The 55,477-nt window shown below is 72.4% G+C and carries 57 protein-coding genes, 1 tRNA gene and 1 riboswitch (1 of these 59 cut by a window edge); of the genes, 22 read left to right on the top strand and 36 right to left on the bottom strand.

Annotated elements, in window-relative coordinates; all coding sequences use genetic code 11:
- The 3 genes from VGN18_RS11505 to VGN18_RS11495 form a co-directional block, all read right to left on the bottom strand.
- Positions 1–187, bottom strand: partial view of an NADH-quinone oxidoreductase subunit A gene (locus VGN18_RS11505; RefSeq protein ID WP_327539829.1) — the 5' portion only. 176 nt of this gene lie to the left of the window's left edge; 187 of the gene's 363 nt are visible here — the first part of the coding sequence; the start codon lies at positions 185–187; the stop codon falls past the left edge of the window.
- Positions 188–276: 89 nt separating this feature from the next.
- The gene (locus VGN18_RS11500; protein ID WP_327539828.1) at positions 277–1,617 is read right to left on the bottom strand and encodes a geranylgeranyl reductase family protein; all 1,341 of its coding nucleotides are present in this window, start codon (positions 1,615–1,617) and stop codon (positions 277–279) included.
- Positions 1,618–1,929: 312 nt separating this feature from the next.
- Entirely contained in the window at positions 1,930–2,298 is a 369-nt protein-coding gene (locus VGN18_RS11495) for an FKBP-type peptidyl-prolyl cis-trans isomerase (protein ID WP_327539827.1), read from the bottom strand.
- A gap of 74 nt (positions 2,299–2,372) precedes the next feature.
- Between VGN18_RS11495 and VGN18_RS11490 the strand changes: the two genes are divergently transcribed.
- The 5 genes from VGN18_RS11490 to VGN18_RS11470 all read left to right on the top strand — a co-directional run bounded on the left by VGN18_RS11490 (position 2,373) and on the right by VGN18_RS11470 (position 5,256).
- A complete protein-coding gene (locus VGN18_RS11490) occupies positions 2,373–2,855 on the top strand; it encodes a GNAT family N-acetyltransferase (RefSeq protein WP_327539826.1) in 483 nt (160 codons plus the stop codon).
- Positions 2,856–3,106: 251 nt separating this feature from the next.
- On the top strand, positions 3,107–3,487 hold the full coding sequence (locus VGN18_RS11485; RefSeq protein ID WP_349259890.1) for a cupin domain-containing protein: 381 nt from the start codon (positions 3,107–3,109) through the stop codon (positions 3,485–3,487).
- A gap of 11 nt (positions 3,488–3,498) precedes the next feature.
- Complete coding sequence (locus VGN18_RS11480; RefSeq protein WP_327539824.1) at positions 3,499–4,116, top strand: PaaI family thioesterase; 618 nt, start codon at positions 3,499–3,501, stop codon at positions 4,114–4,116.
- The gene (locus VGN18_RS11475; protein WP_327539823.1) at positions 4,113–4,928 is read left to right on the top strand and encodes a L,D-transpeptidase; all 816 of its coding nucleotides are present in this window, start codon (positions 4,113–4,115) and stop codon (positions 4,926–4,928) included. Before VGN18_RS11480 ends, VGN18_RS11475 begins: the two co-directional genes overlap by 4 nt.
- 43 nt (positions 4,929–4,971) lie before the next feature.
- Positions 4,972–5,256, top strand: coding sequence for a DUF427 domain-containing protein (locus VGN18_RS11470; RefSeq protein ID WP_327539822.1), 285 nt, complete (start codon positions 4,972–4,974; stop codon positions 5,254–5,256).
- A 66-nt stretch (positions 5,257–5,322) separates the two neighbouring features.
- Here the strand turns inward: VGN18_RS11470 and VGN18_RS11465 are convergent, their stop codons facing one another.
- The 3 genes from VGN18_RS11465 to VGN18_RS11455 all read right to left on the bottom strand — a co-directional run bounded on the left by VGN18_RS11465 (position 5,323) and on the right by VGN18_RS11455 (position 8,477).
- Positions 5,323–5,970 carry a sulfocyanin-like copper-binding protein gene (locus VGN18_RS11465; RefSeq protein ID WP_327539821.1) on the bottom strand — a complete coding sequence of 216 codons (648 nt, stop codon included), beginning with the start codon at positions 5,968–5,970 and terminating at the stop codon, positions 5,323–5,325.
- 111 nt (positions 5,971–6,081) lie between these two features.
- Positions 6,082–7,104, bottom strand: a complete 1,023-nt coding sequence (locus tag VGN18_RS11460) for a C40 family peptidase (protein ID WP_327539820.1) — start codon at positions 7,102–7,104, stop codon at positions 6,082–6,084.
- Between the two features lie 39 nt (positions 7,105–7,143).
- Positions 7,144–7,323: riboswitch (cyclic di-AMP (ydaO/yuaA leader) on the bottom strand.
- A gap of 161 nt (positions 7,324–7,484) precedes the next feature.
- The gene (locus tag VGN18_RS11455) at positions 7,485–8,477 is read right to left on the bottom strand and encodes an LLM class F420-dependent oxidoreductase (protein WP_327539819.1); all 993 of its coding nucleotides are present in this window, start codon (positions 8,475–8,477) and stop codon (positions 7,485–7,487) included.
- A 144-nt stretch (positions 8,478–8,621) separates the two neighbouring features.
- Between VGN18_RS11455 and VGN18_RS11450 the strand changes: the two genes are divergently transcribed.
- Positions 8,622–9,437 carry a DUF1295 domain-containing protein gene (locus VGN18_RS11450; protein ID WP_327539818.1) on the top strand — a complete coding sequence of 272 codons (816 nt, stop codon included), beginning with the start codon at positions 8,622–8,624 and terminating at the stop codon, positions 9,435–9,437.
- On the opposite strand, the gene VGN18_RS11445 is transcribed toward VGN18_RS11450, so the two are convergent.
- From VGN18_RS11445 to VGN18_RS11410, 8 genes are read right to left on the bottom strand one after another with little or no spacing between them, the layout of a single operon-like run.
- Positions 9,430–10,965 (bottom strand): class I adenylate-forming enzyme family protein, encoded by a 1,536-nt coding sequence (locus VGN18_RS11445; RefSeq protein ID WP_327539817.1) that lies wholly within the window; start codon positions 10,963–10,965, stop codon positions 9,430–9,432. The genes VGN18_RS11450 and VGN18_RS11445 overlap by 8 nt on opposite strands.
- Before the next feature lie 2 nt (positions 10,966–10,967).
- Positions 10,968–11,375: an SgcJ/EcaC family oxidoreductase gene (locus VGN18_RS11440; protein WP_327539816.1), complete on the bottom strand. Its 408-nt coding sequence runs from the start codon at positions 11,373–11,375 to the stop codon at positions 10,968–10,970.
- Complete coding sequence (locus tag VGN18_RS11435) at positions 11,372–13,072, bottom strand: class I adenylate-forming enzyme family protein (protein ID WP_327539815.1); 1,701 nt, start codon at positions 13,070–13,072, stop codon at positions 11,372–11,374. Before VGN18_RS11435 ends, VGN18_RS11440 begins: the two co-directional genes overlap by 4 nt.
- Positions 13,073–13,105: 33 nt before the next feature.
- Positions 13,106–14,443 (bottom strand): ABC transporter substrate-binding protein, encoded by a 1,338-nt coding sequence (locus tag VGN18_RS11430; protein ID WP_327539814.1) that lies wholly within the window; start codon positions 14,441–14,443, stop codon positions 13,106–13,108.
- A gap of 48 nt (positions 14,444–14,491) precedes the next feature.
- On the bottom strand, positions 14,492–15,598 hold the full coding sequence (locus tag VGN18_RS11425; RefSeq protein ID WP_327539813.1) for a branched-chain amino acid ABC transporter permease: 1,107 nt from the start codon (positions 15,596–15,598) through the stop codon (positions 14,492–14,494).
- Entirely contained in the window at positions 15,595–16,494 is a 900-nt protein-coding gene (locus VGN18_RS11420; protein ID WP_327539812.1) for a branched-chain amino acid ABC transporter permease, read from the bottom strand. The genes VGN18_RS11425 and VGN18_RS11420 overlap by 4 nt, the downstream gene beginning before the upstream one ends.
- A 7-nt stretch (positions 16,495–16,501) precedes the next feature.
- Positions 16,502–17,326 (bottom strand): ABC transporter ATP-binding protein, encoded by an 825-nt coding sequence (locus tag VGN18_RS11415; RefSeq protein ID WP_327539811.1) that lies wholly within the window; start codon positions 17,324–17,326, stop codon positions 16,502–16,504.
- Positions 17,323–18,093, bottom strand: a complete 771-nt coding sequence (locus tag VGN18_RS11410; RefSeq protein ID WP_327539810.1) for an ABC transporter ATP-binding protein — start codon at positions 18,091–18,093, stop codon at positions 17,323–17,325. Before VGN18_RS11410 ends, VGN18_RS11415 begins: the two co-directional genes overlap by 4 nt.
- A 175-nt stretch (positions 18,094–18,268) precedes the next feature.
- Here VGN18_RS11410 and VGN18_RS11405 point away from each other — a divergent pair, with 175 nt between their 5' ends.
- From VGN18_RS11405 to VGN18_RS11395, 3 genes are read left to right on the top strand one after another with little or no spacing between them, the layout of a single operon-like run.
- Positions 18,269–18,853 (top strand): nuclear transport factor 2 family protein, encoded by a 585-nt coding sequence (locus VGN18_RS11405; protein ID WP_327539809.1) that lies wholly within the window; start codon positions 18,269–18,271, stop codon positions 18,851–18,853.
- Entirely contained in the window at positions 18,843–19,622 is a 780-nt protein-coding gene (locus tag VGN18_RS11400; RefSeq protein ID WP_327539808.1) for an SDR family oxidoreductase, read from the top strand. Before VGN18_RS11405 ends, VGN18_RS11400 begins: the two co-directional genes overlap by 11 nt.
- Positions 19,619–20,659, top strand: a complete 1,041-nt coding sequence (locus tag VGN18_RS11395) for a hypothetical protein (protein WP_327539807.1) — start codon at positions 19,619–19,621, stop codon at positions 20,657–20,659. Before VGN18_RS11400 ends, VGN18_RS11395 begins: the two co-directional genes overlap by 4 nt.
- A gap of 116 nt (positions 20,660–20,775) precedes the next feature.
- On the opposite strand, the gene VGN18_RS11390 is transcribed toward VGN18_RS11395, so the two are convergent.
- The 8 genes from VGN18_RS11390 to VGN18_RS11355 all read right to left on the bottom strand — a co-directional run bounded on the left by VGN18_RS11390 (position 20,776) and on the right by VGN18_RS11355 (position 29,215).
- On the bottom strand, positions 20,776–21,846 hold the full coding sequence (locus VGN18_RS11390; RefSeq protein ID WP_327539806.1) for a DUF3068 domain-containing protein: 1,071 nt from the start codon (positions 21,844–21,846) through the stop codon (positions 20,776–20,778).
- Positions 21,847–21,993: 147 nt separating this feature from the next.
- Positions 21,994–22,971, bottom strand: a complete 978-nt coding sequence (locus tag VGN18_RS11385; RefSeq protein WP_327539805.1) for a helix-turn-helix domain-containing protein — start codon at positions 22,969–22,971, stop codon at positions 21,994–21,996.
- 41 nt (positions 22,972–23,012) lie between these two features.
- Complete coding sequence (locus tag VGN18_RS11380; RefSeq protein ID WP_327539804.1) at positions 23,013–23,798, bottom strand: enoyl-CoA hydratase/isomerase family protein; 786 nt, start codon at positions 23,796–23,798, stop codon at positions 23,013–23,015.
- Positions 23,798–24,490, bottom strand: a complete 693-nt coding sequence (locus tag VGN18_RS11375; protein ID WP_327539803.1) for a VOC family protein — start codon at positions 24,488–24,490, stop codon at positions 23,798–23,800. Before VGN18_RS11375 ends, VGN18_RS11380 begins: the two co-directional genes overlap by 1 nt.
- A gap of 76 nt (positions 24,491–24,566) precedes the next feature.
- Positions 24,567–26,252 (bottom strand): class I adenylate-forming enzyme family protein, encoded by a 1,686-nt coding sequence (locus VGN18_RS11370; protein ID WP_327539802.1) that lies wholly within the window; start codon positions 26,250–26,252, stop codon positions 24,567–24,569.
- Positions 26,253–26,254: 2 nt separating this feature from the next.
- Entirely contained in the window at positions 26,255–27,106 is an 852-nt protein-coding gene (locus VGN18_RS11365; RefSeq protein WP_327539801.1) for an acyl-CoA thioesterase, read from the bottom strand.
- Positions 27,103–28,008, bottom strand: a complete 906-nt coding sequence (locus tag VGN18_RS11360; RefSeq protein WP_327539800.1) for an SDR family NAD(P)-dependent oxidoreductase — start codon at positions 28,006–28,008, stop codon at positions 27,103–27,105. The genes VGN18_RS11365 and VGN18_RS11360 overlap by 4 nt, the downstream gene beginning before the upstream one ends.
- Before the next feature lies 1 nt (position 28,009).
- Positions 28,010–29,215 carry an acetyl-CoA C-acyltransferase gene (locus tag VGN18_RS11355; protein ID WP_327539799.1) on the bottom strand — a complete coding sequence of 402 codons (1,206 nt, stop codon included), beginning with the start codon at positions 29,213–29,215 and terminating at the stop codon, positions 28,010–28,012.
- A 100-nt stretch (positions 29,216–29,315) separates the two neighbouring features.
- On the opposite strand from VGN18_RS11355, the gene VGN18_RS11350 reads away from it, so the two are divergent.
- The 5 genes from VGN18_RS11350 to VGN18_RS11330 all read left to right on the top strand — a co-directional run bounded on the left by VGN18_RS11350 (position 29,316) and on the right by VGN18_RS11330 (position 36,198).
- Positions 29,316–30,545, top strand: coding sequence for an acetyl-CoA acetyltransferase (locus VGN18_RS11350; protein WP_327539798.1), 1,230 nt, complete (start codon positions 29,316–29,318; stop codon positions 30,543–30,545).
- Between the two features lie 24 nt (positions 30,546–30,569).
- Positions 30,570–32,081, top strand: coding sequence for a carotenoid oxygenase family protein (locus VGN18_RS11345; protein ID WP_349259889.1), 1,512 nt, complete (start codon positions 30,570–30,572; stop codon positions 32,079–32,081).
- A 93-nt stretch (positions 32,082–32,174) separates the two neighbouring features.
- On the top strand, positions 32,175–32,879 hold the full coding sequence (locus VGN18_RS11340; protein WP_327539796.1) for a hypothetical protein: 705 nt from the start codon (positions 32,175–32,177) through the stop codon (positions 32,877–32,879).
- 2 nt (positions 32,880–32,881) lie between these two features.
- On the top strand, positions 32,882–34,669 hold the full coding sequence (locus VGN18_RS11335) for an AMP-binding protein (protein WP_327539795.1): 1,788 nt from the start codon (positions 32,882–32,884) through the stop codon (positions 34,667–34,669).
- Complete coding sequence (locus VGN18_RS11330) at positions 34,666–36,198, top strand: long-chain-fatty-acid--CoA ligase (protein WP_327539794.1); 1,533 nt, start codon at positions 34,666–34,668, stop codon at positions 36,196–36,198. Before VGN18_RS11335 ends, VGN18_RS11330 begins: the two co-directional genes overlap by 4 nt.
- Here the strand turns inward: VGN18_RS11330 and VGN18_RS11325 are convergent.
- Positions 36,154–37,746: a long-chain-fatty-acid--CoA ligase gene (locus VGN18_RS11325; RefSeq protein ID WP_327539793.1), complete on the bottom strand. Its 1,593-nt coding sequence runs from the start codon at positions 37,744–37,746 to the stop codon at positions 36,154–36,156. The genes VGN18_RS11330 and VGN18_RS11325 overlap by 45 nt on opposite strands.
- A 103-nt stretch (positions 37,747–37,849) precedes the next feature.
- Positions 37,850–38,848, bottom strand: coding sequence for an Acg family FMN-binding oxidoreductase (locus tag VGN18_RS11320; RefSeq protein ID WP_327539792.1), 999 nt, complete (start codon positions 38,846–38,848; stop codon positions 37,850–37,852).
- Between the two features lie 94 nt (positions 38,849–38,942).
- Between VGN18_RS11320 and VGN18_RS11315 the strand changes: the two genes are divergently transcribed.
- Complete coding sequence (locus VGN18_RS11315; protein WP_327539791.1) at positions 38,943–39,395, top strand: PGPGW domain-containing protein; 453 nt, start codon at positions 38,943–38,945, stop codon at positions 39,393–39,395.
- Positions 39,396–39,411: 16 nt separating this feature from the next.
- Here the strand turns inward: VGN18_RS11315 and VGN18_RS11310 are convergent.
- Positions 39,412–39,487: transfer RNA gene (locus VGN18_RS11310), tRNA-Thr, on the bottom strand.
- Between the two features lie 59 nt (positions 39,488–39,546).
- Positions 39,547–40,326 carry a VOC family protein gene (locus tag VGN18_RS11305; RefSeq protein ID WP_327539790.1) on the bottom strand — a complete coding sequence of 260 codons (780 nt, stop codon included), beginning with the start codon at positions 40,324–40,326 and terminating at the stop codon, positions 39,547–39,549.
- A 122-nt stretch (positions 40,327–40,448) separates the two neighbouring features.
- Here VGN18_RS11305 and VGN18_RS11300 point away from each other — a divergent pair, with 122 nt between their 5' ends.
- Together VGN18_RS11300 and VGN18_RS11295 are read left to right on the top strand one after the other, a co-directional pair.
- Entirely contained in the window at positions 40,449–41,225 is a 777-nt protein-coding gene (locus tag VGN18_RS11300) for a glycerophosphodiester phosphodiesterase family protein (RefSeq protein ID WP_327539789.1), read from the top strand.
- A 38-nt stretch (positions 41,226–41,263) separates the two neighbouring features.
- On the top strand, positions 41,264–41,527 hold the full coding sequence (locus VGN18_RS11295; RefSeq protein WP_327539788.1) for a hypothetical protein: 264 nt from the start codon (positions 41,264–41,266) through the stop codon (positions 41,525–41,527).
- Here VGN18_RS11295 and VGN18_RS11290 read toward each other — a convergent pair.
- The 7 genes from VGN18_RS11290 to VGN18_RS11260 form a co-directional block, all read right to left on the bottom strand.
- The gene (locus tag VGN18_RS11290) at positions 41,524–42,354 is read right to left on the bottom strand and encodes a regulatory iron-sulfur-containing complex subunit RicT (protein ID WP_327539787.1); all 831 of its coding nucleotides are present in this window, start codon (positions 42,352–42,354) and stop codon (positions 41,524–41,526) included. The genes VGN18_RS11295 and VGN18_RS11290 overlap by 4 nt on opposite strands.
- Positions 42,355–42,363: 9 nt before the next feature.
- The gene (locus VGN18_RS11285; protein WP_327539786.1) at positions 42,364–43,557 is read right to left on the bottom strand and encodes a DNA polymerase III subunit delta'; all 1,194 of its coding nucleotides are present in this window, start codon (positions 43,555–43,557) and stop codon (positions 42,364–42,366) included.
- A 94-nt stretch (positions 43,558–43,651) separates the two neighbouring features.
- Positions 43,652–44,146 (bottom strand): MarR family winged helix-turn-helix transcriptional regulator, encoded by a 495-nt coding sequence (locus tag VGN18_RS11280; protein WP_327539785.1) that lies wholly within the window; start codon positions 44,144–44,146, stop codon positions 43,652–43,654.
- Between the two features lie 36 nt (positions 44,147–44,182).
- On the bottom strand, positions 44,183–44,797 hold the full coding sequence (gene tmk, locus VGN18_RS11275) for a dTMP kinase (protein WP_327539784.1): 615 nt from the start codon (positions 44,795–44,797) through the stop codon (positions 44,183–44,185).
- Positions 44,798–44,855: 58 nt separating this feature from the next.
- The gene (locus VGN18_RS11270) at positions 44,856–45,665 is read right to left on the bottom strand and encodes a class I SAM-dependent methyltransferase (RefSeq protein ID WP_327539783.1); all 810 of its coding nucleotides are present in this window, start codon (positions 45,663–45,665) and stop codon (positions 44,856–44,858) included.
- Between the two features lie 38 nt (positions 45,666–45,703).
- The gene (locus VGN18_RS11265; protein ID WP_327539782.1) at positions 45,704–47,770 is read right to left on the bottom strand and encodes a hypothetical protein; all 2,067 of its coding nucleotides are present in this window, start codon (positions 47,768–47,770) and stop codon (positions 45,704–45,706) included.
- Positions 47,771–47,773: 3 nt separating this feature from the next.
- Positions 47,774–49,198 (bottom strand): metallophosphoesterase family protein, encoded by a 1,425-nt coding sequence (locus VGN18_RS11260; protein WP_327539781.1) that lies wholly within the window; start codon positions 49,196–49,198, stop codon positions 47,774–47,776.
- A 178-nt stretch (positions 49,199–49,376) separates the two neighbouring features.
- Here VGN18_RS11260 and VGN18_RS11255 point away from each other — a divergent pair, with 178 nt between their 5' ends.
- Positions 49,377–50,150 (top strand): trans-aconitate 2-methyltransferase, encoded by a 774-nt coding sequence (locus VGN18_RS11255; RefSeq protein ID WP_327539780.1) that lies wholly within the window; start codon positions 49,377–49,379, stop codon positions 50,148–50,150.
- Here the strand turns inward: VGN18_RS11255 and VGN18_RS11250 are convergent.
- The gene (locus VGN18_RS11250; protein ID WP_327539779.1) at positions 50,147–50,698 is read right to left on the bottom strand and encodes a DUF664 domain-containing protein; all 552 of its coding nucleotides are present in this window, start codon (positions 50,696–50,698) and stop codon (positions 50,147–50,149) included. The two genes, VGN18_RS11255 and VGN18_RS11250, sit on opposite strands and share 4 nt — an antisense overlap.
- A gap of 48 nt (positions 50,699–50,746) precedes the next feature.
- Between VGN18_RS11250 and VGN18_RS11245 the strand changes: the two genes are divergently transcribed.
- Entirely contained in the window at positions 50,747–51,688 is a 942-nt protein-coding gene (locus tag VGN18_RS11245; RefSeq protein WP_327539778.1) for a helix-turn-helix transcriptional regulator, read from the top strand.
- 10 nt (positions 51,689–51,698) lie between these two features.
- Here the strand turns inward: VGN18_RS11245 and VGN18_RS11240 are convergent, their stop codons facing one another.
- Positions 51,699–52,379, bottom strand: coding sequence for a hypothetical protein (locus VGN18_RS11240; protein ID WP_327539777.1), 681 nt, complete (start codon positions 52,377–52,379; stop codon positions 51,699–51,701).
- 26 nt (positions 52,380–52,405) lie between these two features.
- Positions 52,406–52,960, bottom strand: a complete 555-nt coding sequence (locus tag VGN18_RS11235) for a sigma-70 family RNA polymerase sigma factor (protein WP_327539776.1) — start codon at positions 52,958–52,960, stop codon at positions 52,406–52,408.
- A 188-nt stretch (positions 52,961–53,148) separates the two neighbouring features.
- Here VGN18_RS11235 and VGN18_RS11230 point away from each other — a divergent pair, with 188 nt between their 5' ends.
- From VGN18_RS11230 to VGN18_RS11220, 3 genes are read left to right on the top strand one after another with little or no spacing between them, the layout of a single operon-like run.
- Positions 53,149–53,700 carry a hypothetical protein gene (locus tag VGN18_RS11230; RefSeq protein WP_327539775.1) on the top strand — a complete coding sequence of 184 codons (552 nt, stop codon included), beginning with the start codon at positions 53,149–53,151 and terminating at the stop codon, positions 53,698–53,700.
- The gene (locus VGN18_RS11225) at positions 53,693–54,247 is read left to right on the top strand and encodes a hypothetical protein (RefSeq protein WP_327539774.1); all 555 of its coding nucleotides are present in this window, start codon (positions 53,693–53,695) and stop codon (positions 54,245–54,247) included. The genes VGN18_RS11230 and VGN18_RS11225 overlap by 8 nt, the downstream gene beginning before the upstream one ends.
- The gene (locus tag VGN18_RS11220; protein WP_327539773.1) at positions 54,244–55,236 is read left to right on the top strand and encodes an FAD:protein FMN transferase; all 993 of its coding nucleotides are present in this window, start codon (positions 54,244–54,246) and stop codon (positions 55,234–55,236) included. Before VGN18_RS11225 ends, VGN18_RS11220 begins: the two co-directional genes overlap by 4 nt.
- The last annotated feature ends 241 nt before the right edge of the window (positions 55,237–55,477 follow it).

Below are 55,477 nucleotides of genomic sequence, written 5' to 3'. Positions count from 1 at the left end.
AGTACTTGATCGGGAAGCGCTGCGGCCCGATGGGCTGCGGCGTCGGCTCGATACCGCACTCGTAGAAGTCGAGCTTGGCCTTGTTGTAGCGGTGCGGGCCGACGTACGGCGCGATGACCACCGAGAAGGTCGCAAAGCCGAGGGCCAACAGGAACAGCAGCAGGATCGGCAGATAGGGCGCGAGCATCTAGCGCTGTTCTCCCTTCTCGCTGGGGGTTTTCGGGCGCGTTGCACAGGCTAGTCCCAGTGCGGGACGCCGTTCTCGACAGGGCGTCACTAGCGGATCGCCGGGGTCAGCCGGGTCAGCACGTTGATCACCCGGTCGGACAGATCGCCGTCGTGCGGGTCGGTCAGGTTGGCCAGCAGCTTGAGGACGAACTTCATCAGGCCCGGGTGGGGCAGGCCGTGGCGGGTGCACGCGCGCATGACCGCCGGGTTGCCGATCAGCTTCACGAACACGCCGCCGAGGCGGTAGTACGAACCCCACTCGTCGGCCATGCGGTCGGGGTAGGCCTCGAGCGCCCGTTCGCGGCTCGGACCGGCCGGCCGGGCGAGCGCCTGCACGACGGCCTCGGCCGCGTAGCGTCCGGACTCCATCGCGTACGGGATGCCCTCGCCGTTGAACGGGTTCACCGAGCCGCCGGAGTCGCCGACGAGCAGCAGCCCGCGCAGGTAGTGCGGCGTGCGGTTGAAGCCCATCGGCAGCGCGGCGCCGCGGGTGGGACAGGTGGCGTTCTCCTCGCGCAGGCCCCACTCCTCGGGAGTGTTGTCGAGCCAGCGGGTGAGCAGCGCGCGGTAGTCGGTCTTCTGGAAGCCGGCGCTCGAGTTCAGCACGCCGAGCCCGGCGTTGACCGTGCCGTCGCCCATGCCGAAGATCCAGCCGTAGCCGGGCAGCAGTTGCGACTCGTTGGGCTTGCCGTCCCACAGTTCCAGCCACGACTCCAGGTAGTCGTCGTTCGTCTTGGGGCTGATGTAGTAGCGGCGGACGGCGACGCCGAGCGGTCGCTTGTCGTTGCGGTGCACGTCGAGGTGCTGGGCCAGCTTGCCCGAGACGCCCTCGCAGGTGATGACGATCGGGGCCCGGAAGCTGACCGGCTGCTTGTCGGCGGTGCGGCCCTTGACGCCGACGACGCGGCCGGTGGCGTCGAGGATCGGCTCGGTGACGCTCGTGCGCTCGTAGAGGCGCGCGCCCGCCCTGACCGCCTGGTTGGCGAGCATCGCGTCGAGGTCCGCGCGGGGGCGGACCAGGCCGAACGGCGGGAAGCTGGTGAGCTCGGGCCAGTCGAGGTGCAGGCGCTGACCGCCACCGATGACCCGCAGGCCACGGTTGTGCAGCCAGCCGTTGCTCTCGCTGACATCGATACCCATGTCGACCAGGGCCCGGGTGCCGCGCGGGGTCAGCCCGTCGCCGCAAACCTTCTCGCGGGGGAAGGACGTCTTCTCGACCAGGGCGACGTCCAGCCCCGCGGTGGCCAGCCAGTACGCGGCGCTGCTGCCGGCCGGGCCGGCGCCGACGACGATTACGTCGGCGACGTTCGCGTCGTCGGGCGCGATGCTCGCCGGACGCGGCTCGGCGGGGTCGTCGCCCGTCGGGGCAATCGTGCCTGGCGCCGACATGGCCGCTCCCGTCTTGGCTGGGCGGTCGGACGCCGGGGTGGTGGCGTTCCGCGGGCTGCGCGGCCGACCGCTGAAGGGCTTGGGGGACTTTGTGAATCCGTTCACGAGCAGTACGGACCGAGTCTAAACCTCGATCAGGCCTGCCGTGTCCGCATCCCCGACGGCGGTCGGCCACCCGACTTGTTCCGCTTCAGCCGCGCCCGGTCACCCGCCGCGCGACCTCGTGGGGCGGCTTCGGCGATCATCATGGTCAGGCGGCGCCGGGCACCCGTCCGGGCATGAAGATCGACTGGGAACGACGCCCCGCGCCGGTCAGGCCTTGACCGCGAGCAGGTCGATGACGAACACGAGGGTCTGGCCGGAGAGCCGGTGCCCGCCGCCGGCCGGGCCGTAGGCCTTCTCCGGCGGGATCGTCAGCTGGCGGCGCCCGCCGACCTTCATGCCGGGGATGCCCTCCTGCCAACCCTGGATCAGGCCCTGCAGCGGGAACTCGATCGACTGGCCGCGGTTCCATGAGGCGTCGAACTCCTCGCCGCTCTCGAACTCGACGCCCACGTAGTGGACGTCGACCGTCGCGCCGGGCACAGCTTCGGCGCCCTCGCCGACGACGATGTCCTCGATCTTCAGGTCGGTCGGCGGCTCGCCGCCGGGGTACTCGATGACTGGCTTGGAAAGAGACATGCCTCCATCCAACACGAGTCGCCCCGTCGGCACGGAGCTACCCGATCAACCCCGGGCCACTAGCGTCGACAACCGTGCCCACCACCGACCGTCGCGTGCGCGACGCCGCCGCCGCCGACCTCGACGCCGCCACCATCTATCGCATCATGGCGCTGCGCAGCGACGTGTTCGTGCTCGAGCAGCAGTGCATCTACCTCGACCTCGACGGCCGCGACCTCGAACCGGCCGTCCGGCACGTCTGGGTCGAGGCGGCGGACGGCGAGGTGCTGGCAACGCTGCGGGTGCTGCCCGAGCCCGACGGCACCGTGCGCATCGGCCGGGTGGCGACGGCCGCGAGCGCCCGCGGGCAGGGCCTGGCCGCCCGCATGCTCGAGCGCGGTATCGAGCTGTGCGGCGACCGCCCCGTCGTGCTGGCGGCGCAGTCGCACCTGACGCGGTGGTACGAGGGTCTCGGGTTCGTCCGGGCCGGCGACGACTTCGTCGAGGACGGCATCGATCACACGCCGATGCGGCTCAGCCGGAACCCAACACCCGGCGGCGCGTCCGCGACGACATGACCGACCGCTCGGACATCGAGCTCAAGATCGAGCCGGCCGACAGGAACGAGCCGATCGACAGCAACGACAGCGCCGAGCCGATCGACCCGAGAGCACCGAACCCACGGAGCCGATCGACAGCACCGACCCTTTGCACCCGATGCACAGGAACGAGTCCTGCGACCTGATCGACCATCGGGAACCGTTGGCAGCGTCCATCGCCCCATCCTGGCGCATATCCTGACGCGGTGCTCGAGCCGGAATCGCTGTCCATGGCGCCCCATCCCGAGGGTGGCTGGTACCGCGAGACGTGGCGTCACGAGCTGATCACCGAGACGCCGCGAGGCCCCCGCCCGCTGTCGACCTGCGTCGCCTTCCTGCTGCGGCCGGGCGAGCGGTCGGCCTGGCACCGGGTGGCCTCGGCCGAGCTGTGGCTCTGGCAGGGCGGCGGCCCGCTGCTGCTCACCGTCGGCGGCCGCGACGAGAGCCCCGTCGGCGACTTCAGCTGCGAGCTGCGCGAGGGCGGCCAGTACCTCGTCCGGCCCGGCGAGTGGCAGACCGCGGCACCGGCCGGCGACGAGGCGGCGCTGGTGGCCTGCATCGTCTCCCCCGGCTTCGACTTCGCCGACTTCGAACTGGCGCCCGGATCATGAACGACGATCGCATGTCGCCCTGGCCGGACGGCGACATCGACTGGTACCGCCAGCACGACAGCCCGCGCGGTGGCGCCGAGTACGCCGAGCTGCACCACGCGCAGCGGCTGCTGCAGGACCGCCTCGCCGGCGCGGCGCTGCCGCCGGAGGTCTCGAAGGACGTCACCGAGCGGCTGCTCGAGCTCGCCGACGAACTGGCCGCCCACCAGGTCGCCGAGGTCGACCGCTTCGACAGCTGGCGCCCGGACCTGCCCGGCCGAGGCCACCCGCTGCTGCCGCCCTTCGTCATCGACGCCGAGACCGGGACCAGCCTGTCGGGCCGGGTCACGTTCACCCGCTTCCACCTCGGCGGCAACGGCGCGGTGCACGGCGGCACGCAACCGCTGCTCTTCGACGACCTGCTCGGTCGGGTCGCCAACCGCCATCAGTCGGGCATCGCCCGCACCGCGTACCTGACCGTCAACTTCCGGAAGGTGACCCCCGTGGACGTCGAACTCCACTTCGACGCGACCCTCGACTCGCTCGAGGGACGCAAGCGGTTCGCGTCCGGTCGCCTCACCGATGCCACCGGAGCCGTGCTCGCCGAGGCCGAGGGGCTGTTCATCCGGCTGCAGGCGGGCCAGCAGTGAGGCGCCGGATCGCCACGGCGCTGCTCGCGGCCGGCGCGGCCCTTGCCTCGTTCGCGGTGCCGGTCGCGGCGTCGGCGGCGACCCTGCCGTCGAGCCTGCGGGCCGGGGCGTCGCTGCCCGTCGGGCAGCGACTCACCTCCACCGCGCACTCCTACTACGCGGTCGTCCAGCGCGACGGCCGGCTCGTGGTGCGCACCGTGGCGACGAATCGCTATGTGTGGGGCACGGTCGCGACCGGCCGCAACGCGGTGCTGTCCCTCGCGACCAACGGATCGCTGTACGTGCGGCAGGGCGGGGTCACGCGGTGGAACCCGCGCACGGCCGGTTCGGGCACGTCGGACGTGCTGACGATGGGCAACGACGGCGTTCTCGCGCTGACCTCGGGCGGCGCGCTCGTCTGGTCGACCCGGCTGCCGAACGCCTGCCCGCTGAGCCGCGGAAAGACGATCGTCGTCGACATCGGCGAGCAGTCCGGCCGGGCCTGCCAGGCGGGCCAGCAGATCCGGGCCACCTGGGTGACGACCGGCATGTCGGCCTACGGCTACGGCACGCCGACCGGCACCTGGCACGTGTACGCCCACACCCGCGACACGACGCTCCACCCGGCCACCGGTGGGGCCTACCCGGTGAAGTACTGGATGCCGTACAGCGGCCCGTACGGCTTTCACGACTCGTCCTGGCAGACGTTCCCGTACGGCAGCAGCCGGTACCGGACCGGCGGTTCGCACGGCTGCGTCCACACTCCGTTGTCGATGATGGCGTGGCTGTTCGCGTGGGCCCCGAACGGCACCCGGGTCACGATCCACACCTGAGCCGACGCGGGAATAGCGCTCCGGGTCGCGAAATTGTCCAGGTATGGCTACCGCAACCTGGAACGGCACGGTCATCGCCGAGAGCGACGACACCGTGATCGTCGAGAACAACCACTACTTCCCGCGCTCGTCCGTGCGCGACGACGTGCTACGCGACTCCGCGCACACCAGCGTCTGTCCGTGGAAGGGAACCGCGTCCTACTTCTCGCTCGACGTCGACGGCGCGACGAACGAGAACGCCGCCTGGTACTACCCGGAGCCCAAGGACGCCGCCGCCGAGATCCGCGACCGCGTCGCGTTCTGGAAGGGCGTCACGGTCACCGCTTAGACGCCTTCCCCTCCGGACGACCCCAGACTTCCTCGCGAGAATGGGTCCGCGAGAGGGGAAGCGGACTCAGGTGACGTCGAGCTCGGCGGACATGCCGGCGCGGTAGTGGCCGGCGAGGTTGCAGACGAGTTCGTAGCGACCCGGCGTCAGCGTGAGCGTCACCCAGCCGGTCGAGCCGGCCCTGATGCCGTCACCCGCACCGGCGGCGCACGAGGCCGACACCTCGCCCAGGCCGCCGGTCTCGCTCACCTTGCCGTCGGCACCGACCGGGCGCGTGCCCGCCGGGCCGGTGAGCGGCAGGACGACGAGTTCGTGGCTGATCGTGCCGAGGTTCGCGGCCACTATCGACACCGGGCCGGCGGGCACGGTGTCGACGCTCGTGACGAGCCGCATCATGCCGCGGGTCCAGGTCGGCCACTGGGACTGGTGCATCGCCGAGCCGCCCATGCCCACGCTGCCGCCGCTCATCATCGACCCGTGCATGCCGGTGCCGCCCATGTTCATCAACCGGGTCGTCACGACCGTGCCGGGCAGGCTCGCCGGGGCCGAGCAGGCCGTCGACGACGAGTCGGAGCGGAACGCCCCGGTCGCCCCGGCGACGGCCACCACCGCGCCGGCGACGAGCACGACCGCGCCGCCCGCGATCAGGGCGACCCGGCGCCCGGAGGCAGGTCGCGGCGGACCGCTCGGGGCGCGGTCGTCGAGCGTGGTCATCGGCGTCCTCTCGTCCCACCCATCGTCGCGGGCGGGGACGGGGACGGCAGGGTGCGGAGGTCCGCACCCGCCTGGGCGCAACGTCCCGTGGGGGTCGGGACGTTGCGCCACTCAGGCGAGCCGAGTTGCCCCGGCGAAGTCGCTGCGGTAGTCGGACTCGTTGACGATGCGCACGTTCTCGCCCGGCTGCGGGGCCGACACGGACTGGCCGTTGCCGATGTAGATCTCGACGTGGCTGAGGTCGCTGTAGAGGAACACGAGGTCGCCCGGCTGCAGCTGGTCGAAGCTGACATGCGTGCCGTAGTTGTACTGCTGGGTCGACTGGTGGGGGATGCTGACGCCGGCCGACGCCCAGGAGGCCATGGTCAGCCCGGAGCAGTCGTAGGAGTCGGGCCCGGCAGCGCCGTAGACGTAGGGCTTCCCGACCTGGGCGAGGGCGAAGTCGACGGCCTTCTGGGCCGCAGCACTGCCGGCGTGGACCTTGATCGTCGAGCCGGTGGACGCCGAACTCGAACCCGACGAACTCGACGAGGCCTTCAGCGTGGCCTGGTGGCGGCTCAGGTAGGCCTGGCGCTGCTGCTCGGTCAGCGTGGCCAGCAGGCTCGTCAGCCGGTCCGTCTCGGCCTGCACGGCGTCCCGCTGGCCCTTCAACGCCTTCTCCTGCGCGGTGGCCGTGCGCAGCGCCGAGTCCTGCTCGACCCGCGCGGCCTCGGCCTGGCTGCGGGCGGCGGTGTACGCGTCGACGATCGAGGCGGCCCGGCGCGACAGCATCGCCTGGGTGTCCATGCCGTCGATGTACTGCTGGGGGCTGCGGCTGGTGAGGATCGCGCCGGTCGAGGCCGACGGGCCGTCCTCGTACTGCGCCTGCAGCAGGGCGACGAAGTTCTCGTGCGCCGCGCTCGACTGCCGCTCGGCGGCGCCGGCCCGGGCCTGCGCCTGGCGCGCGGCGGTGCGGGCGGTGGTGAGGGCGATCCGGGCGCCGTTGTACTTCTCGGCGAGCACCTCGGACCTGCGGGCGAGCGTGTCCAGCTGCGCGGTGACCGAGGCGACGGTGGGGGCCGGAGCGGCCGAGCCGGTCGACGGGACCAGTGCCACGAGGGGGACGAGCGAGGCGATGACGACCGCCGCGCGCACGCGACGAACCGATGACTGCAGGACCACGGCTGGTGTTGCTCCTTCTTCCGCGACGCCTACCGGGTTAGCTGACGGGTTCGGGCCAGAAGATGCCCTACAACACGGCGAAGGAGCGGGTCTCGTCCCCCGTCGCGCCGATTCACCCCATGGGACCTGGGTCCCCGGTTCACGACGACGCCGCCTGGAACGACGTCGACCGCAATTCGGCCTGTCCATTTGGTGACAGTGAGGTCACGGTCGAGTAACCAAACAGACTCAGGACACGCTACAAGGCCGGAGGGCCCCTGCCAAACCCCCACGCGGACGTCGGACCGGAGGTCCCGGAACCGCGGGGACGACAACGATGTCCGGAGTCGATCTTGCGGGTTCGGCGAGGCGTTCTACCGGCCGTCCGCCGCCCAGCGGCCCGCGATGTCGACGAGGACCTCGAGCGTGTGCGCACCGGCGGGATCGTCATCGGTGGCCGACGGCACGACGACCAGGTCGTCGACCCCGGCGGCGAGGTAACTGCGCATGCGCGCCTCGACCGCCACGGCGTCACCGACCAGCCCGACGACCTCGTTCAGCTCGGCCGGCACGCGGGCGAGGAGGTCGGCCGGGTGCGGGCGGGTGGCGGCGTACTCGCACAGCGCGCCGAAGCCGGCCCGGGTGAACATCTCGGCGTACCCCGGGGCGGCGAGGTAGCCGACGACCGAGCGGCGCAATTGATCGACCGACGCCGCTCCGGGGTCGACCGCGGCAGCAGCCCAGAGCGCGACCCGGGGCCGCGGTCGGCCGATCCGCTCGCACGCGCGCTCGAAGGCGGCGACGAGCTCGCCGGCGAGGGTCGGGTCGACGAGGTTCAGCACCAGCCGGTCGGCGTGGGTCGCCGCCACCTCGAGCGCGCGCGGGCCGAAGGCTGCGACGACGAGCGGCGAGCGCGGCGCCGGCAGGCGCAGTCGATACCCCTGGGTACGGACGACGTGTCCGTCGACGTCGGCCTTCGCGCCGTCGAGCAGGGCGCGCACCGCCCGCGCCGACTCCTCGAGCGCCTGCCCTGAGCGCGACCGGTCCCGCCCGTGCCAGCCCTCCACGACGACGGTCGACGACGTGCCGAGCGCGACCTCGACCGGTCGCCCGGTGATGGCGGCGACCGAGGCCGCCCCCATCGCGATCATCATCGGATCGCGCACGGCGACCGCGAACGGGCCGAGCACGAGCGAGCTGGAGCGGAAGGTCGCACCGATGTGCGCGCCGAGCGCGAAGGCGTCCCACGTCGCCATCTCCCCGATCCACACGGCGCGGTACCCGAGCTTGTCGGCGAGCGCGGCGGTGGTGATCACCTCGTCGGCGGGGCGGTCCTGCCACAGACCGAGCGACACTTCCAGCTGCATCGCTTCTTACTACAGCAAACAGAGTCACCTGGACAAGAACAGTCTTCGACTTACCTGACCTGCTTGCCATTGCGCTTACGCGGTACTACAACTAACGCAGTCACTTCGACGGTTCGACCAGCTGGAGGCAAAGTCGTGGGTGCCGTGTCATGGACGCCTCTGGTGATCGGTCTCGGCGTTGCGGTGGTAACCATCGCGGCGCTGATGGGCGTGACGCTCGCGCTGTCGCTGAAGCAGGCGAACTGGTCGATCATCGACACGTTCTGGGGCCTCGGTTTCGTGGCCGTCGCGATCGTCGGCTTCGGCGTGACCCTCGGTCACGGCGACCCGGGACGCCGGCTGATCGCGCTGCTCGTGCCGGTGGTGTGGGGGCTGCGCCTCGCCGGCTACATCCACTGGCGCAACCACGGGCAGCCCGAGGACCCGCGCTACACCGCGCTCATGCGGCGGCGAACCGGCCCGCTCGTCCCGTTCGTCGTCAAGACCATCTTCTGGGCCCAGGGCTGGGTCATGTGGATCGTGGCCATCCCCATCACCGTGGCCCTGGTCGAGCACGAGCCGCCGAACGCGATCACCTGGATCGGGGTCGCGCTCGCCGCGATCGGATTGTTCTTCGAGGCCGTCGGCGACCTGCAGCTCACCCGCTTCCGGGCCGACCCGGCCAACGCCGGGAAGATCATGGATCGCGGGCTGTGGGCCTGGACCCGGCACCCGAACTACTTCGGCGACCTGTGCGTCATGTTCGCGTTCTGGCTCATCGCCTGCGGCGCGTGGATCGGTGTCGCCACCGTGTTCGCGCCGGTGCTGATGACCTACATGCTGGTCAAGAAGACCGGCAAGCGGATGCTCGACCGGCGCCTGGCCCGCACCCGCGGCCCGGCCTACGTCGAGTACGCCGCCCGCACGAGCGGGCTCGTCCCGCGGCCGCCGAAGAAGCGGGCGCCGACGTCGGTCAGCTGAGCTCGCCGGCGGCCCACCTCCGTCGCAGTTCGGGCTTGTCGACCTTGAGGCTGGCCGTGCGTGGCAGGGCGTCGACGAAGACCACCCGGGTCGGCTTCTTGTACGACGCGATGCGCGCGCGGGCCGCCCCGATGACCGCCGCCTCGTCGATGCGCTCGCCCACCGCGACGGCCACGACGGTCTCGCCCCACCGCTCGTCCGGGACGCCGATGACGGCGATCTCGGCCAGCCCGGGCACGCCCGCCAGCGCGGCCTCGACCTCGGCCGGGTACACGTTCATGCCGCCCGACACGATCATGTCCTTGGCCCGGTCGGTCACGTAGAGGTACCCGGCGGCGTCGAGGTGCCCGATGTCGCCGGTGCGCAGCCGGCCGTCGACCACCGCCTCGGCGGTCAGGTCGGGGCGATTCAGGTAGCCGACGAACTGGGTGTCGGAGCGCACCGTGATCTCACCGGTCTCCCCCGCCGGCAGCTCGCACCCGTCCGGCCCGACGATGGTGACGTCGGCGATGTGCACGCAGCGGCCGGCGCTCGCATAGACGTCCTCGGCGGCGCAACCGGGCGACCAGTCGTCGGCCTCGGTGCGGGTCACCGGGGCCCCGGTCTCGGTCAGGCCGTAGGACTCGCCGAAGCGAGCCCCGACGGCGTCGACCACCGCCCGCAGCACCGGCGCGGGGATCTGCGAGCCGGAGTGGATGGCGCTGCGCAGCGTCTCGAGCACCTGGGGCCGGCGGTGCACCTCGTCGACGAAGGCACCGGCCAGCGGGGTCGGCACGTAGGTGACGTGCGAGCGCTCGGCCAGCATGCGGTCGAACCACTCGTCCGGCGCCAGCCCGGCCATGAACGAGATCTCGCCGCCGAGGTACAGGTGCGGCAGCAGCACGCCCCAGAGTCCCGCGACGAAGGACAGCGTGCCGGTGAACGCGCACCGGCTGTGCGGGCGGAAGTCGAAGTGGGTCGGCATGTGCCGCAGCGCGCGCAGCATGGTCAGCTGCGAGTGCATCACGCCCTTGGGCGTGCCGGTCGTCCCGCTCGTGTAGCCGACGATCGCGAGGTCGTCCGGCCGCCGCGGGGTGGAGGGGACGCCGGCCGGCGCGTCGGACAGCAGGTGGGCCCAGTCGTCGTGCCTCCCGGCGGCCCGCTCGCCGATGGCGACGCCCAGCTCGGGGGTGGCGACGGTGTCGACCTTCGACGCGAGCGCGCCCGCGTACACGAAGGCCCGGGGGTCGGCGTCGGCGAGGACGGCCTCGATCTCGGGCGCGGCCAGCCGGTCGTTCACGTGCACCGCGACGAAGCCGCCTAAAAAGCAGCCGACGTAGGCGGCCACCGACTCGGCCCGATCGGCGACCATGAGCGCGACGCGATCGCCCGGGCGGACCCCGCGCCCGGCCAGGGCGTTGGCGAACCGGGCCGCTTGATCGAGCAGCTCGGCGTGCGAGGTCTCGGCCGTGCGGGTGCGGATCGCCGTGGCCCGGCCGCCGCGGCACAACGCGGCGGCGAGCACGCCGCCGAGGGTCTCGGTCGTCACGATCAGTGGGCGGGGGCGGCGAAGTCCTCCTCGACGCCCATCCCGCGCAGCAGCGTCGCGCGGTCGTAGTACTCGAGCCATTCGGTCACCCGACCGTCCTCGACGGTCAGGATGCCGACGACCGGCACCTCACCGTGGTGGCCGTTGACGTCGAAGTCGTCGACCCGCTCGACGAACACGCGACCGTCGATCACGCCGATGGCCTTGATGTGCAGCTGGATGCGCTCCAGCCCCTGGTGCAGGGTGTCGAGCCGCTCGGCGAACGCGGCGCGGCCGACCACCGGCTCGCTCATGACGCTGTGCAGCACGCCGTCCTCGGCGAACAGCGAGGCGACCCGCTCCCAGTTCTGGGCCGACCAGGAATCGAGGATGTCGCGGACCACCGCGATCTTGGCGTCGTCGTCACTCATGCGAGCAGCTCCTGTCGTAGTTGGCGTTTGAGGATCTTGCCGACCGGGTTGCGCGGCAGCTCGGCCCGCACCTCGATGCGTTCGGGCAGCTTGTAGGACGCGATCTGCTGGGCAGTCAGGTGATCGACGACGTCCTTCAGCGTGATGGTGGTGCCGGGCTTGGGCACGACGACCGCACACACCTTCTCGCCCAGCACCTCGTCGGGGTAGCCGACGACGGCGACCTCGGCGATGCCCGCGTGGCTGGCGATCAGCGTCTCGAGCTCGGCCGGGCCGATGTTCATGCCGCCGCGGATCACGAGGTCCTTCGCGCGATCGACGTAGCGCAGGTACTCGCCGTTCGGGCCGTCGATGACGAACATGTCGCCGGTCTTGAGGAAGCCCTCGTCGTCGAACGGGCTGGCCGGGCTCTCGGCCGGGTCGTCGGCGGCCACGTACCCGGCGAAGAGGCTCGGCCCCTTGAGCCGCAGTTCACCCGCGACGCCGGGCGCGGTGATCTCGGTGCCGAGCTCGTCAACCAGCTTGACCGTCGTGCGCGCCGCGGCCGGAAAGGTCCATTCGACCCCGCTGCCGTACCGCGGGAAGAACGCGGCCCGCTGCGCCGGGTCGGTCATCAGCTTCACGTCGGTCATCAGGGCGATGCCCTCGTTGGAGCCGAAGTAGTTGATGATCGAGATGCCGTGCCGCTCGTGCCAGCCGCGCACCATCCACTCCTGCAGCGGGGCCGACCCGGAGCCGATCTGGCGCAGCGAGGAGATGTCGCGCCCGGCCAGCAGCTCCTCGCGCTGCAGCAACAGGGCCAGCAGTGCGGGCGGGGCGACGGTGTAGCTGATCCGCTCGCCCTCGATCTGGGCGATGAAGTGTCCGAGGTCGAACGGCTGGTGCTGCACCAGCAGGCAGCCGACCCGCAGCCACGGCAGGAACATGCCGTTGATGCCGGCCATGTTGACCATCGGGAACGGGTTGAGCAGGCGCGAATCGCTGGTGAGATCGGGCGAGTAGACGGTGTCCCAGCTCATGACGAGCCACTCGTAGTGCGCGCGGGGCACGCCCTTGGGCCGGCTCTCGGTGCCCGACGTCCAGCAGATCGTGATGCAGTCGTTCGGGTCGACGGGATGGGCCTCGACGTACGGCTCGACCCCCGACGTGTCGACCTCTCCCGCCGGTATCCGTACCGCGCCCTCGACGGTGCTCGGGCCGAAGTGCAGCACGGTCCGCAGCGACGGCACCTGGGGCGCCAACGCCACGACGTCCTCGGCGACCGACCGCTTGAGCACGCGGTCGGCGGTGAGGAACGCCTTGATCCGGCCGATGTTGCCGAGCTCGACGATCTCGTGCTGGCGGTACTGCACCGGCATCGGGGAGACGATGGCCCGCACCCGCCAGGCGGCGAGGTAGGCGACGGCCAGTTCCACGATGTTCGGCAGCTGCACCGCCAGGACGTCGCCCTCCCCGACCCCGTTGTCGAGGAGGACGGCGGCCAGTCGGTCGACCTCGCGGTCGAGTTCGGTCCAGGAGAGCCGCCGGTCCGGAAGATCGACCAGCTCCGGCTTGTTCGGTGGGTCGGCGATCGCGAGCGCGTCCCCGCGCTCGGCCATCCGATCCGCGAACAACTGCTGCACGGTCTCGTCGCTCCACCAGCCGCGGCTGGTGTAGTCGGCCACCCTCTCGGGCGGATGCATCTTCCGGCTCGGCACGGCCGTCCCTCCTCACTCGTCGGCCCGCGGTACCTACTTCAGGCTGATGACCTCGCCGTCGGCCGAGAACGTCTTCGTCGCGGCATCCCACACCGTCGTCTGGAAGCCGGAGAAGCCCACCAGCTCGGTCGCCGTGCTGTTCCAGGTGATGCCGTTGATCAGCATCGGGCTCGCGTAGTCCTGGTTGCGGGCCGCCTTGATGACGTTCTCGTGGGTCAGGCCGCCGGGCATGGCCGCGGCCTGCTTGAGCGTGTTGATCGTGAGGTCGGCCGTCGTCCAGCCGGCGACGGTGATCGTGTTCGTCTTGTCCGCCGTCTTGACCTGCGAGAGGTACTCGGTGACGCCGGGGTCGCTCGCGAGCTTCGGATCGCCCGGGTTCTTCAGATAGGACGGCACGACGCCCTTGTCGGCCGCGGCGCCGGCAGCGATGTACCCGGTCTCGTCGGCACAGTTCGACGGGTTGATGACCAGCTTCGGCTTGAACCCGATGCGGGCGAGCGCCTGGACGTCCGGGCCGCAGTCGTTGGTGATGCCGGCGATGTAGACGACGTCGGGGTTCTTGGCCTTGAGCTGGGTCGCGGCCGCGTTGGGGTCGGTCGACGGCGCGATGACGGCGATCTTGACGTTGGTGCCCTTCGCCGCCTTCTGGAACGCGTCCGACTCGCCCTTGCCCGACGCGGTCTGGTTCTCGGCGATGCCGACCGTCGCCCCGTTCGGGAACTTGGACTGGATCAGCTTGACGTCGTACACGCCCTCCTTGTCGGCCGAGGGCAGGAACTGCACCGTCCAGGGGTACTGGCTGATGTCGCGGTACTGCGCAACCGACGAACTCGGGTACAGCAGCGGCACGCAGGCCGCGTTCTGCGCGTCGGCCATGGCGCCGGTCGAGCCGCTGCCGAAGGTGACCAGCGAGTCGACCTTGTCCTGCTGCAGGAACTGGGTGACGTTCGCCTTCGCGCGGTCAGGGGTGAACGCGTCGTCCTTGTAGACGACGTCGAGCTTCACGCCGCCGATGCCGCCCTTGGCGTTCTCGGCCGCAACGCGCGCCTTGAAGCCGTCGGTGGCGTAGGTGACGACGCCGGCGACCGGGCCGGACAGCGGCAGGCTGTACCCGATCTTCCAGCTGCCGGTGATCTTCTTCTGGGCCGCGGCCGGGTCGTCGCAGTTGTCGAGGTTCACCTTGAAGGCGCCGGTGTCGGCCGCGGCGCTGGTCGAACCGGCCGGGGTCGAGCCGCCGGAAGCCGTGTTCGGCGCGGCGCTCGACGTGCCACCGCTCCCGCCGCTGGAGGAACAGGCACTCAGGGTGGTGATGGCCGCGACGAGCGCGGCGAGCCCGGCGATCCGGGGACGCGATACAGCGTGAGTCTTCACCGATGGAGACCTTTCTGCGGAACTGACGTGGATGGCGGACGGATTCGTTCAGTTGGACTTGCGGGTCGCGGCGAGTTCTTCGACCGCGGCCGGTTCGGGGGTCGGATCCGGCTTCAGCTGCCGGAGCGCCGGGGTTCGCCCGGCGACCGACGGGACAAGGACGACGTACTTGTGGAACAGGCGGAAGAAGCCGCCGGTCAGACCCTCGGGCGCGACGAAGATGATCGCGATGAGCACCGCGCCGAAGAGGACGGCCGCAGCCTGCCCCTGGCCGATGTCCGAGGTGTAGTAGGGGATGTAGACGACGGCGACGGCGCCGAGGATCGGGCCGAAGCGGGTGGCCTGGCCACCGATGACGAGGCCGGTGAGCAGGGAGATGGCACTGAGCAGCGTGAACGAGTCACCGGCCACGAGCGTCCCGAGATACATCGCGAACAGCGAGCCGCCGATGCCGGTAAGCGCGCCGCTGACCCCGAACGCGACCGTCTTGGCCACGGCCAGGTTGACGCCCGACGCGGCGGCGGCGATCTCGTTGTCGCGGGCGGCGACGAGCGCGAGCCCGTAACGGCTGCGCACCAGGTTGTGCACGGCCAGCATCGTGAACAGCAGTACGACGACGGCCACCCAGTACAGCCACTTGTCCTTCTCGCCGAGCTTGAAGCCGGTCCAGTCGGGCGGGCGCAGCATCCGGTTCCGGATGGTCAGGCCCTCGGCGCCGCCGGTGAAGCTGTCGAAGCGGCCGATGAGCTCGGGGAACGCGACACCGAAGGCGAGCGTGACCATCGCGAGGTACAGCCCGCGGATCCGCAGCGCCGGCAGCCCGACGATCAGCCCGGCGACGAAGCAGACGACGAACGCGACCGGGATCGTCCATTCGGCCGACCAGCCGTAGCGCACGACGAGGACACCGGTCGTGTACGCGCCGAGCCCGAAGAACGCCGAGTGGCCCACGGAGATGAGCCCGCTGTAGCCGCTGGCGATGTTCAGGCCGGCGATCGCGACCGCGTAGATCATCACCCGGGTGACCTGGCCACGGTTGAAGTCCTGCAGCCCGTAGCCCCAGAAGATCGCGGCGACGACGACCAGCGCGCCGACCGCCAGCAGCGTGAGGTGCAGCGGCGAGTTGCGTCGAACCAGCGTCGGTGACGTGCTCATACCCGCTCCACCCTTCGGCGGCCGAACAATCCGGTCGGTTTGACGACGAGGACGACCACGATGATCGCGAAGGCGACCGTCAGCTGGAGCGAGCCGCCGAGGAAGGTGGCGTAGCCGTTGAGCATCGACTCGGCCACGCCGAATACGAGTCCGCCGACGACGGCGCCGACGATGCTGTCGAGACCGCCGAGCAGCGCGGCGGCCGAGGAGAAGATCAGGATCGGGAAGAAGCCGCTCAGGTTGAGCTGGTTCGGCGGCAGCACCGGCACGAGCAGCACACCGGCGAAGGAGCCGATCGCCGACGACACGCCCCAGCTCACACTGAGCACGTTGCCGACCTTCACACCGGAGAGCGCGGCCGACTCGGGATTGGTCGCGACGGCGCGCATCTTCAGCCCGAGGGGCGTGCGGTTGAGCAGCAACGCAAGCAGGGCGATGACGAGCCCGGTCGCGACGAAGATGCCGATGGAGTCGTAGTGCAGCCGCGCGCCTCCGATCAGCACGTAGTCGTTCAGGCCGTTGGGCAACAGGTGCGGGAAGACCTTGTCCTCGGGACCCCAGATCCAGCCGTCGGCGCCGTTGAGCGCGGTGAACAGCCCGAGCGCGACGATCAATACCGCCGCCTCGTTGCGTTTTCGGATCGGACGGATCAGCGTGCGTTCGGTGACCACGCCGAGCGCGAAGCCGACGACCATCGAGACCAGCATCGCGAGCACGAGCGGGCAGCCCTTGGTCGTCAGCCACCACGCGACGAAGCAGGTGAACAGTGCGTATTCGCCCTGCGCGAAGTTGATGGTGCCGGAGCTGCGGAACACCACCACGAGCGCGAGCGCGATGAGCACGTAGATCGAGCCCGAGGTGAGGCCGGAGAACAGGCGGTCGAGGAAGATCTCCATGTCGGCCTCAGTAGCCCAGGTAGGCGCGACGTATCGCGTCGTTGCCGCGGAAGGCCTCGGTGGCGCCGCTCGCGGCGACCGTCCCGGCCTCGAGGAGGTAGACGCGCGAGGCGATGGCGAGCGCGAGCTCGGCGTTCTGCTCGACCAGAAGCAGCGCGGTGTCGCTCTCGGCGTTGAGTTCGCGCAGCACCCGGAACAACCCCTGCACCACGACGGGGGCGAGCCCGAGGCTGACCTCGTCGCAGAGCAGCAGCCGGGGCCGCGCCATCATCGCCCGGGCGATCGCGAGCATCTGCTGCTCGCCGCCGGAGAGCGTGCCGGCCACCTGGTCGCGTCGCTTGGCCAGCGCCGGGAAGACCTCGCACCAGCGGTCGACATCGGCGCTCACCCCGCTGCGATCCTTGCGGGTGACGGCGCCGACCCGCAGGTTGTCGCGAACGGTGAGGTCGGTGAGCGTGCCGCGACCCTGCGGCACCAGGCCGATGCCGCGGCGCAGCATCTCCTCGGGCCGGGCCCGCTTGACGACGTCGCCGGTCACCAGGATCTCGCCGGCCGAGTGCGGAATGAGCCCGGCTATCGCCCGGAGCAGCGTCGTCTTGCCCGCGCCGTTGGCGCCGAGCACCACGACCACCTCGCTGGGCGCGACGCTGACGTCGATGCCGTGCAGCACGGTGGCGCCGCCGTAACCGGCCCGCAGGCCGCGCACCTCGAGCAGCGCCGATCCCGAACTGCGGATGTCGTCGTGCGGCAGGTCCTCCGGCGCGGGCGCCTCGACGAGGGCGGACTCGTCGAGCACGGCCTCGTCGTCCTCGCGCGGTTCCACGGCCGTCATGCCGCGCTCTCCGCCGTCGACCCGAGGTAGGAGGTGATCACCTGCGGCGAGTGCGCGACCTCGCTCGGCGCGCCGTCGGCGATGGTGCGGCCGAAGTCCATGGCCACGACGTGATCGGAGATGCCCATGACCAGCCCCATGTGGTGTTCGACGAGCAATGCGCTGAAGGCGAAGGTGTTCTTGAGCCGCACGATGAGCTGGCCGAGGTCGTGGACCTCGGAGTGCGTGAGGCCGCCGGCCGGCTCGTCGAGGAGCAGCAGCTTCGGCGTGCTCATCAGCGCGCGGGCGAGCTCGACCCGCTTGAGCGTGCCGAACGGCAGGCCGTGGGCCGGGCGGAACGCGACGTCGGCGAGGTCGAGTTCGGTGAGGAGATCCCACGCCTCGCCCTCGAGCCGACGGCGCGCCCGGTGCCCGCCCGGCCAGCCGAGCAGCGACGGCAGCAGGTGGGGTGTGCTGCGCGAGTGCGCTCCGAGGACGGTGTTGTCGAGCACGGTCATGGAGGGGAACAGGGCCAGGTTCTGGAAGGTGCGCGCCACGCCCCTGCGCACGATCTGGTGGCGCCGCAGGGCGAGCAGGTCGTCACCGTCGAACCGGATCGTCCCCGAGCTCGGGCGGTAGATGCGGGTGACGCAGTTGAACAGCGAGGTCTTGCCCGCGCCGTTCGGGCCGATGAGGCCGCAGATCTCGCTGTCGCGCACGGAGAAGGTGATGGAGTCGAGGGCGGTCACGCCGCCGAACCTCAGCACCAGGTCGTTGACTTCGAGCACTCTGCGCAACCTCCCGATGTGGAGCCGGTCACTTCAATTAGCAGTGTGTAGTTCCTACAACAAACGGTGTCGCCAGGTCAACGGGATGGCACCATTTCGCAGCCGATCCGTTGCGGACGCGGTCGACGGCGCGGGTTCCTGGTCAAGTCACGCTGTTAGTTGTAGTGTCCGCCCCGTGTCCGAGCGCATCGAGAATCCCGCCGTGCTGCCCACCGAGATCCGCGTCCTGCTCGACAAGCAGGCCATCACCGAACTGCTCACGCGCTACCTGCGCGCGATCGACCGCGGCGACATCGCGACCCTGCGGGCCTGCTACCTGACCGGCGCGACCGAGGAGCACGGCGGCCTCTACCGCGGCTCGGCCCAGGGCTACATCGACACCATCGAGGCCGGATTGACGCACCCGCGCGCCGTCGGCACGCACGCGCTGTCGAATGTCCTGGTCGAGGTAGACGGCGACCGGGCGCAGTCGGAGCACTACGTGCTGGCGATGACCCGGGCGCGGGCGGCCGACGGCGAGGTGAAGGACTCCCTGATCGCATCGCGCATCGTCGACGACCTCGAGCGCGTCGACGGCCGGTGGGGCATCGCCCGGCGCCGGTTGCGCTTCGACTGGGCGCAGGATCTCGCCCCACGCCCGGACCGCTGGCTGTGGGGCCGGCTCGACCCTGCCGACCTGCTGCACGGCGAGAAGTACCCGACCGATCTCGTGTACGACGGGATCACGACCGCACCGAGGAGCGCCGCCGATGGCGAGTAGCAGTGCACACAGGAGCCCCCAGGTCGCCGACTGCGTCGCGCTGGTCACCGGCGGCAACCGCGGGATCGGGCAGGCGTTCGTCGAGGAGCTGCTCGCCGGCGGCGCGCGCAGGGTCTACTGCGGCGCGCGCAACGTCGACGACGTGCCGGGCTTCATGCGCGACGCCGGCGTCGTCCCCGTCCCGCTCGACATCACCGACGTCGACTCGGTGACGGCCGCCGCGGCGGCGTGCCCGGACGTGACCGTGCTCGTCAACAACGCCGGCTTCCACGGCCGCGACCGGCTGGTGCTCACCGAGCACCCCGAGATCGCGCGGCAGGAGATGGAGGTCAACTACTTCGGCACGCTCAACATGATCCGGGCGTTCGCCCCCGTCCTGGCGGGCAACGGCGGCGGCGCGATCGTCAACGTGCTCTCGGTGGCCGGCGCGATCCCGACCGCGTTCATGGGCGGCTACTCGCCGGCCAAGTCGGCCGCGCTGTTCCTGTCGACGATCGCCCGGGCCGAACTCGACGAGCAGGGCACGTCGGTCACCGCGCTCATCGTCGGCTCGGTCGACACCCGGATGGCCGACCATGTCGAGGGGTCGAAGGAGGATCCCCGCGACATCGCCAAGACCGGCCTGCGCGCCATGATGCGGGGCGAGCGGACCGTCGACACCGACCGGATGGCCTACGAGGCGCGCTCGCGTTACGCGCTGGACCCGGCGCGCTACGAGCGCGGCATGGCGAAGGTCATGCGCAGCGGCATCCAGAGCACCGGACGATGACGTACCGCGTCGTCCAATGGGCGACCGGTGCCATCGGCAAGACCTGCCTGCGCGCGGTGCTCGACTCGCCGTCGCTCGAACTCGTCGGGCTGCTGGTCTACGGCGACGGCAAGGTCGGCCGCGACGCCGGCGAGATCGCGCGTCGGCCGGCCACCGGCGTCGTCGCGACGCGCGACGTCGACGCCGTGCTCGCCCTCGACGCCGACATCGTGCTGCACACGCCGCGGCTGCAGCTGCCCTACGAGAAGCACGACGCCGACATCTGCGCACTGCTGCGCTCGGGGAAGAACGTCATCACCACTGCCGGCAACCACTACCCGGCCGCGCACGGCCCCGATCGGCTGGCGCGGTTCGAGGCGGCGGCCGCGGACGGCGGCACGACGCTGTGCGGGCTCGGCGTCAGCCCGGGCGTCATCGGCGAGCGCATCGCGATGACCCTCGCGAGCACGAGCGTCGACCTCGAGGCGATCACCATCGACGAAGTGCTCGACGCCAGCACCATGCCGAGCCCCGACTTCGTCTTCACCGTCATGGGCATGGGCAGCGACCCGGCCGCGACCGACCTGACCAACGGACCCCTCCCGGCGCTGTATCGCGCGCTGTACTCCGAGACCCTGGCCTACATGGCCGACAACCTCGGCCTCACCGATTACGAGATCACCGACGACCATCACGTCGAGCTCGCTGCCGACGACCTCGAGGTGCGGGCCGGCACCATACGCAAAGGTACGGTCGTGGCCACCGAATGGCGCTGGCACCTGTCGGCCGCCGGTGCGCGCCGGCTCAGTCTCGCGATCATCTGGACGATGGACGGCTCGCTCGAGCGCTACGCCGGCCGTCCGCACTGGCGCATCCACATGACGGGCCGCCCCGAGGTCACGATGGACATCGACATGCGCGATGCCGTCGACACCGACGTCCGCACCACGGCCGGCCAGTACATCACCGCCGGCATCGTGCGGCAGGCGATCCCGGTCGTCGTCGCGGCACCGCCCGGCGTGCTCGTCGCGCCGCAGTTCGCGCCCTACCGCTTCTGACCGACCGTCCCGGCCGGCCCGGCGGCGGGGTGTCGAACCGTCACACGCAAACGATCTTCATGCCGACACGCGGTCGTGATGCCGGGCCGGCATGAAGATCGTGTTCCGGTGCGGATTCAGCGGGACAGCTCCGGCGTGATCTGCTCGTGCCTCGGGTGAACCATCGCGGCCGGCGGGCGGCGACGCAGGATCAGGTACAACCCGGCACCGGTGAGTCCGACACCGACGATCAGCCCGATCAGCGGCAGCGTCGTGCCGTAGAGGGTGATGGCGCTGGTGGCGTCCTTCGCGTCGTTGACCGCCTGACTGACGGAGGCGGGTGTCTGCGTGTAGGTGAGCTGGGCGACGGTCGTGAGCGGAACCGGTGCGCTCTGCCCCGGAACGGTGAGCACGGCCTGGCGCGTCTCCGCCTTCGTGGTCTTGACGATCGTCCCGGTGTCAGGAGCGACCCACAGCGTGGTCTGGCCCGAGTACAGGTAGGTGATCGGCACCGGGTCGGGCATCGCCTGCAGCAGCCGGCCCAGCGCCGTCGCCTGCGCGGCCGGCAGGCCGAGCGCCTTCGGCAGCACCGAGAGCAGGCTCCTCGGCAGCGCCTGCGGGTAGCCCGTCAGCGTCTGCGCGTCGGTGATCCTGGTGGCGGGCAGGTCGACCTTGAAGACGTAGGTGTTCAACCCGTCGACCTTCGCCTGGCCCGAGTACTTCGCCGCCACACCGCCCTGGGTGTCGACGACGTAGGCGGTGTAGTCCTGCTTGGTGGTGCCGAACGGCCAGCTGATGGTGAGCGCACGGCCGGGCACGGTGGTCACCGTCTTCGCGCCGAACGCCGCCACCGGCTCGAGCGACTTGCGGTCGACGGCGTAAGTGTACGTCGTCCGGCTGAGTTGCGTGCCGTCAGCACTCTTGACGGTCCGGAGCTCGGTGACGACGGCCTTCTGCCCGCTGGTGTCCGTCACCTTGACGGCGCGGTCGATCGTCAGCGGCACGTTGTGCAGGAACAGCGTGCCCAGATTGCCGCTCGTCACGGCCTGCGCGTTGAGCAGCGTCGTGGCCGTGCCGGCGTAGTGCCGCACCTTGTTCGTGTCCGACGGCAGTTGTTTCTGGGCCGGGACGATCGCGAAACGCAAAACGGCCGCGAAGGCGAGCAGTAGGACGCCCAGGGTCGCGACGATGATGCCGATTCTTCGCATGATGACTCCCTGATCCGGTGGCTCCGCATCGCGCGGGATCAGGCAGCGGTCCCCGCAATGCCTCACCTCGAGATTCGCCCACAGGGGTGCGCGGGGCCAGAGCAGATGGTCACCAGCGGCACCCGCCCATGGGCACGGCCTCGGGGGTCAGGCGCCGGTCTGCTCGGCGGCGCCGCGCACGACCTGCACGCTGGACCCGCGCAGCCGCTCCCCGCACTGGTCGCAGACGAGGCGGGGTCGGAAGGCCCGGCCGCACTCGCGGTGGGCCAGCTTGAGGGCGGCGCCCTCGGGGGCGACGAACCAGCGCTGGCCCCAGTCGATCGTCGAGGCGACGACGGGGAAGAAATCGCGGCCCTTCGCGGTGAGGTGGTAGACCACCCAGTCGGGACGCTGCGGGTTCGGCAGCTGCTCGAGGAAGCCGAGGTCGCGGAACGTGCGCAGGCGGTCGGCGACGATCGTCGGCGGCGCCCCCATGCGCTGCTCGAACTCGCCGAAGCGGGTGGCGCCCAGGAAGGCCGCGCCGAGCAGCGCGGCCGACCAGCGGTTGCCGATCAGCATCATCGACTGCGTGACCAGCTCGAGCGGGCGCGCGCCGGAGTGGGCGCGGCGGCGGGTGACCGCCGAGGGGATGCTGCGTTCCCACGAACCGCTGGGGCCGAACCTGCCGTCGACGTCGCGGGCGGCGGTCGGCCGGTCGCACGCCTCGCAGATGAGCTGCGGGGCGAAGAGGTGGCCGCACCGCACGTGCCGCATCGACGGCAGGTGCTCGTCGGACTCGTTCACCCAGCGCTGCTCCCACGCCCACATCGTCAGCAGGATCGGCCACATCTGCCGGCCGCGCTGGGTGAGCCGGTAGTCGTAGCGCTGCGGACGCGAGTTGTAGGGCACCCGTTCCATGACGTCGGCCTCGACCAGGCTGGCCAGCCGCGCGGTGAGCACCGAACTCGAGATCGGCCCGGCCCGCAGCCACTCGTTGTACTGGGTGATGCCGTTGTTGAGCGCCATCTGCACGATCCACAGCGACCACTCGTCACCGACGATGCCGTTGGTGACGGCGATGGCGTTGGGGCCGCCCGCGGACAGCGCGGTGACGCGATTCGGCTCGGCCTTGCTCCGCTCCGCCACGCCACCACCTCCGATCCGTTCGCCCCGTGGCCGGGCCGAGCCTACTTGCCGACGAAGACGGCCGGACGCTTCTCGAGAAAGGCCGCCACGCCCTCGTGATGGTCCTCGGAGAGCTGGCACTGGGTGAGGACGTCGAGGTGCTCGTCGAGGTGCTCGTTGCGCGTCTGCGACTGACCGTGGCGCAGCAGACGCTTCACCCGCTCGACCGCGAACGGCGAGCCCAGCGCGATCATCGCGGCGATCTCGCGGGCGCGACCGGCGAGTTGCTCGGGCTCCACGACGTCGAACAGGAAGCCGAGCTCGCGCGCCTTCGCGGCGTCGACGTAGTCGGCCGTCATCACGAGGTAGAGGGCGTTCTGCAGCCCCACGATGCGCGGCAGCAGCCAGGTGCCGGCGCCGGTGTCGGGCACCAGCCCGCGGCGCACGAAGATCCAGGAGAACTTGGCCCGGGTCGACGCGATGCGGATGTCGCTCAGCGTGGCGAGCTCGACGCCGAGGCCGGCCGCCGGACCGTCGATGGCGGCGATGACCGGCTTGCTGCAGTCGTGCAGGTACCACTGCTTGCCCTCGCGGAACTCCTCGCGGTCGGAGGACGGATCGTTCGGGTCGACGTCGCGCAGCTCGGACAGGTCGGTGCCGGCGCAGAACTGGCCCGGCACGGCGGTCAGCAGGATGACCCGCACCGCCGGGTCGTGCTCGGCCTCGTCGACCCGCTCGATGAGCGTGTTGTACATGGCGTAGTTCAGGGCGTTGCGCTTCTCGGGACGGTCGATGGTGATCGTCGCGATGCCGTCCGTGACGTCGTAGTGGATGTGCTCGCTGGGCATCAGGCGTTGCTCCCGCTCGTCGGTTCGAAGGTGACCCCGCAGGCCACGAAGCCGGTCCGGCCGTCGGCGTCCAGACGCACCCGGGTCAGTCCACGGTCACCGGCGACGAACTCGATCGTGCGCTCGCCCAGGCGCAGCGTGGTGGCGCCGTCGTCGAGCGAGAGGTCGAGGACGTCGGCCCAGCGCCGGGCCATGGCCACCGGGTACGGCACCTCGAGCACGACGCCGGTGATGTCGCGAGCGACCGCGGTGCTGCCGGTGTCCGACAGCGCCGGGCAGAGGTGCCAGGGCGCGTCCTGGGCGATCTCGTCGATCTCGGCCAGCGTGCCGAGGTCGCGCGGGTGCCACTGGCTGATCGGGTGGCCCTCGTAGACGGTGTGCATGATCGGCGCGAGGCCGGCGGTGGCGGCGCGCTTCACGACGTCGTCGAGCGACGGAACCTGCAGCACCACCATGTAGCCGGCCTCGCCGCGCCGGCCCAGCAGCCGGCCGGGCGACGAGTCGGGCGACAGCGGCGTGACGATCTCGATGAACGTGTCGTCGATGGCGAGCACCTCGTGCTCGAAGCCCAGCTTCGCCATGCCTTCGGCGTCACGGACGCCGGGGTTCAACCCGAGCGCGCCCCTCACCGTGGCGAGCGCCGGTTCGAGCTCGGCCGCGAGCAGCACCACCTGCCGCAGTGCCGGGGTCATCGGCCTACCCGCGCTTCGCTCGGTCCGGCCGCCAAGGGACTTCTGCGCCCGCGGTCCGCTCCGCAGGCCTCGCTCGTCATGCCGACACCGGACGCAGCTCGTCGCGCAGCTGCCGTTTCAACACCTTGCCGACCGGATTACGCGGCAAGGCGTCGACGATCTCGAGGCGTTCAGGCCACTTGAACCGGGCCACCTGCTGGCCGCGCAGCAGCTCGATCAGCGATTCGAGCGTCGGCGGGTCGCCGGGCTCGCGGGCGGCGACGACGGCGCAGATGCGCTCGCCCAGGTTGTCGTCGGGCATGCCGATGAGCGCGACCTCGGCGACCTGCGGATGCGCCAGCAGCAACGACTCGATCTCGACCGCGGAGATCTTGTAGCCGCCGCGGCTGATCAGATCCTTCGCCCGGTCGACGTAGACCAGCAGGTGGCCGCCGTCGCCGGTGATCTCGAAGATGTCACCGGTGCGGTAGAAGCCCTGCTCGTCGAACGGCGGCGGCACGTCGCCCCAGTAGCCGGCGAAGATCGTCGGCGAGCTGACCCGCAGCTCCCCCGGGCGCCCGGGGGTGTCGATGTCCTCGCCCGTCTCGAGGTCGACCAGGCGTGACTTCGTCTCCCGCCCGGCCCGGGCCCGCCACGCGAAGGTCGGGTCGCCCGGACGCGGGAAGAGCCGGCCGCGGTCGGCCGGGTCGGGGATCGTGTCGGGGCAGCCGAACAGGCACAGCCCCTCGTTGGAGCCGAACAGGTTGAGCACCTCGACGCCGCGGTCGCGCTCCCAGGCCTCGATCATCCAGGCCGACAGGGGCGCCGAGCCGGAGCCGACGGCCCGCAGGGAGGACAGGTCGTGCGCGGCCAGCGCGTCGGGCGAGGCCACGAGGTTGTTCAGCACCGCGGGCGGCGCGCAGGTGTAGGTCACGTGCTCGTCCTCGATCTGACCCAGGAACACCTCGAGGTCGAACGGGTGGTGCTGCACCAGGCGGGCGCCGAGCATCAGCCAGGGCAGGAACATCCCGGCCATGCCGCCGGCGTTGACCATCGGGAACGGGTTGAGCAGCACGTCGTCCGGCGTCAGCTGCGGGGTCGAGATCGTTCCCGTCGCGATGGCCTGCCAGTCGCCGTGGGCGCGGGGCACGCCCTTCGGGATGCCTTCGGTGCCCGACGTCCAGCACAGCGTCACGCAGTCGTTCGGGTGCAGCGGGTTCGCCTCGAGGTAGGCGCGGTAGGCGTCGTCGTCCGTGTCGTCGCGCAGTTCCTCCTCGAGCGCGACGACCCCGGACGGCAGCGGCGACCCCCACGAGAGCACCACCGGCAGGCCGAGCCCGGCCGCCTGCTCGGCGAGGCGCAGCTTGTTCACCCGCGCCGTGGTCACGAAAGCGCGCAGGCCCGCCATGCCACCCATCTGGGTCAGCTCGTGATGCGCGTACTGCACCGGGAACGAACAGGCGATCGCGCCCAGCCGGGCGATGGCGAGATAGCCGACGGCGAGCTCGCCGCTGTTGGGCAGTTGCAGCCCGACGACGTCGTCGGCCCGCACGCCGGCCCGGAAGAGCGCGCGGGCCAGCCGGGTGACCTCGTCGTCGACCTCGCGCCAGGTCAGCCGTCGCGGCGCGCCGTCGAAGACGGCCGGCCGGTTGGCCGGGTCGACGATCGAGATCGCGTCGGGCCGCTCGCGGACGTGGTCGGCCAACAGGTCGAGCCAGGTGCGCCCCGTCCACCAGCCGTCGGCCAGGAACGACGCCACCTGCTCCTCGGAGTAGAGCCGCACCGTCAACTCCCCTTCTCGTCGATGATGAACAAGCCCTCCTGGGCGACGGACGCGACGAAGGAGCCGGAGCGGTCGAAGACCTCGGCCCGGGTGAACGCGCGACCGTCGGCGGCCGAGGGCGACGACTGGGCGAACAGCAGCCAGTCGTCGGCCCGGGTCGGGCGGTGGAACCAGACCGCGTGGTCGAGCGAGACGCCGTCCCACGTGCGGTCGTCGAGCGTTTCGATACCTAGAGGTATGCCGTGCTGGACGAGGGCGGCCGCGAGGGTCGTCACGTCGCTCAGGTAGACCAGCAGGGCCTGCTGCAGCAGCACGTCCTCGACCGGACGCTCGCCGGCCAGGCGGAGCCAGACGTGGTTGTCGATCGACGGGTCGATGCGGCAGTCGATCGCGGCCAGGCCGCTCCACGCCTCGCTCAGACCGCCGAAACCGGCCGCGTACTCGGCCAGCGTCGGCAGCGCCTCCGGATCGGTGAGGGGCGGCGGCTCGACCTGGTGGCTGACGCCGGTCGCGGCCGCGGCGAACGAGGCCGTCATGGTGGCGAGCACCCGCTCGCCCTGGCGGGCGGTGACGGCGCGGACGGAGAGCCGGCGCCCGTCGCGCACGTGCGTGACGTCGAAGTCGATGGGGCGGTAGGGGTCACCCGCGCGCAGGAAGTAGGCATGCAGCGAGTGGGCGGTGGCGGCGGTCGCGACGGTGCGCCCGGCCGCGACGAGCGCCTGGGCCAGCACCTGGCCGCCGAACACCCGGGGCATGCCCATGACGATGCTGTCGCCGCGGAACCGCGCCGCGCCACGCTCGTCGAGATCCAGCGCGGCCAGCACCGCATCGGTCGTCGTCGAGAGATCGGTCATGAGTGAGCCACCGATCCCTCGAGCTCGGCGGCGAAGGAGAGGAAGCCCTGCAACGCGTCGGAGAACTCGCGCGGCTCGCTCTCGCGGCTCTCGGCCAGCAGCCCGGCGAGCGCACCCGGGGTCAGCCGCTCCGACGGCAGGTGCACGGTGCCGAACTCGACGGCGGTGGCGGCCCGCAGACCGCCGCCGCCGGCGACGACCACCTGCGCGTTCAGCGTCGACGTGGGGTCGACGAGCGCGGTGACGATCGGCGCGACGGCGTCGGCGTCCATGAGGTCGCGGTACTGCGTCGCCATGCCGGTGTCGGTCATCTGCGTGGTGGCGTAGGGCAGCACGACGTTGGTGAGGACGCCGCGGCGCGCCCCCTCGACCGCGATCGCCCGGCCGAGCGCGATGACCGCACCCTTGCTGGCGGTGTAGGCCGAGGCGGTCGGCTCACCGTGCAGGCCCGCGGTCGAGGCGATGAGCACGATGCGTCCCGAGCCGGCCTGCCGCATGTGGGCCGAGGCCAGCATGGCGAGGTGGGCGGTGCCGCCGAGGTTGATCGCGGTGACGGCGTCGAAGCGCTCCGGGGTGCTCTTGTGGAACATCTCCGGGTTGCTGACGCCGGCGCTGGTGACCAGAAAGTCGAGGTGGCCGAAGTCGTCGAGGGTGCGTCCCAGGACGGCCGCCGCGAAGGCGGGATCGGCGACGTCGCCGTGATCGGCGACCGCCGTGCCGCCCGCGGCCCGGATCTCGGCGACGACGTGGTCGGCCGGGCCGCGGCCCTCGGCGTCGACCTGCCGGTTGCGGTTGTTGACCACGACGGTGGCACCGGCGCGCGCGAGATCGAGCGCGAACGCCCGGCCGAGCCCCTTGCCGCCACCGGTGACGATGCCGACCGTGCCGTCGAGCGGACCCAACTCAGACCACCCGCTCGACGAGGACGGCCACGCCCAGGCCGGCCGCGCCGCTGACGGCGGCCACGCCGTAGCGCCCGCCGCGCCGCTCGAGCTCGTCGATGCACTGCCCGACGAGGATCGCGCCGGTGGCGCCGAACGCGTGCCCCATCGCGATGGTGCCGCCGTTGGGGTTCATCCGCTCCGGCCCGGCGTCGAGGTCGCGGCGGAAGCGCAGGCACAGCGCGGCGAAGGCCTCGGCGAACTCGAAGACGTCGATGTCGGACGCTCGCAGGCCTGCCTTGGCGATGACCTGCTCGACCGCGGACTGGCCGGCGGTCAGCATGATCACCGCATCGACGCTGGTCGTCGCGCTCGCGACGATGCGGGCGCGGGGCCGCAGGCCGGCCCGGGTGGCCGACTCCTCGGTGCCGATGAGCAGCAGCGCGGCGGCGTCGGCCAGCGCGGGCGAGGTACCCACGGTGTGCAGGTGGTCGATCGCGCCGACCTCGGGGTGGGCGGCCAGCGCCAGCGCGTCCTGACCGCCGGCGCCGAGCTCGGCGAACGCCGGTTCGAGCGCGGCCTGCGTCTCGGCGGTGACACCGCGGCGCACCAGCTCGTCGTGGGCGAACTCGCTGCCGTCGGGCCGGGCCACCGGCACCACGCTGCCGGCGAAGAAGCCGCGGTCCCACGCCGCGGCCGCCTTCTCCTGCGTCTCGATGCCGTAGGCGTCGAGCTCCGCGCGGGTGAAGCCGTCGATCGTGGCGTTGAGGTCGGCGGCGACGCCCATGTGGATCGAGCCGATGCGACGCACCGTCTCGGCGTCGGAGAACAGCGGGCCGCCGTCGCTGAACATCGGCACCCGCGACGTGCTCTCGACGCCGCCCGCGACCGCGAGGTCCAGGTCGCCGCCGCGGATGCGCGCCGCCGTCTGGGCCACCGCGTCGACGCCGGAGGCGCAGAAGCGGTTGAGGGTGGCGCCGGGAACGCGATCGCCCCAACCGGCGAGCAGCACCGACGTCCGGGCGATGTTCGCGCCCTGGTCGTTGACCTGCTGGCTGTTGCCGATGACGACGTCGTCGACCTCGCCCGGATCGAGCCCGGTGCGCTTCACCAGCGCGGTCTGCAGGTGCACGAGGGCCTCGACCGGTGGAAGGTGGTGCAGGGAACCGCGGGGCGATCCCTTGCCGCGCGGGGTGCGCACGAATTCCAGCACGTATGCATCGCTCACTCTGTTAGGTGTAGTACGAGCAGGGGTCGTCGCACAAGGGTTTCGTTGACGGACTGACTCTCTTTGTTGTAGTAATGAGGCACCGGAAGGGGGCTTACCCATGGGCTCACCACGCTCGTTCGTGCTCGGTGGTCACCAGACCGACTTCGCGCGCAACACCCGCCGCGAAGGCATCGGCTTCACCGAACTGTTCGCCGAGACGGTGGAGTCGACGCTGGCCGCGGCCGGGGTGCCGGCCGCCGACATCGACGTGATCCACGTGGGCAACGCCTTCGGTCAGCTCTTCACCGGTCAGGGCCAGCTCGGCGGCATGCCGGCCACGGTCGACCCCGCGCTCTGGGGCCTGCCGGCCGTCCGGCACGAGGCCGCCTGCGCGTCCGGATCGATGGCGATCCTCGCCGCGACGGCCGAGCTGGAAGCCGGGCGCTACGACGTCGCGCTCGTGCTCGGCGCCGAGATCGAGAAGAACGTGCCGGGCGACATCGCGGCCCAGCACCTGGGCGCCGCGGCGCACATCGGCCGCGAGGGCGGCGAGGCCACCTTCATGTGGCCGTACATGTTCCATCTGCTCACCGAGGAGTACGACCGCCGCTACGGCATCGACGACCGCTACGTGCACGCGATCGCCGAGCTCAACACCCGCAACGCGCGGAAGAACCCGAACGCGCAGACGCGCGACTGGAACTTCACCGCCGAGAGCTTCACCGACGACGACGACGACGCCAACCCCTCGGTCGAGGGCCGGGTGCGTCGCACCGACTGCGGCCAGGTCACCGACGGCGCCGTCGGCATCGTCGTGGTCAGCGAGCGCTACCTCGCCCAGCACCCGCTGCTCGCCGCCCGGCCCCGGGCCGAGATCCTCGGCTGGGGGCACCGCACCGTCGGGCTCTCGCTCGGGCAGAAGCTCGAACGCGCGGCCGACGACGCCTACGTGCTGCCGCACGTGCGCGGCACGATCCTCGACGCGTTCGCCCGCGCCGGCGTCGCCGACGTCGACTCGATCGACGCGATCGAGACGCATGACTGCTTCTCCATGACCGAGTACGCGGCGATCGACCACTTCGGCATCACCGGTCCGGGCGAGAGCTGGAAGGCGATCGACGGCGGCGATCTCGAGATCGGCGGGCGCATCCCGGTCAACCCCAGCGGCGGCCTCATCGGCGGCGGCCACCCGGTCGGCGCCACCGGCGTCCGCATGATGCTCGACTCGTACAAGCAGGTCACCGGCCAGGCCGGCGACTACCAGGTCGACGGTGCCCGCACCGTAGCCACCCTCAACATCGGCGGCAGCTCGACGACGACGGCCAGCTTCGTCGTCGGGGCCGTCTGAGCGGAGATCAGCATGACCAAGGCCATGGACATCGAGGTGCTCGGGCGCGCGATCTCGACGCTCCCCGCGGACGACGACCACCCCTACCGCACCGGCCCGTGGCGGCCGCAGACCGTCGAGCGCAAGGCCGACGACTGCGTGGTGATCGGCGAGCTGCCCACCGACCTCGACGGCGTGTACCTGCGCAACACCGAGAACCCGGTGCACCCGGCGATGTCGGTCTACCACCCGTTCGACGGCGACGGCATGGTGCACGTCGTCGGCTTCCGCGACGGCAAGGCCTTCTACCGCAACCGGTTCGTCCGCACCGACGGGTTCCTGGCCGAGCAGGAGGCCGGGCGGCCCCTCTGGGCCGGGCTCGCCGAGGACCCCGCGAAGTCGCCGACCCAGACCGGGTGGGGCGCCCGCGGCCGCATGAAGGACGCGTCGAGCACCGACGTGATCCTGCACAACGGCGTCGCGCTCACCAGCTTCTACCAGTGCGGCGATCTCTATCGGCTCAATCCGACGACGCTCGAGACGCTGGGCAAGTCCGACTGGCACGGGAAGTTCCCCGGCGACGTCGGGGTGTCGGCGCACCCGAAGCTCGACGAGCACACCGGCGAGATGCTGTTCTTCAACTACTCGACCCGGGCGCCGTACATGCACTACGGCGTGGTCGATGCCCGGGACAACCTCGTCCACTACGTCGACGTGCCGCTGCCCGGACCGCGCCTGCCGCACGACATGGCGTTCACCGAGAACTACGCGATCCTCAACGACATGCCGCTCTTCTGGGAGCCCGAGGCGTTGCAGGCCGGCAAGTACGCGGCCCGATTCCACCCGGAGATCCCGACCCGGCTGGCCGTGATCCCCCGCCGGGGCCAGACGTCGGACATCCAGTGGTTCGAGGGCGCGCCGACCTACGTCCTGCACTGGGTCAACGCCTACGAGGAAGGCGACGAGATCGTCCTCGACGGCTTCTTCCAGACCGACCCCGAGCCGCCGGCCGGCAACGGCACCATCTACCAGCGGATGTTCCGCTTCCTCGACAACGAGCTGATGGGCCCGAAGCTGCACCGCTGGCGGCTGAACCTCAAGACCGGCCGGACCAAGGAGGAGCGGCTCACCGAGACGACAACCGAGTTCGGCATGATCAACGGACTCCACGGCGGGCGCCGGCACCGCTACACCTATGCCGCCACCGCACTGCCGGGCTGGTTCCTGTTCAACGGGCTGGTCAAGCACGACCTCGACACCGGTCGCGAGGAGCACTACTCGTTCGGCGAGGGCGTGTTCGCCAGCGAGACCGCGATGGCGCCGCGTATCGGATCCACCGGTGAGGACGACGGCTACCTCGTCACCATCACCTCGGACATGAACCGCGACCTCTCCGAGTGCCTCGTCCTCGACGCCCGCAACGTCGCCGACGGGCCCGTCGCCCGGGTGCAGCTGCCCGAGCGTGTCAGCAGCGGCACCCACTCCACCTGGGCGCCGGGCAGTGCGATCCCCGGCTGGGGCGAGCGCGACGACGCCGCCACCGCCATCGGCCTCTAGACAGCCTCACCACCGACGACAACCCCACAACCCGTCCCGCGGCGCCGACCGGCGCCGTCCCCTGGCGTGCCCGCACGCCGACGAAGGAGAGACATGACCGACTGGGCCATCCTGCGGCAGGTCGTGATCGCGACCGCCGACCACGCCGGTGACACCGCGGCCGTGCGCGCCGCCTTCGGACTCGGCGGAGGGTTCGACGACCCGGAGCTGAAGAGCATCAACCTGGCCGACGCGACGATGCCGGTGTCGACCTCGACGCAGCGCTACCTCGAGTTCGTCGCGCCGATCACGGACGACGGCCCGATCGCGTCGTGGCTCGGCAAGGTCGGCGGCCGGGGCGGTTACACGCTGTCGATCCAGCACCCCGACCCGGACGGCGTGCGCGCCCGCTGCGCCGAGCTCGGCGTGCGGGTGCCGATCGACCAGCTCGCCTTCGGCCACCAGATCCTGCAGCTGCACCCGAAGGATGTCGGGCTGGTGCTCGAGATCGACGGCATCGCCGACCCCGACGTCTGGTTCTGGGACGACATGGACCCGGGCCCGGAGCCGGGCGCGACCATCGACGAGATCGTCGGCGTCGAGATCACCGTGCCCGACCCGGCCGCGATGACCGCGAAGTGGGTGGCCGTGATGGACCTGCCCGAGCCGAGTGAGCCGAACGTCATCGAGATGGGTGGCGCGTCGGTGCGGTTCGTCGAGGGACCGGCCTCCCCCGACTGGACCGTGCTGGTGCGCCGCGCCGGTGACGCGGAGGTCGGCGACCCGGGGCTGGCCGGGATCACGTTCCGCGCCGTCTGAGCATGCCCGCCGCGCCGGTGACGCCGCGCTTCCGCGCCGTCGATCTGTTCCCGCCGGTGGCCGTCGAGGTCGAGCACCGGCCCGACGGCAGCACGCTGCTGCGCTCGACCACGCCGAGCCGCGACGTGCCGCCGACGCTGGCCGCACTGCTGCAGCACCAAGCGGCGACGATCGGCGAGCGGACGATGCTCGCCGCCCGCGACGCGTCGGGCGAGTGGCAGCGGGTGTCGTACGCGGACGCGTTCGCGGCGGCCACGCGGATCGCCGGTTGGCTGCACGAACGCGCCGGGGCCGACCGCATCGTCATCGTCACGGGCAACTCGATCGCGCACGCGCTGCTCTGCTTCGGTGCGGCGATCGCCGGCGTGCCGGTGGCGCCGGTGTCGGCGCAGTACGCGGCGATCGCGCCCGAGCGGCTCGCGCACGTGATCGGGGTCGTGCGACCGACGATCGTGTTCGCCGAGCAGGTCGCGCCCATCGCGGCGGCGCTGGCGGCGACCGTTCCCGCCGGCACCACCGTGGTCGGCCGCGACGGCACCGTGGCCTGGGCCGACGTCGTCGGGCACGAGCCGCTGCCCGACGTCGCGGCGCACATCGCGGCGCTCGACCCCGAGGCTCCGCTGCGCTTCATGCTGACCTCGGGCTCGACCGGCCTGCCCAAGGCGGTCGTGCAGACGAACCGCATGTGGTGCCGGCTGTTCGGCGGCGCGAACGCGCTGCTGGCCCGGGCGTCGGGCTGGGGCGAGCGCACCCTCGACTGGATGCCGTGGAGCCACGTCGCCGGGCTCAGCGTGCTGATCGGTTCGATCTTCAACGGCGGCTCGTACTATCTCGACGACGGCCGCCCGACGCCCGAGCTGTTCGGCAACACCCTGCGCAACCTGGCCGAGGTGCAGCCGCTGTTCTTCGCCAACGTCCCCTACGCGTTCGGCATGCTGTGTGACGCGCTCGAGGCCGACGCGACGCTGCGGGAACGGTTCTTCGAGCACCTGCAGCTCTGCCTCTACGGCGGGGCCGGCCTGCCGCAGCCGATCTACGACCGGTTCCAGGCGATGGCCGAGCAGGTCATCGGCGAGCGGGTCATGTTCACGACCGGCTACGGCTGCACCGAGGCGACCTCGGGCGTCATGTCGATCACCTGGCCGACGACCCAGGTCGGCGTCGGGCTACCGCTGCCCGGGCTCGAGGTGAAGCTCGTGCCGCTCGACGACGACCGGTACGAGGCGCGCTTCCGGGGCGATTTCGTGATGCCGGGCTACCTCGACGACCCGACCGCGACGGCCGCCGCGTTCGACGACGAGGGCTACTACCGCACCGGCGACGCGCTGCGCTGGATCGATCCGGCGACGCCGGAGCTCGGGCTCGTCTTCGCCGGGCGGCTGGCCGAGGAGTTCAAGCTGACGACCGGGACGTTCGTGCGCGGCGGCGCGGTGCGGGCGGAGCTGGTGGCGGCGACCTCGCCGGTGGTGGCCGACGCGGTGCTGTGCGGCGAGGGGCAGGCCGAGGTCGGCGCGCTGCTGTGGCTGAACCCCGCCGGGTGCGCCGCGACGCTGGGCGCCGGCGCCACGCCCGACACGATCGGCGACTGGATCGCGGCGCGGCTGGGCGCGCTGCCGGGCGGGTCGGCCGAGCGGGTGAACCGCTTCGCGATCCTCTCCACCCCGCCGGACGTCGCGCGGGGCGAGCTGTCGGACAAGGGCACGGTGAACCAGGCGCTCGCGCGCCGCAACCGGGCCGGGGAGGTCGCCGCGCTCTACGCCGGCGGCCCGGGAGTGAGGACTCTGTCGTGACCGTGGCCCAACTCCTGCGCGACGCGGTCGCGCTCGACCCGTCCCACATCGCGATCGACGGCGACGGCCGCACCGCGACCTTCGGCGAGCTGGACGGGCGGGCCGACCGGGTTGCGCACGCGCTGATCGCCGGCGGCGTGCGGCGGGGCGAGCGCGTCGCGTTCATCGACCGCAACAGCACCGAGTACTGGGACGTGCTGTTCGGCGCGCTCAAGGCCGGGGTCGTGCTGGTGCCGCTCAATTTCCGGCTCAGCCCGAGCGAGGTCGCGTGGGCGCTCGACGACTGCGGCGCGCGCGTGGTCGTGGCCGGGCGCCCGTTCGCCCACCTCGTCCCCGCCGGGCCGACCGTCGTCGTCATCGACGGCCGTCCGGGCGAGGGCAGCATCGCCTACGACGACTGGATCTGCGACACCGCGGAGGGCGACCCCGGCCGCGACGCCGAGGGCGGCGAGTACATCTCGCTGATCTACAGCTCGGGCACCACCGGGCGGCCCAAGGGCGTGCTGGTCAGCGACGAGCAGCAGGTGTGGTCGGTCGGGGCGTTCGGCGCGAACTTCGACGTCGACGCCGCGTCGCGCAGCGTCGTCCCGATCCCGTACTACCACGTGGCCGGCGGCGGCTGGGCCCTCGTGACGCTGACCCGCGGCGGCACGGTGATCCAGTCGCGCGAGCCGACGGCCGAGTCGATGTTCGACCAGCTCGTCGGTCATCGGGCGACGCACTCGGCGATGGTGCCGGCGGTGATGCACGTGCTCAACCAGTCGCCCGCGGCCCGGTCGGCCGACTTCTCGGCGCTTCGGCAGTTGGTCTACGGCGGCGCCCCGATCTCCGAGCCGTTGCTGCGGGCGAGCGTCGCGACGTTCGGGGCCGACTTCTTCCAGTCCTACGGGCTGTCCGAGACGATGGGCGTGACGACGCTGCTCGGGCCGGATCAGCACCGGCTCGACGGCGACCTGTCGCGGCTGCGCTCGGCCGGGCGCGCGATCGACGGCGTCGAGCTCGAGATCCGCGACGCCGTCGACGGCACGCGTCTGGGTGTCGGCGCGTCCGGCGAGATCGTGGTGCGAGCGCCGAGTGTCACCCCGGGCTACTGGCAGCGTCCCGACGCGACGGCCGACGCCTTCACCGCCGACGGCTTCTTCCGCACCGGCGACATGGGCACGCTCGACGACGAGGGCTTCCTCTACATCCGCGACCGCATCAAGGACATGATCGTGACGGGCGGCGAGAACGTGTACCCGGCCGAGGTCGAGTCGGTGCTGGCCGGGCACCCCGCGATCGTCGACGTCGCGGTGATCGGGGTGCCGGACGAGCGCTGGGGCGAGCACCCGCTGGCCGTCGTGGTGGCGCGCGGCGACGCGCTCGACCCGGCCGACGTCATCACCTACGCGCGCGAGCACATGGCGCACTACAAGTGCCCGGCCGAGGTGGTGTTCGTGCCGGAGCTGCCGCGCAACCCGTCGGGCAAGGTGCTCAAGCGCGAGCTACGCGCGCCCTACTGGATCGGCCACGACCGCGGCATCGGCTGAGAACGTCTCGCGCAGCGTCCGCTTCAGCAGCTTGCCGCTGGCGTTGCGCGGCAGGGCGTCGACGAAGGCGACACCGACCGGGCACTTGTAGTGGGCGAGCCGCTCGCGGACGTAGCCGATGAGTTCGGTGTCGGTCGGCTCGGCCCCGGCAGCGCGTACGACGACGGCGAACGGCGATTCGCCCCAGGCCTCGGAGTCGACGCCGATGACCGCCACCTCGGCCACGCCGGGGTGCCCCGTCAGCACCGACTCGACCTCGGCCGGGAACACGTTCTCGCCGCCGCTGACGATCATGTCCTTGAGCCGGTCGTGCAGGTACAGGAAGCCCTCGGCGTCGAGGCTGCCGCCGTCGCCGGTGCGCAGCCAGCCGTCGGCGGTGAACGCCTCGGCGGTGGCCTCCGGGCGGTGCCAGTAGCCGGTCATCAGGTGGCCACCGCCGATGAGCACCTCGCCCCGCTCGCCGGCGGGCAGGTCGGCGAGCGTCACCGGGTCGACGATGCGCAGCTGCACGCCGGGCATCGCCTTGCCGACCGAGCGCAGCTGGTGTTCGCGTCCGGGCGGCGGCAGGTGGTCCTCGGGCCACAGCACGGTGACGCCGCCGGTCGACTCGGTGAGCCCGTAGCTCTGCAGGAACTTGCAGCCGAACAGCTCGGTCGCGGCCAGGATGATCGGCAGCGGCATCGGGGCCGAGCCGTAGACGAGATACCTCAGCGCCGACCAGTCGGCCTCGCGCGCGGCGGGCAGTTGCACCATGCGCTGGATGAGCGTCGGCACGACCGCGGCGTGCGAGACGCGGCGCGAGACGAGCAGGTCGACGAGAGCCGCCGGGTCGGTGGCCATCTCGAGCAGCAGCGCCGCCCCGTTGAGGTTCGCGACGAGGGCGAGGCCGAGCCCGGAGACGTGGAAGTACGGGATCGGCGCCATCGCGACCGAGGTGGTGTCGAGCTCCATCTCGTAGTGCATCGTCGCCAGGGCCTGCCCGATCGCGCCGCCCGACAGCACGATGCCCTTCGGCAGCCCGGTCGTGCCGGACGTGTAGAAGATCAGGGCCGGGTCGTCCGGGGCCGGGCGGACACCGGGGTCGGTGTCCGGGTGGGGCGCGAGCCAGGTGTCCAGTTCGTCGGCGGTCACGACGCGGCGCAGCGACCGCGGGTCCCCGGCCGCGACGGCGCTCTCCCCCGCGCCGAGCACGAGCACCGTCGGCTCGGCGTCGCGCAGGATCGTCGCGATCTCGCTCGGCATCAGCCGGTTGTTCAGCGCCGTCGCCACCGCGCCGATCTTGGCCGCGCCGTACATGACCTCGAGGAACGCCGGCGAGTTGACGCCGATGTAGGCGACCCGGTCACCCGCCCGCACCCCCTCGGCCCGCAGCGCCTGCCCGACCTGCGACGCCCGCCGGTCGAGCTCGGCGAACGTCGTCGTCCGGTCGGGCTCGACGATCGCCGGATGGTCGGGCGATGCGGCGGCGCGTCCGCGGATGATGCCGGCCAGGTTCTCGACCCGTCCCGACCCGTCGGGCAGGTAGGCCCAGATGCGATCGTCAGTCACACCACGACGCTACAACTAACAGTGTCGCCGCGTCGAGGATCGGGGCTCGATCGGATCGTGGAGCGATAGGCGTGGCACGAACGCCGACCTCTCCAGAGTTCGATCACTCGCGGGTGAGCACCTCGCTCACCGGACGGCGCGGGGTGAGTGGTGCCGGCGGCTCGGCCGGGCGCTGGCCGAGGCGCAGCATCATCTGCGGGTAGCCGGTCCAGCCCATCAGCGTGCGCAGCCGGGTGCGGAACGCGAGCAGGTCGACCGACTGGCTCAGCGGGCAGCTCGCGATGCCTTCGAGCTCGGCCTGCACCATCAGCCGCATCATCGCCTGCCCGGCCCGCAGCTGCTCGAGATCGCCGTCGGTCTCGGTGAGGATGACCGCGATCTGGGGGTGCTCGTCCACGCCGGGGGTGATGAGCTGGCCGCCGGCCACGCCGACCTCGAAGTCGCGCAGCGGGATGTCGGTGTGGCGCGGTTCGCCCGCCGGCACCCGCGGGATGGAGGCCATCGGGACGCCGTCGTGGGCCGGGTCGTCGGCCCGCACCCAGGCGGCCATCTCGGCGGCGTAGGCGGGGTCGTCGCGGCCGGAACGGTCGGCCTGGGAGATGGCGACGGCGAGGTCGAGATTCTCGTCGGCGCGGGTCGGGAAGTGGACGTACACCCCCTCGCCGTTGCCGATCTCGGCGAGCCGCTCGACGACGTCCCCGGCGACCGGCTCGGGACCGAACGGGCGCCGTTCGCTGCGGCGGCCGAGCGCGGCCTCGATCCGGCGCAGCGCCAGCTCGTCGGGCCGGTCCTGCCGCACCGGACGCAGCCGCGCGAGCAGATCGGGATCGGCCGGATCGGGCAGCACGGCCGCCTCGGGCGCCCACCCCTGCGCGGCGAGCGCGAGCTCGGTGAGCTCGAGCGCGGCGCCGCAGCTGATCAGCAGCGAGTGACCGTCGCGGTCGGCGACGTGCAGCTGGCGGTTCCGGTCGGCCCGGACGTCGAGGACGCCGTCGCGGGCCACCCAGCGCCAGGGCTGGGTGTTGTGGATCGAGGGGGCCCGGCCGGCCGCCTCGACCACGGCTTCGAGGTCCGGACCTGCACTGCCATCGGGTGAGCTCATTCGGTCGACTCCCGCACTCTCTCGAAAGATGTCACCAACCTACTGGGACCGCTGGCACAGGTCCCACCCATCCGGCATCGGGGATGATGAGGCGATGAGGTCCGGAGCGCGCGCCCTGCGACGCATCGCGCTCGAGGGACTCGGCTGGCTGCTCGTCCTCGGCGGCATCGCGGAGCTGATCCTGCCCGGCCCGGGTCTGCTCCTGATCGTCGGCGGCCTCGCCCTGCTCTCCCAGCAGTACGACTGGGCCCGGCGCCGCCTGGACCCCCTGAAGAAACGCGCCCTCGAGGCGGCCGCCGACGGCGTCGCGACCTGGCCGAAGATCACCGCGTCGACGCTCGGCGCACTCGCCCTGCTCGCGGTCGGCTTCGTGTGGATGCTGCAGATCGATCCGCCCGGCTGGTGGCCGCTCGACGACAAGTGGTGGCTGCCCGGCGGCTGGGCCACCGGACTGTCGATCATGGTGTCGGGACTGATCGCGCTGGCGCTGATCGTCTACAGCTACCGGAACTTCCGCGAGATCAAGTCCCACGACCCGACCCCGTGACGGGGTGACCCGGCTGTGGAGCCGCCTCGGGGAATCGAACCCCGGACAACCTCATTACGAGTGAGGTGCTCTACCGACTGAGCTAAGGCGGCGCGCCGCGAAAGCGCCGCGACCCGCAGAAGTCTACCGGCCCGCCGCGCCCGACCTCGGGTCAGGTGTTCGGGCTCGCCGGCTTGACGATCGAGAACATCGCACCCTGCCGATCGGCGACGTCGGCGTGCCGGCCGTAGGGCATGTCCATGGGCGGGCGCAGCACCGCGCCACCGAGTTCGGTGACCCGCGCGACGGTCGCGTCGGCGTCGTCGACGGCGAAGTAGACGCGCCAGTGCGGCGGCACGTTCGCGGGCACCTCGGCCGGCAACTGGCCGATCCCGCCGACGGTCTGCCCGCCCACCTCGATCGTCGAGTAGACGAAGTTCTCGTCGCCGATGTCGGTGTAGGTGTAGCCGAAGACGGACGCGTAGAACTGCGTCGCGGCCGGCAGGTCGCGGGTCATGAACTCGTTCCAGGTGACCGAGTTCGAGTCGTTGGCCAGGCCGAAGCCGGTGTGCGTGCCGGCCTGCCAGAGGCCGACGGCGCCGCCGCCGGGCACGAGGGCGAAAGCCATCCGACCGAACCCCATGACGTCCATGACCGGGGCGGCGATACTGCCGCCGGCCGATTCGATCTCGGCCGCTGTCGCGTCCGCGTCAGCCGTGGCGAGGTAGGTGTTCCAGACCGGCGGGTGATCCATGCCCATCATGCCGCCGATGCCGGCGACGCTGTGCCCGTCGACCGAGCACATCGCGTACCCGCCGGTCTCCTCCGGCCCGACGTCGATCTGCCAGCCGAACAGAGCGCCGTAGAAGTCCCGCGCGGCCGCCTGGTCGGTCGTCATGAGGTCGACCCAGCACGGCGTGCCCGGGTCCCACGGGGTGTCGCGAACAACCATGTCGTCCTCCACTCGTCGCCGGTCGCCCCGACCCTAGAACCGGCGGCCGACAACGGACAGGGTTCGTTGCATGTTCACCTGATCGCCGCCGCCCGGCCGTCCGGAGCGCCCACGGTGAGGGCGTGCGCTATCTCGACCGGCCCGGTCCGCTGGCCATCGCCCACCGCGGCGGCGCGGGACTCGCGCCCGAGAACACCCTGGCCGCGTTCGGGCGCTCGTACGCCCTCGGCGTCCGGTTCCTCGAGACCGACGTGCGCCTCACCGCGGACGGCCGGCTCGTCGCCTTCCACGACGCCCGGCTCGCCCGCGCGACCGGCACCCGCGGGCACGTGCGCGATCTGCCGCTGCACGCGCTGCGCGGGTTGTCGGTGCTCGGCGGTGGCCCGGTGGTCGCGCTCGACGAGGTGATCGCCGCCTTCCCGGACGCCTGCCTGACCATCGATGTCAAGGACCCCGACGTCATAGAGCCGCTGGCCCGGTTGCTGCACTCGACCGACTGCGCCCAGCGGGTCTGCGTCGCCGCGGCCCGCGGCGCGTGGCTGCGGCGGCTGCGTGAACTCGCCGGGCCGGAGCTGTGCACCGCGCTGTCGTGGCGCGACCTCGTCCGCCTCGCCTCGCCCCGCTCGTGGGGCCGCTACGGCGATGCCGGCTTCGCCCACGTCCCGCTGCGGCTCGGGCGGATCCCGGTGTTCCGCGACGATCTCGTCGCCCGGGCCCACGACGTCGGCGTGCGGGTCGTCGTCTGGACGGTCGACGACCCGGACACCATGCACCGGCTGCTCGACCACGGCGTCGACGGAATCATCACCGACCGCCCCGACCTGCTGCGCGAGGTACTCGTCGCCCGCGGCCAATGGCACGTGCCGGACAGCTACGAGGCGGTCGTGCCGGCGCACTGACCGGTCTACGCTGGCGGCACGCCGTCGGAGGAGCCGCCATGACTGTGTACGTCGACTACCAAGGCTCGCGCTACGAGCTGGCCGGGCACGTCAACGCGGCAGAGGCGTTCGGGCAGATCGCCGACCGTCTCAACCACTCCTGGCGCCGCCAGCAGAACAAGACGGCGCGACCCGACACCGGGGTCGCGTACATCGCCGAGGACTACGACCCGTGGGTGCACTTCCCGATCGCCTCGGGCGGGTCAGTGCGCTTCCACGTACACGATGCGATGCACCTGGCGTTCTTCGACACCGGCAGCTAGGACTCCGGCTCGCCGCGCGACTCGTAGGCCTTCCGGCTGCCGCAGACCGACGCGAGCGCACACGCGGTGCGCCGACCGTCGGCGGCCATCCGCACGACGACCTTCTCGCCCGGCACGTTGTGCCCGACGACGGTGCCCGGGCCCTCGTCCGTCTCGACCTGCTCGCCGAGGGCCGGGGCCTTCTCGGCGTAGTCCTGGTAGAGCGGGTGCTCGTACTTGAGGCAGCACATGAGCTTGCCGCAGGCACCGGAGATGCGCAGCGGGTTGAGCGGCAGGTCCTGGTCCTTCGCCATCCGGACGCTCACCGGCTCGAAGTCGACGAGGAAGGTCGAGCAGCAGAGCTCGCGCCCGCAGCTGCCGATGCCGCCGGTGAGCCGCGCCTCGTCACGGGCGGAGAGCTGGCGCAGCTCGACGCGCCCGTTGAGCGTGGCGGCGAGGTCGCGCACGAGGGAGCGGAAGTCGACCCGGTGGGGCGCGGTGAAGTAGAGCGTCGTGTGGTTGGTGGCGACGACGTGGTCGACGCCGGAGATCTTCATCGGCAGGTCGTGCTCGCGGATCAGCTTGCGGGCCGCGACCCGGGCGTGCGCCCGCTTCCGGCGCGACACCTCGGCCGTCTCGATGTCGTGCGCGGCGGCGAGCTCGGTCAGCACCGGCAGCCCGCCGACGTCGTCGCTCACCCACTCCGGCGCCCACGTCACGGTCGCGACCTCGTCACCCTCGGGCGTCGGGTAGAGCACACGGTCGCCGACGCTCAGCGTGAGCGAGCCCGGGTCGGCGTAGTACAGGCGTCCCTGCGGCTGGAACACCACCGCGCACATCAAGGGCATGAGCCGACCCTAGCCGGGCAGGCGGAGCGCAGCGGTCATCGCTTCCACTGCGATACGGGGTTTCACGTTGAGGTCGAGCGCCTCGCGGCAGGCGAGGATGGCGTCGAGGCGTCGCAGCGCACCGTTGGCGTCGATGGCGCGGGAGACGGCGATGACGTCGTCGGCGAGATCGGGGTGCGCGGCGGCGACGGGCGAGCCGGCCTGGACGAGCAGGACGTCACGGTAGAACGCGGCGAGGTCGACGAGGGCGCGGTCGAGGGCATCGCGCTGGGTGCGGGTGGCCCGCGACTTCTGCCGCTTCTCGAGGTCCTTGAGCAGCCCGGCGGTGCCGCGCACCGAGGCGGCGACGCCCTTGCCGGTGCCGCCCGCGCCGAGCGCCACCTGCAGGGACTCGGTCTCGCCGGCGTCGAGGCCGGCCGACAGCGCGGCGGCCTCGCGCTCGGCGGCGCTGACCAGGTGGTCGGCCGCGCGCAGGCAGGCGCCGAGCGAGGTGAGCGACGCCGGGATGGCCAGCACCTCGGCCCGCCGGTCGCGGGCCTCGGCGTCGCGGGCGAGCCGGCGCGAGCGCCCGACGTGCCCCTGCCCGGCGGCGGCGGCCCAGTCGGCGGTGCCGGGGTCGATGCCGTCGTCGCGCAGCACGCTCGCCACCGCGTCGGCCGGCGGTGTGCGCAGCGACACCAGCCGGCAGCGCGAGCGGATCGTGACCATCACGTCGTCGGGATGCAGCGACGGCGCGCAGAGCAGCATCACCGTGCGCGGCGGCGGCTCCTCGATCGCCTTGAGCAGCGCGTTGGACGCCTGCTCGGTGAGCCGGTCGGCGTCCTCGACGAGGATCACCTGCCAGCGTCCGAGCGAGGGGCGGCGCGCTGCCCGCCCGACCACGGCGCGCATCTCGGCGACCGGGATCGACAGCCCCTCCGGCACGACCGAGTGGACGTCGGGATGGGTCCGGGCGTTGACCGTGCGGCACTGCGCGCACTCGCCGCAGCCGAGCTCGCCCTGCCGCTCGCACTGCAGCGCGGCGGCGAACGCGCGGGCGGCGACGGAGCGTCCGGAACCGGCCGGCCCGATGAACAGCCAGGCATGCGTCATGCGGCCGGAGCCGCCGTCGCCGCCGGCCGCGATCTCGGCCGCGGCCGCGGCGGCGTCGCGCAGGGTGGCGATCGACTCCTGCTGCCCGATCAGGGCGTCCCAGACGCTCACGGGCAGAGTCTCCCCGGCCCGTCCGACACCCGTCTTGTCCGCTCGTGTGGCTGTGAATTCAGCCGGAAGCGCAGCCACACGGGCGGACAAGTGCTCATTCGGGGGCCGCCGCCCGGGCGAGCAGGGTGCGCAGCGTCGCGGCGAGCGGCCCCAGCGTCTCGGACGACAGCGGTGTCAGCAGCTCGCGCTCAGCGGCGAGCAGGGCCTGGAAGGCGGCGTCGACGATCTGCCGGCCGTCGGCGGTGAGGGTGACGCGGACGAGCCGGCCGTCCTCTCGGTCGGCGGCGCGGGTGACGAGGCCGCGGGTGACGAGCCCGTCGAGCCGGCTGGTCATGGTGCCCGAGGTGACGTAGGTGCGGGCGGCCAGCTCGCCCGCGGTCAGCGCGAAAGGCGCACCGGCCCGGCGGAGCGCGGCGAGGACGTCGAACTCGTGACCGCGCAGGCCGTGCTGGGCGAAGATCGCGCGGCGGCGCTCGCCGAGTACCCCGGCCAGCCGGTCGAGGCGGGAGAGCACCTGCAGCGGTTCGACGTCGAGATCCGGACGCTCGCGCTGCCAGGCCGCGACGATGTCGTCGACCTCGTCCGTCATGCCGTCATGCTGCCACATCTCTTGACGCCGAGAGGTTCAGTCGAGGCGGGCCGCCAGCGCCTCCCGCACCTGCCCCGCGATCTCGTCCGGAGCGAGGGCGGCGTCGACGACGAGGTAGCGCTCCGGCTCGGCGGCGGCCAGCGCCAGGAACCCGGCCCGCACCGCGTGGTGGAACTCCAGCGACGCGCCCTCGAGCCGGTCCAGCCGCGAGCGCGCGCCGGCCCGGGCCAGCCCGATCGCCGGGTCGAGGTCGAGCAGCACGGTGAGGTCGGGGGTGAGCCCGCCGGTGGCCCAGGTGGTGACCCGGCGCGCGTCGTCGCCGAGGCCGCGGCCGGCCCCCTGGTAGGCCAGGGTCGAGTCGACGTAGCGGTCGGTGATCACGACGGCACCGGCGTCGAGCGCGGGCCGGATCACGGTGTCGACGTGGTGCGCCCGGTCGGCGGCGTAGAGCAGCGTCTCCGAGCGCGGCGTCACGTGACCGTCCGGGTCGAGGACGAGGCGGCGCAGCTCCACGCCGAGCGGCGTGCCGCCCGGCTCGCGGGTCTCGAGCACCGCGCGCCCCTGCGCCCGCACCCACTGCGCGGCCCGCGCGATCTGGGTCGACTTGCCGACCCCCTCGCCGCCCTCGAAGGCGACGAACAGCCCGCTCACGGCGCGATCTTCATGCCGTCACGCACTCCCGACACGCGTCCCAGCATGAAGATCGCGATCATGCCCGCCGCGCGACGCCGACCAGCGAATCCAGCCGCGCGAAGTTGGACCGGCTCAGCGGGTTGGTGATGGTCCTCGTCACCCGCATGTCGGCGGCGGCGGCAACCGAGCGGTGCGTCTTCGGGGTGAAGTGCCAGATGTGCTCGGTCGGCTTGAGCGTCCACCACTTCTGCCGCAGCGCCCGCGACGGCAGCGACGAGAAGTACGGGGTGGAGAACAGCACGACGCCGTCGTCGGCGACGAGGCCGCGCACGGCCTTCCAGAACTGGACCGGGTCGGGGACGTGCTCGATGGTGTCCCAGGCGCAGACGACGTCGAAGCGGCCCTCGAGCGGCGCCTCCTGGAGCTGGGTCGAGTGCATCGTCAGGCCGAGCGTCTCGCGCGCGTGGGCCGAGGCGGTCTCCGACAGCTCGACGCCGGTGACGTCATAGCCCTTCTCCCGCGCGGCGGCGAGGAACAGCCCGTGCCCGGCGCCGACCTCGAGCATGCGGGCCCCGGCGACCGGACGTCCCAGCTCGCGTTCGGCCAGGGCGAGGCGGCCCGACGTCCACTGCTGCTGCAGGAACATCGCGGGCGAGAAGCGGCCCTCCTCGCCGTAGACGCCCTGGTGGTACTGCGGCTGCTCGTAGAGGCGCTGCAGCGCCTCGGGCCGCAGCCGCGGGCTGACGAACACCAGCGAGCAGCGCGGGCAGCGCACGACGCCGAACGGGTCGAGGTCGTAGACCGGACGGCCTTCGCGCTGACACACGCAGCAGGGGACGGCCTCGGTGTCCTCGCGGCGCCAGGTGGGTGCGGCGTCAGTGGACACGGGAGCTCCTTGCTGGTGGGACGGACGGTCCGGCCACGCTATCGCGCCGGCGGCCCCGGGCTCGCCGGGACGGCAACGATGAGTGATGCACGTGTCTCGACGAGGCGCTCGATCCGCTCGCGCACGAGCTCGGGCAGCTCGGCCGGCACCTCGGCCGGGCAGCGCACGTAGCGATCGGGATCGGCGTCGGTCTCGGCCAGCAGGGTCTGCTCAGCGGCCTCGACGTCGAGGTCGCCGACGTCGCCGCCCAGGATCGGCGCCGGCGCCGCGACCATGCCGTCGACGACCAACGTGAGGTCGGGCATCAGGCCGCCGGTGCCCCACGAGTTGAGACTGCGGATGCGGTCGGCGTCGGCGCCGCGCCCCCCGCCGTGCAGGACGATCGAGGTGAGCAGGTAGCGGTCACACACGATGACCTCGCCGCGCTGCAACGCCGGGCTGATGACCGCCGCCACGTGCTCGGCGCGGTCGGCCGCCGACAGCAGCGCCGCGGTCTCGGGCTCGACGCCGCCGCCACGCGGCACCGGCGCGGCGAGCAACTCGCGCACCCGGTGCCCGATCGGGGAATCGGTGGGCTCGGCGGTGTCGGACACGACGAGATGGCGGGCGCGGATCGCCGCGACGACGAGCGCCGTGTAGGCCGCGGTCGCCACCGGGTCCACGCCGTCGACGCTGATGAACAGGCCCGTGCGCCCGGGAAAGCGGACGATGCCGGTGCGGATGAGCCGCCGGCGCAGGAGGTGGCGCAGGCGGGTGCGGGTCGGGGTCGCCCGCGAGGTGGCGTAGTAGCTGACGCCGAGCGCGAGGACGCCGCCGATGAGCAGCGTCAGCCCCGGGCCGGAGAAGCGCAGGCGCGACTGGCCGCCGATGCGGATCGAGTGCTCGCCCAGTAGCCCGGCGAGCAGTGGCCCGACCGCGATCGTCAGCAGCAGCATGATGCGCACCGACGACAGGACGAAGGCGAAGATGCGCCCGCGGAGGCGGTCCTCGACCTCCTGGCCGATCAGCGTGTAGCCGATGATCCAGGCCATGCCGGAGAACACCCCGACCAGCGCGGCGAGCCCGGTGGCCAGGATGAAGTCGCGGATCAGCGACATGACCAGCAGCGCGATGCCGGCGCTGCCGATGGCCAGCCCGAACACCCGGCTGCGGGTGTAGCTGGGCAGCACGCGCGGGCCGACCAGCATGCCGACGGCCAGGCCGGTGAACACCGTCCCGAACATGATCGAGTAGCCGGCCGTGCCGGCCGAGAGCGTGGCGACCCACAACTGGGCGACGCCGACGGTCAGGCCGCCGGCGGCGAACGCGCCGATGATGCCGACGTACAGGCCGCGGATCAGGGAGTTGCGCCGGACGAACGCGATGCCTTCCGTGAGCAGGCTGAAGATGCCCTGTTCCTGCTCGTGGGCGCTCGGCACGACCGGGATGTCGGCGCGGCTGAGGAAGACCGTGGTGGCGCTGACGAAGAAGGACACCGTGTTGAGCAGCAGCGCGATCACGATGGCGACGTTGACCGAGTTCGGCAGGTACTCCTGGTGGCCGTCGATCAATCGCGTCGTCGCCGACAGCAGCGCGAAGACGCCGCTGGCGATGGGCACCGTGCCGTACACCGACATCAGCGAGATCTGGTTGGCCGTCGCCAGCAGCTTCTTGGGCACGATGGCCACCCAGATCACCTGCTTGGCCGGCTGGGTGAACAGCCCGGCGGCCTCGATGACGAACTGGGCGATGTAGAGCCAGACCAGGTTGTAGCCGACGGCGATCGAGGCGTAGAGCACGCCGGCGGTCAGCTCGCCGGCGATCACCGTCTTGCGCCGGTCGAGCTTGTCGGCGATGGCCGCGGCGACCGGGCCGAAGACGAGGTCGGGCGCGAGGCGGACGAGGATGACGCCCGAGATCGCGGCCCCCTGGGTGGCGACCGACTGCTCGCGGGTGAGCTGCTGGGCCAGCGCGGTGTTGGCCAGCAGGCCGAGCCAGTCGCCCAGGCTGGAGAACGCGATGGCGGCCCAGATGCGACGGAAGACCGGGATGCGGAAGAGCGACAGCAGCGCGTTCTCGCGCCGCTCGCGCGAGACGGCGGGCAGCGTGGGGTCGGAGGTGGCCACGCCTCAGCCCTCCCCGAGCAGGTCGGCGGCGGTGCGTCGCACGACCGAGACGTCGGTGCGCCCGAGCCCGCCGAGGGTGACCTCGTCGGCGCCCCAGAGCCGCCGGGTCGTCCGGTCGACGTAGAGGACGGACAACGAGAACGGCGTGGGCGGGTCCTGCTGCACGCCGCGCAGCCCGGCGCCGCCCGAGCTGCCCTGCGTGAGGACGGTGGTGTCGCCGTAACGGCGGGCGTCGCGGCGGTGGGTGTCGCCGGCGAGGACGAGCGGCACGAGCCCCTCGAGCGCGCGCCCGGCCGTCGGCGAGTGGACGAGCGCGATGTCGGCCCGGGCGCCGCCGGCCCGGAACCGCCCGGCGAACGCCTCGGCCGCCTCGGAGACACGGTGGTGGGCGCGGTCGTCGCCGGTGGTCTTGTCCGGGGTGAAGCGCGGGTCGGGCATGCCGACGAAGCGGAGCCCTGCGACGTCGACGGCGGTCTCGGCCGAATCGAGGACGACGGCGTTGGGCTGGCGCCCGACGGCGGCGGCGATGCCGGTGGAGTCGTGGTTGCCCTTGACGTAGACGTAGGGCACGCCGAGGCCGGGGATCTGCCCGGCGAAGGCGTTCTCGGCGGGGGTGCCCCAGTCGACGAGGTCGCCGGTGTCGATGACGGCGTCGGCGCGGTACTCGTCGACGAGGGCCTTCGCGAGTGGGAAGGCCATCGGGCTGAGGTGGATGTCGGAGACGTGGACGAGGCGGATCGCATCCCCCGGAGGAGGCCCGGGCAGCGCGGCTACCCGCCGCTGCACCCCGGTGGCCGTGCGGATCAGATCGGCCAGCTGGTCGCGGTAGACCCCGATGCGGGTCGGCGCCTGCTGCAGGTCGCCGACGAGCAGGGGCGCGCGGGTGAGCAGCCCGGTCAGCCGGGGGTCGCGCCAGGCCTCCCGGTCGGCGGTCGCGGCGGCCAGCGCGGCCGCCGCAGCCAGGCTCGCGGCCGACGCGGCGGTGGCGGCGGCGACGTCGCGCGGGCGCCGCAGCGTGACGGCGGCCAGTCCGGCGGCCCCGGCGAGCCCGGCGAGACCGGCTCGCAGCGATGCGGCCGCCGCCAGCCCGCGGGCGTCGCGTGCGACCGAGGCCAGCACGGTGTCGAGCTGGGCCCGGACGCCCTGCGCGTCGTCCTTGTCGCTGGGCATCCGGAGCAGCCCGGCCGCGCGCTCGGGCTCGACGTTCGTGGCCGTGGCCCGCAGCTGCAGCGGGCCGCGATGGGTGCCGAGCCAGGCCGTGCCCAGCGGCGGCACGTCGACCCGCACCCCGCCCTGCGGGGTCAGGGCGACATCGGCGGTGACGTCGACCGGCCCGAGCGCCCGGGTCGTGCCCGGTGCGAGGCGCAGGCCGAGCTGGGTGCCGGCCAGGCCGACGACGAGCCGGGTGAGGGACCGCGGGACGCGCATCGCAGGGGCCCGCGTCAGCCGACCCGGCCGCGCGGGGCACGACTCGGAAGGGCACCGGACACGCCGGTGAGTCTATCCGCGGGTGGCGCCGACGCTCCGGGCCGCGCGGGCGTTGCGTCCGACTTGACCGGTCGAGATATCTTGACGTCAAGATATCTTGCCGGTGGAGAGGATCGCCATGCGCTGGGACCCGTCGCAGTACGCCCGCTACGCCGACGAGCGCGGACGTCCGTTCGCCGACCTGCTCGCCCGGGTCCGTGCCGACGCCCCCCGCCGGGTGGTCGACCTCGGCTGCGGCCCCGGGGCGCTGACCGCCGGTCTCGTCCCGCGCTGGCCGGACGCGACGGTCGAGGGGGTCGACTCGTCCGAGGAGATGATCGCGGCGGCCGCGGCGCTGGCCACCGATCGGCTCTCCTTCCGCCTCGGCGACGTCGCCGACTTCGCGGTGCCGGCCGATGCCGATGTGGTGCTGAGCAACGCCACCCTGCAGTGGGTGCCCGGCCACCGGGGCCTGCTGACGCGCTGGGCGGGCGAGCTTCCGCCCGGCGGATGGCTCGCCTTCCAGGTGCCGGGCAACTTCGGCTCGCCCTCGCACCGGCTGATGCGCGCGCTGGCGGAGTCGCCGCGCTGGGCCACCGTGCTCGGCGGCGTGCTGCGCCACGACGACGCGGTGGCCGAGCCGGTGGAGTACGCCGAACTGCTGCTCGCCGCCGGCCTCGAGGTCGACGTGTGGGAGACGACCTACGTGCACGTGCTGCAGGGGACGGACCCCGTGCTCGGATGGGTCCGCGGCACCGGGCTGCGTCCCGTCCTCGTCGCGCTGTCCGACGACGAGGCGGCCGAATTCACGGCCACCTACGCCGCCGAACTGCGCGCCGCCTACCCCACCGGGGCGAGCGGCACGCCGTTCCCGTTCCGGCGGATCTTCGCCGTGGCTCGCAGACCCGGCTAGAACCGCGGCAGCGTCCAGTCGCCCGGCGCGTCCTCGCCGACCCGTCCGTCGATGCTCTCGCGGATGAGGTCGGCGTGACCGGTGTGCCGCGCGTACTCGTCGATCATGTCGACGAGCAGGCGGCGCAGGCTGGGTGTGCCCCACCCCGGGAACTCGTGGCCCCTGGTGCGGCCCGGGCCGCCGTCGGCGTCGGCCTCGGCGACAAGGCGCTGCGAGCGCTCGACCGCCGCGAACCAGTCGCGCCAGACGGCGGCGACGTCCTCGTCGCCCGTCCAGTCCCAGTCCGCGTCCCAGTCGGCCTCGGCGCCGGTGCCGCCCCGGTCGTGCAGCTTCCAGGCCAGGGTGTGGGCCTCGACACGGGCCAGGTGCCGCACCAACCCGCCGAGGGTGACGGCGGAGGCGCCGATACGGCGGCCCATCGCGGCGGCGTCGAGGTCGGCGCACTTGTAGGCGAAGGTGCGGCGGATGCGGTCGAGGCCGCCGGCGAGCGTCGCGATCTCGCTGCCGGAGATCGGCGGGTCGCTGATGAGCGTCAGTGCGTTCGACATGCCGCGACCGTACGATCCGTTCCGGACGAAAGGCTTCCGGGTTATCTCATGACAGCTGACGCCGGCCCGACGGGACGGGCCCTGCTCGCGCTCGAGGCGATCCAGGCCGTCCCCGGCATCACTGCTGCGCGGCTGTCGAGCCGTCTCGGCGTGTCCGAGCGGGCGGCGCGGCGCTACGTCGGGATCCTGCGCGAGGCCGGCATCCCGATCGACTCGATCACCGGCCCGTACGGCGGCTACCGCATCGGCCGCGGCGCGCGCATCCCGCCGCTGACGTTCAGCTCCGCCGAAGCGCTCGGCCTGGTGATGGCCGTGCTGCAAGGCTGGCACGGCTCGGTCGAGTCCGACCATCCCGCCGCGACCGCCCTGGCCAAGATCTTCCGCGTGCTGCCGGCCGCGACGGCCGGTTCGGTCGAGGCGATCCGCCGGGTGCAGGCCCAGAACCCGGGTGACGCCGCGGCCATGCCCGACCCCGAACTGACCGCCGCGATCGCCCGGGCCTGCGAGAGCGGCGAGCGGCTGCGGGTCGGCTACCGCACCGGCAGCCGGATGCTGATCGACCCGTGGGCCGTGGTCGTCCGGCACGGCCGCTGGTACCTGCTCGGCCGGCTCGTCCGCGCCGACGCCCGTCGGGTCCTGCGACTCGACCGCGTGACCGGGATCGAGGCGACCGGCGAGAAGGGCGATCGGCCGACCGATCTCGACCCGCTCCGCGAGGTCGAGGAGCACCTGACCGACGGGTGGACCCACGAGGTGGAGGTGCGCATCGAGGTGCCGCTCGAGCGGGCCGGACGCTGCCTGCCTCGCGCCCTCGGCCGGCTGGAGAGCACGGGTGACAGCTCGTGCGTGCTGCGCGGCAGCACCGACGAGTTGCAGTGGTACGCCGAGCACCTGGCCGCCGTGCCGGGTCCGTTCACGGTCGTCCGGCCCGAGGAGCTGCGGGCCGCCGTCCGCGACCTCGCGGCCCGGCTCGCCCGAGCGGTTGTCTGACCCGTCCGGATCAGTCGCCGCCGCCGGTGCCACCGCCGGTGCCACCGTCGGAGCCGCCGCTGCCCCCGCCGTCCGAACGACCGCCGCCGGGCGACTCGCTCTCGGAGCCGCCGTCGGAGGTGTGCGTCGGCGCGGCGGTCGAGTGCTCGCCGTCGCCGCCTCGGGTGGGGGTCGCCTCGCCGCTGCCGCCCGAACCGCCGGCTCCCTCGTCGCCGGCCTCGGTCGACGAGTGCGGCGCGCCCGGCTCGGGGGTGTCCTCGGACGAGCGCTCCGGCGGTGGCGCGACGTGCGTCGGCGGCTTCGTCGTCGGGGTGGGAGTAACGGCCGGGGTGGTCGGTGTCGGCACCGGGTGCGGGTTGTCGATGTGGAACGGGGTCAGGTCGTTGACGACGTTCGACACCACCCGCTGGGCCGGGGCCGGGAGCTGGTGATTGGCCGCCGCGAGGGTGGTGCCGGCGACGACGGCCGCCGCGATGAGCGCGACGCGCCGCACGATGCGCGGACGGTGCCGGCGGGCCGCGGCGAGCGTGGGCACGCCGGCCAGTAGCGCGGCCAGCTCGGGGGACGGCTCCGGCGCGGGTCCCTCACCGAGGGAGCGGAGGTCGTCGAGGAAGCGCGTGACGGCAGCCGACTCCGCGGCGCCGGGATCCCCCGCCGCCGGCGCCTGGCCGATCCGTCCCACGTCGCTCATCTCGTCCCTGTCATCGCCGCCGGCGTTCATCGGGTTACGGGCCGTTCGGTCACGGCCTGCCGGACGGCCAGCATGCCGCGGCGCTGCAGCTGCTTCACCGCACCCGGGCTGCGGCCGATGATCTCGGCCACCTGCTCGATCGACAGGTCGGCGACGATGCGCAGGGTCACGACCTCGCGCTGGTCGTCGGGCAGCCGTTGGAGCACGGCCCGGACCCGGTCGGCGGCGAGCGAGTACTCGGCGTCGTCCTCGGCCGAGTTCGAGGTGCGCCGGTCGTCGGCCGGCTCGTAGCGGACGGTCAGGGGCCCGCGCGCCCGGGCGCGGTGCTCGTCGACCATCCGCGCGTGCGCGATGGCGAAGGCGAGCCGGCGCACGCCGGCGGCACCGCCGGTCACGCCGGGCAGCTTGGGCAGCAGGGCGAGGAAGACGTCGCTTGTCACCGCCTCGGGGTCGGCGACCCCCTTCGCCCGCAGGTACCCGAGGATCCGCGGGGCCAGGCCCTCCCAGACCGCGCGCAGCCCGCCGGCGTCGCCCGCCGCCGCCGCGACGACGTCGTCGTCGGTCGGGCGCGAGGTCGTCATCGCACCTCCGGCTCGGCTCGGTCCGTCGTCGGGGGCGACGGGTTCGAACTCCATTGTGAGGTTCGCGTAACCCGAACGGGGCAGCAGCCGATGACCTACATGTCCGGGTCGGACGTCCTGCGGGGGAGCAAGCCCGGATCGCACTGCCGAAATCGATCTCTGCCCTGATCGCCCGGAAGGACTCCCCTGTGCACCGTTCGCTACGCATCTGCGCCACGACCGCCGCCGCCGGAGCGCTCGTGACCGGCGGCATCGCCGCCGTCGCCGCCGTTCCCTCGACTCCTCATCCCACGGTCACCGAGCCGGTCTCCCGGCCGGTGGCCGCCGCCCCGCCCGTCGACGCGGTGGCCCTGCAGCTGCGGGCCGCCTCGATCGCCGAGGCCCAGCGGGTCGCCGCGCTACGTCAGGCGGTGGCAAGCGCCCACGCCCGGGTGCGCGCCGAACAGGCCCGTCTGGCTCGCGAGAAGGCGGCGGCCCGGGCCCGCAACCGGGCCGCCGCCCTCGCGGCGATCCAGGCCGCCCAGCAGGCGGCGCAGCAGGCGGCGCAGGCCGCGTCCCAGCTGGCGGCCGGCAGTCCGGTGCAGGCGGCCGCCCCGGTGGCCCGGTCGGCCGCGCCTGTCCCGGCCCCGCCGACCCACACCACGACCGGGGCCAGCGGTGCGTCGGGCGGCGGTGGCGGCGACGACGGTGGCTCCGACGGCAACCCGAGCGGCCAGGTCGGGAGCGGCGGCGATGACTGAGCCGGCCGGCCGGCCGGGGCCGACGGGACGCCCCGCACGCTGGGCCGCCCCGCTCGTTCTGGCGCCGTGCGCCGCCGCGGTCTTCGGGGCGTCGATGTGGTGGGCCGGTAGCGCCACCCCCACGACCGCGACCAAGCCCGCGCCACCCACCACCGCCCCCGGGCCGAGCGCGGCCGAGCTGCACGCCGCCGCGCAGGCCCAGGCGCACCGGGAGGCCCTCGCCGCGGCGGTCGACCGCGACCGGCGCACCGCCGTCGCGCTGGAGCATCGCCTGACCGCCCTCGGTCGCCAGCTGCGGAACGTCTCGGCGGCCGCCGACGCCGAGCACCGGGCCGCGCGCGCGGCCGGTGGCGGTTCGGGCTCGTCCGGATCGTCGGGCGGCGGCTCGTACAACAGCTCGGGCAACGGGTCGAGCGGGGGTTCGGGCGGCTCAGCGCCGATCTACGTGCCGCCGGCCCCGGCCGCCCCGCAGCCGGTCTACGTGGCACCCGCTCCCGCCCCCGCTCCGCCGGTGCAGGCGACGACCGGCGCCTCGGGCAAGCCGTGACGACGCCGACCGAGGTGCCGAGCAACCCGCTCGGGCGCGTCGGGCTGACCGCCGACGAGCTCTGGCACTCGACCTTCCGGGCGATGGCCTCGCCGGTGCGGGTGCAGCTGGGTCGCGACACCCGTGACCCGGGCCGGGTGCACGCCGCCGTCCGTGACCTGGTCGACCAGGTCGAGCGGCAGTGCACCCGCTTCGACCCGACGAGCGACCTGATGCAGGCCAACGTCGCCGGCGACGGCTGGCACCAGGTCGGCGTGCGCTGCTACGACGCGCTCGTCGCCGCCGAGCGGGCGCACGCCGAGACGGCCGGGGTGTTCGAGCCGCGCGTGCTGCGGGTGCTGGCCGACCTCGGCTACGCGTCGTCGTGGCCGGCCGACGGGCGTCCGGCGGGCGGTCCGGCCGCCCCGGGCCCGGTGCTCGGACGCGCGCCCCGCTGGACCCCGGGCTTCGACGCCGCGACGCGGTCCGTCCGGGTCGGACCCGATCCCATCGATCTCGGTGGCATCGGGAAGGGGCTCGCGCTGCGCTGGACGGCTGACCTGCTCGCCGCCGCCGGTGCTACCTCCTACCTTGTCGACGCCGGCGGCGACTGCGTCTTCCGCGGCGGCGGCCCGGACGGTTCGGGCTGGCACATCGGCGTGGAGGACCCGCGCGGCGGGATCGACCCGATGGCCGTCCTCGCCGTGACCGACGGCGCGTGCGCGACCTCGTCGACCCGGCTGCGGCGCTGGCGGGCCGGCGGCGAGGAGGTGCACCACCTCATCGATCCGTCGACCCGGCGGCCGGGCGGCGGTGGGCTGCGGGCCGTCACCGTCGTGGCCGACGACCCGGCCGACGCCGAGGTGTGGAGCAAGACGCTCTTCCTGCGGGGCGCGGCGATTGCCGAGGCCGCCGAGTGCCGCGGGCTCGCCGCGCTGTGGATCGACGCCGACGGCACACTCGCCGCCTCCCCCGCCATGCAGCCCCATCTCATCTGGACTCGCCCATGACCGCCCTCCGCTGCGCTCCGGCCGCCGAAGGCCATACCTATGGGTCATTCACTCGCGGAGCTCGCTCATGACCGCCCTCCGCTGCGCTCCGGCCGCCGAAGGCCACACCTATGGGTCATTCACTCGCGGAGCTCGCTCATGACCGCCCTCCGCTGCGCTCCGGCCGCCGAAGGCCACACCTATGGGTCATTCACTCGCGGAGCTCGCTCATGACCGCCCTCCGCTGCGCTCCGGCCGCCGA

It is taken from the genome of Jatrophihabitans sp., from assembly GCF_036000465.1.
Classification (GTDB): Bacteria; Actinomycetota; Actinomycetes; order Mycobacteriales; family Jatrophihabitantaceae; genus Jatrophihabitans.
Note: the sequence above shows the minus strand (reverse complement) of the source record. Positions and strands in the feature narration are given on the sequence as shown.

Coding starts and splice junctions, on each gene's coding strand:
- VGN18_RS11500 (WP_327539828.1), bottom strand. CDS start 1,617: ATGTCGGCGCCAGGCACGATTGCCCCGACGGGCGACGACCCCGCCGAG.
- VGN18_RS11495 (WP_327539827.1), bottom strand. CDS start 2,298: ATGTCTCTTTCCAAGCCAGTCATCGAGTACCCCGGCGGCGAGCCGCCG.
- VGN18_RS11485 (WP_349259890.1), top strand. CDS start 3,107: ATGGCGCCCCATCCCGAGGGTGGCTGGTACCGCGAGACGTGGCGTCAC.
- VGN18_RS11480 (WP_327539824.1), top strand. CDS start 3,499: ATGTCGCCCTGGCCGGACGGCGACATCGACTGGTACCGCCAGCACGAC.
- VGN18_RS11470 (WP_327539822.1), top strand. CDS start 4,972: ATGGCTACCGCAACCTGGAACGGCACGGTCATCGCCGAGAGCGACGAC.
- VGN18_RS11465 (WP_327539821.1), bottom strand. CDS start 5,970: ATGACCACGCTCGACGACCGCGCCCCGAGCGGTCCGCCGCGACCTGCC.
- VGN18_RS11455 (WP_327539819.1), bottom strand. CDS start 8,477: ATGCAGCTGGAAGTGTCGCTCGGTCTGTGGCAGGACCGCCCCGCCGAC.
- VGN18_RS11440 (WP_327539816.1), bottom strand. CDS start 11,375: ATGAGTGACGACGACGCCAAGATCGCGGTGGTCCGCGACATCCTCGAT.
- VGN18_RS11425 (WP_327539813.1), bottom strand. CDS start 15,598: ATGAGCACGTCACCGACGCTGGTTCGACGCAACTCGCCGCTGCACCTC.
- VGN18_RS11420 (WP_327539812.1), bottom strand. CDS start 16,494: ATGGAGATCTTCCTCGACCGCCTGTTCTCCGGCCTCACCTCGGGCTCG.
- VGN18_RS11415 (WP_327539811.1), bottom strand. CDS start 17,326: ATGACGGCCGTGGAACCGCGCGAGGACGACGAGGCCGTGCTCGACGAG.
- VGN18_RS11400 (WP_327539808.1), top strand. CDS start 18,843: ATGGCGAGTAGCAGTGCACACAGGAGCCCCCAGGTCGCCGACTGCGTC.
- VGN18_RS11395 (WP_327539807.1), top strand. CDS start 19,619: ATGACGTACCGCGTCGTCCAATGGGCGACCGGTGCCATCGGCAAGACC.
- VGN18_RS11390 (WP_327539806.1), bottom strand. CDS start 21,846: ATGCGAAGAATCGGCATCATCGTCGCGACCCTGGGCGTCCTACTGCTC.
- VGN18_RS11380 (WP_327539804.1), bottom strand. CDS start 23,798: ATGCCCAGCGAGCACATCCACTACGACGTCACGGACGGCATCGCGACG.
- VGN18_RS11375 (WP_327539803.1), bottom strand. CDS start 24,490: ATGACCCCGGCACTGCGGCAGGTGGTGCTGCTCGCGGCCGAGCTCGAA.
- VGN18_RS11365 (WP_327539801.1), bottom strand. CDS start 27,106: ATGACCGATCTCTCGACGACGACCGATGCGGTGCTGGCCGCGCTGGAT.
- VGN18_RS11350 (WP_327539798.1), top strand. CDS start 29,316: ATGGGCTCACCACGCTCGTTCGTGCTCGGTGGTCACCAGACCGACTTC.
- VGN18_RS11345 (WP_349259889.1), top strand. CDS start 30,570: ATGGACATCGAGGTGCTCGGGCGCGCGATCTCGACGCTCCCCGCGGAC.
- VGN18_RS11340 (WP_327539796.1), top strand. CDS start 32,175: ATGACCGACTGGGCCATCCTGCGGCAGGTCGTGATCGCGACCGCCGAC.
- VGN18_RS11335 (WP_327539795.1), top strand. CDS start 32,882: ATGCCCGCCGCGCCGGTGACGCCGCGCTTCCGCGCCGTCGATCTGTTC.
- VGN18_RS11320 (WP_327539792.1), bottom strand. CDS start 38,848: ATGAGCTCACCCGATGGCAGTGCAGGTCCGGACCTCGAAGCCGTGGTC.
- VGN18_RS11315 (WP_327539791.1), top strand. CDS start 38,943: ATGAGGTCCGGAGCGCGCGCCCTGCGACGCATCGCGCTCGAGGGACTC.
- VGN18_RS11305 (WP_327539790.1), bottom strand. CDS start 40,326: ATGGTTGTTCGCGACACCCCGTGGGACCCGGGCACGCCGTGCTGGGTC.
- VGN18_RS11295 (WP_327539788.1), top strand. CDS start 41,264: ATGACTGTGTACGTCGACTACCAAGGCTCGCGCTACGAGCTGGCCGGG.
- VGN18_RS11290 (WP_327539787.1), bottom strand. CDS start 42,354: ATGCCCTTGATGTGCGCGGTGGTGTTCCAGCCGCAGGGACGCCTGTAC.
- VGN18_RS11280 (WP_327539785.1), bottom strand. CDS start 44,146: ATGACGGACGAGGTCGACGACATCGTCGCGGCCTGGCAGCGCGAGCGT.
- VGN18_RS11260 (WP_327539781.1), bottom strand. CDS start 49,198: ATGCGCGTCCCGCGGTCCCTCACCCGGCTCGTCGTCGGCCTGGCCGGC.
- VGN18_RS11255 (WP_327539780.1), top strand. CDS start 49,377: ATGCGCTGGGACCCGTCGCAGTACGCCCGCTACGCCGACGAGCGCGGA.
- VGN18_RS11250 (WP_327539779.1), bottom strand. CDS start 50,698: ATGTCGAACGCACTGACGCTCATCAGCGACCCGCCGATCTCCGGCAGC.
- VGN18_RS11245 (WP_327539778.1), top strand. CDS start 50,747: ATGACAGCTGACGCCGGCCCGACGGGACGGGCCCTGCTCGCGCTCGAG.
- VGN18_RS11240 (WP_327539777.1), bottom strand. CDS start 52,379: ATGAGCGACGTGGGACGGATCGGCCAGGCGCCGGCGGCGGGGGATCCC.
- VGN18_RS11235 (WP_327539776.1), bottom strand. CDS start 52,960: ATGACGACCTCGCGCCCGACCGACGACGACGTCGTCGCGGCGGCGGCG.
- VGN18_RS11225 (WP_327539774.1), top strand. CDS start 53,693: ATGACTGAGCCGGCCGGCCGGCCGGGGCCGACGGGACGCCCCGCACGC.